54 protein-coding genes and 1 tRNA gene (2 of these 55 cut by a window edge) are annotated in these 56,559 nt (G+C 59.1%); 29 read left to right on the forward strand and 26 right to left on the reverse strand.

Annotated elements, in window-relative coordinates; all coding sequences use genetic code 11:
* The 6 genes from ACZ0AZ_RS17600 to puuE form a co-directional block, all read right to left on the reverse strand.
* On the reverse strand, positions 1–1,192 hold the 5' portion of the coding sequence (locus ACZ0AZ_RS17600) for a nucleobase:cation symporter-2 family protein (RefSeq protein WP_039763799.1). It extends 161 nt beyond the left edge of the window; only the first 1,192 of its 1,353 coding nucleotides appear in the window; it begins with the start codon at positions 1,190–1,192; its stop codon lies off the left edge, out of view.
* Positions 1,193–1,360: 168 nt separating this feature from the next.
* Positions 1,361–2,674: a urate hydroxylase PuuD gene (locus ACZ0AZ_RS17605; RefSeq protein WP_129999230.1), complete on the reverse strand. Its 1,314-nt coding sequence runs from the start codon at positions 2,672–2,674 to the stop codon at positions 1,361–1,363.
* Positions 2,675–2,725: 51 nt separating this feature from the next.
* Positions 2,726–3,229: an ureidoglycolate lyase gene (locus tag ACZ0AZ_RS17610; protein ID WP_039763801.1), complete on the reverse strand. Its 504-nt coding sequence runs from the start codon at positions 3,227–3,229 to the stop codon at positions 2,726–2,728.
* A gap of 120 nt (positions 3,230–3,349) precedes the next feature.
* Complete coding sequence (gene alc / locus ACZ0AZ_RS17615; protein ID WP_463537800.1) at positions 3,350–4,351, reverse strand: allantoicase; 1,002 nt, start codon at positions 4,349–4,351, stop codon at positions 3,350–3,352.
* A gap of 87 nt (positions 4,352–4,438) precedes the next feature.
* Positions 4,439–4,954, reverse strand: a complete 516-nt coding sequence (gene uraD / locus ACZ0AZ_RS17620) for a 2-oxo-4-hydroxy-4-carboxy-5-ureidoimidazoline decarboxylase (RefSeq protein ID WP_039763804.1) — start codon at positions 4,952–4,954, stop codon at positions 4,439–4,441.
* Positions 4,951–5,877: an allantoinase PuuE gene (puuE, locus tag ACZ0AZ_RS17625; protein WP_039763806.1), complete on the reverse strand. Its 927-nt coding sequence runs from the start codon at positions 5,875–5,877 to the stop codon at positions 4,951–4,953. Before puuE ends, uraD begins: the two co-directional genes overlap by 4 nt.
* 420 nt (positions 5,878–6,297) lie before the next feature.
* On the opposite strand from puuE, the gene uraH reads away from it, so the two are divergent.
* Positions 6,298–6,651: a hydroxyisourate hydrolase gene (gene uraH, locus ACZ0AZ_RS17630; protein WP_024012214.1), complete on the forward strand. Its 354-nt coding sequence runs from the start codon at positions 6,298–6,300 to the stop codon at positions 6,649–6,651.
* Positions 6,652–6,778: 127 nt separating this feature from the next.
* On the opposite strand, the gene ACZ0AZ_RS17635 is transcribed toward uraH, so the two are convergent.
* From ACZ0AZ_RS17635 to ACZ0AZ_RS17655, 5 genes are all read right to left on the reverse strand, one after another.
* A complete protein-coding gene (locus ACZ0AZ_RS17635) occupies positions 6,779–8,620 on the reverse strand; it encodes a hypothetical protein (RefSeq protein ID WP_463570751.1) in 1,842 nt (613 codons plus the stop codon).
* A 93-nt stretch (positions 8,621–8,713) separates the two neighbouring features.
* A complete protein-coding gene (locus ACZ0AZ_RS17640; protein WP_052269159.1) occupies positions 8,714–12,238 on the reverse strand; it encodes a hypothetical protein in 3,525 nt (1,174 codons plus the stop codon).
* Positions 12,239–12,427: 189 nt separating this feature from the next.
* Positions 12,428–13,057, reverse strand: a complete 630-nt coding sequence (locus ACZ0AZ_RS17645) for a LysE family translocator (protein ID WP_039763810.1) — start codon at positions 13,055–13,057, stop codon at positions 12,428–12,430.
* Between the two features lie 85 nt (positions 13,058–13,142).
* Positions 13,143–14,492, reverse strand: a complete 1,350-nt coding sequence (locus ACZ0AZ_RS17650) for an NCS2 family permease (protein WP_039763812.1) — start codon at positions 14,490–14,492, stop codon at positions 13,143–13,145.
* A 287-nt stretch (positions 14,493–14,779) separates the two neighbouring features.
* On the reverse strand, positions 14,780–15,226 hold the full coding sequence (locus ACZ0AZ_RS17655) for a MarR family winged helix-turn-helix transcriptional regulator (RefSeq protein WP_039763874.1): 447 nt from the start codon (positions 15,224–15,226) through the stop codon (positions 14,780–14,782).
* 81 nt (positions 15,227–15,307) lie between these two features.
* Here ACZ0AZ_RS17655 and ACZ0AZ_RS17660 point away from each other — a divergent pair, with 81 nt between their 5' ends.
* Complete coding sequence (locus tag ACZ0AZ_RS17660) at positions 15,308–16,474, forward strand: aminotransferase-like domain-containing protein (protein WP_039763814.1); 1,167 nt, start codon at positions 15,308–15,310, stop codon at positions 16,472–16,474.
* A gap of 89 nt (positions 16,475–16,563) precedes the next feature.
* On the opposite strand, the gene ACZ0AZ_RS17665 is transcribed toward ACZ0AZ_RS17660, so the two are convergent.
* The 5 genes from ACZ0AZ_RS17665 to ACZ0AZ_RS17685 all read right to left on the reverse strand — a co-directional run bounded on the left by ACZ0AZ_RS17665 (position 16,564) and on the right by ACZ0AZ_RS17685 (position 19,336).
* Positions 16,564–16,935, reverse strand: coding sequence for a glutathione S-transferase N-terminal domain-containing protein (locus ACZ0AZ_RS17665; protein ID WP_071171524.1), 372 nt, complete (start codon positions 16,933–16,935; stop codon positions 16,564–16,566).
* Between the two features lie 103 nt (positions 16,936–17,038).
* The gene (gene folE, locus ACZ0AZ_RS17670) at positions 17,039–17,584 is read right to left on the reverse strand and encodes a GTP cyclohydrolase I FolE (protein ID WP_016773769.1); all 546 of its coding nucleotides are present in this window, start codon (positions 17,582–17,584) and stop codon (positions 17,039–17,041) included.
* Between the two features lie 77 nt (positions 17,585–17,661).
* Entirely contained in the window at positions 17,662–18,219 is a 558-nt protein-coding gene (locus ACZ0AZ_RS17675; RefSeq protein ID WP_016773770.1) for a Smr/MutS family protein, read from the reverse strand.
* 74 nt (positions 18,220–18,293) lie between these two features.
* On the reverse strand, positions 18,294–18,614 hold the full coding sequence (locus ACZ0AZ_RS17680) for a hypothetical protein (protein WP_016773771.1): 321 nt from the start codon (positions 18,612–18,614) through the stop codon (positions 18,294–18,296).
* Between the two features lie 131 nt (positions 18,615–18,745).
* A complete protein-coding gene (locus ACZ0AZ_RS17685; protein WP_463537806.1) occupies positions 18,746–19,336 on the reverse strand; it encodes a cysteine hydrolase family protein in 591 nt (196 codons plus the stop codon).
* Positions 19,337–19,575: 239 nt separating this feature from the next.
* On the opposite strand from ACZ0AZ_RS17685, the gene prmB reads away from it, so the two are divergent.
* Positions 19,576–20,484, forward strand: a complete 909-nt coding sequence (gene prmB / locus ACZ0AZ_RS17690; protein WP_463537807.1) for a 50S ribosomal protein L3 N(5)-glutamine methyltransferase — start codon at positions 19,576–19,578, stop codon at positions 20,482–20,484.
* 100 nt (positions 20,485–20,584) lie between these two features.
* Here the strand turns inward: prmB and ACZ0AZ_RS17695 are convergent, their stop codons facing one another.
* Entirely contained in the window at positions 20,585–21,376 is a 792-nt protein-coding gene (locus ACZ0AZ_RS17695) for a hypothetical protein (protein WP_039763821.1), read from the reverse strand.
* 99 nt (positions 21,377–21,475) lie between these two features.
* On the reverse strand, positions 21,476–22,429 hold the full coding sequence (locus ACZ0AZ_RS17700; protein ID WP_039763875.1) for an alpha/beta hydrolase: 954 nt from the start codon (positions 22,427–22,429) through the stop codon (positions 21,476–21,478).
* A gap of 130 nt (positions 22,430–22,559) precedes the next feature.
* Here ACZ0AZ_RS17700 and aroC point away from each other — a divergent pair, with 130 nt between their 5' ends.
* The 5 genes from aroC (at position 22,560) to mtnC (ending at position 26,780) form a co-directional block, all read left to right on the forward strand.
* Positions 22,560–23,651 (forward strand): chorismate synthase, encoded by a 1,092-nt coding sequence (aroC, locus tag ACZ0AZ_RS17705; RefSeq protein WP_042608494.1) that lies wholly within the window; start codon positions 22,560–22,562, stop codon positions 23,649–23,651.
* A gap of 34 nt (positions 23,652–23,685) precedes the next feature.
* The gene (locus tag ACZ0AZ_RS17710) at positions 23,686–24,831 is read left to right on the forward strand and encodes an MFS transporter (protein ID WP_039763826.1); all 1,146 of its coding nucleotides are present in this window, start codon (positions 23,686–23,688) and stop codon (positions 24,829–24,831) included.
* Entirely contained in the window at positions 24,828–25,454 is a 627-nt protein-coding gene (locus tag ACZ0AZ_RS17715) for a methylthioribulose 1-phosphate dehydratase (RefSeq protein WP_129999225.1), read from the forward strand. The genes ACZ0AZ_RS17710 and ACZ0AZ_RS17715 overlap by 4 nt, the downstream gene beginning before the upstream one ends.
* A 92-nt stretch (positions 25,455–25,546) precedes the next feature.
* Positions 25,547–26,092: a 1,2-dihydroxy-3-keto-5-methylthiopentene dioxygenase gene (locus ACZ0AZ_RS17720; RefSeq protein WP_039763876.1), complete on the forward strand. Its 546-nt coding sequence runs from the start codon at positions 25,547–25,549 to the stop codon at positions 26,090–26,092.
* A 4-nt stretch (positions 26,093–26,096) separates the two neighbouring features.
* A complete protein-coding gene (gene mtnC, locus ACZ0AZ_RS17725) occupies positions 26,097–26,780 on the forward strand; it encodes an acireductone synthase (RefSeq protein ID WP_463537808.1) in 684 nt (227 codons plus the stop codon).
* 174 nt (positions 26,781–26,954) lie between these two features.
* Here the strand turns inward: mtnC and ACZ0AZ_RS17730 are convergent, their stop codons facing one another.
* Positions 26,955–27,233 (reverse strand): DUF3509 domain-containing protein, encoded by a 279-nt coding sequence (locus ACZ0AZ_RS17730; RefSeq protein ID WP_016773780.1) that lies wholly within the window; start codon positions 27,231–27,233, stop codon positions 26,955–26,957.
* Positions 27,234–27,618: 385 nt separating this feature from the next.
* On the opposite strand from ACZ0AZ_RS17730, the gene ACZ0AZ_RS17735 reads away from it, so the two are divergent.
* The 10 genes from ACZ0AZ_RS17735 to ACZ0AZ_RS17780 all read left to right on the forward strand — a co-directional run bounded on the left by ACZ0AZ_RS17735 (position 27,619) and on the right by ACZ0AZ_RS17780 (position 36,792).
* Positions 27,619–29,457, forward strand: coding sequence for a long-chain-acyl-CoA synthetase (locus ACZ0AZ_RS17735; RefSeq protein WP_039763834.1), 1,839 nt, complete (start codon positions 27,619–27,621; stop codon positions 29,455–29,457).
* 95 nt (positions 29,458–29,552) lie between these two features.
* The gene (locus ACZ0AZ_RS17740) at positions 29,553–30,071 is read left to right on the forward strand and encodes an ankyrin repeat domain-containing protein (RefSeq protein WP_039763836.1); all 519 of its coding nucleotides are present in this window, start codon (positions 29,553–29,555) and stop codon (positions 30,069–30,071) included.
* An 80-nt stretch (positions 30,072–30,151) separates the two neighbouring features.
* The gene (locus ACZ0AZ_RS17745) at positions 30,152–30,682 is read left to right on the forward strand and encodes a hypothetical protein (RefSeq protein WP_463537809.1); all 531 of its coding nucleotides are present in this window, start codon (positions 30,152–30,154) and stop codon (positions 30,680–30,682) included.
* Positions 30,683–30,753: 71 nt separating this feature from the next.
* Entirely contained in the window at positions 30,754–30,945 is a 192-nt protein-coding gene (locus ACZ0AZ_RS17750) for a PLDc N-terminal domain-containing protein (RefSeq protein ID WP_039763840.1), read from the forward strand.
* 241 nt (positions 30,946–31,186) lie between these two features.
* Positions 31,187–32,062 carry a polyamine aminopropyltransferase gene (gene speE, locus ACZ0AZ_RS17755; RefSeq protein ID WP_039763843.1) on the forward strand — a complete coding sequence of 292 codons (876 nt, stop codon included), beginning with the start codon at positions 31,187–31,189 and terminating at the stop codon, positions 32,060–32,062.
* Positions 32,063–32,351: 289 nt separating this feature from the next.
* The gene (locus ACZ0AZ_RS17760) at positions 32,352–32,585 is read left to right on the forward strand and encodes a hypothetical protein (protein WP_039763846.1); all 234 of its coding nucleotides are present in this window, start codon (positions 32,352–32,354) and stop codon (positions 32,583–32,585) included.
* Between the two features lie 209 nt (positions 32,586–32,794).
* Entirely contained in the window at positions 32,795–33,142 is a 348-nt protein-coding gene (locus ACZ0AZ_RS17765; protein WP_003223226.1) for a ribonuclease E inhibitor RraB, read from the forward strand.
* 477 nt (positions 33,143–33,619) lie between these two features.
* Positions 33,620–35,029, forward strand: coding sequence for a circularly permuted type 2 ATP-grasp protein (locus ACZ0AZ_RS17770; RefSeq protein WP_039763848.1), 1,410 nt, complete (start codon positions 33,620–33,622; stop codon positions 35,027–35,029).
* Between the two features lie 12 nt (positions 35,030–35,041).
* Complete coding sequence (locus ACZ0AZ_RS17775; RefSeq protein WP_039763849.1) at positions 35,042–35,992, forward strand: alpha-E domain-containing protein; 951 nt, start codon at positions 35,042–35,044, stop codon at positions 35,990–35,992.
* The gene (locus ACZ0AZ_RS17780; protein WP_463537810.1) at positions 35,989–36,792 is read left to right on the forward strand and encodes a transglutaminase family protein; all 804 of its coding nucleotides are present in this window, start codon (positions 35,989–35,991) and stop codon (positions 36,790–36,792) included. Before ACZ0AZ_RS17775 ends, ACZ0AZ_RS17780 begins: the two co-directional genes overlap by 4 nt.
* A gap of 121 nt (positions 36,793–36,913) precedes the next feature.
* On the opposite strand, the gene ACZ0AZ_RS17785 is transcribed toward ACZ0AZ_RS17780, so the two are convergent.
* Positions 36,914–37,735 carry a c-type cytochrome gene (locus ACZ0AZ_RS17785; RefSeq protein ID WP_463538787.1) on the reverse strand — a complete coding sequence of 274 codons (822 nt, stop codon included), beginning with the start codon at positions 37,733–37,735 and terminating at the stop codon, positions 36,914–36,916.
* Between the two features lie 577 nt (positions 37,736–38,312).
* Between ACZ0AZ_RS17785 and ACZ0AZ_RS17790 the strand changes: the two genes are divergently transcribed.
* From ACZ0AZ_RS17790 to ACZ0AZ_RS17800, 3 genes are all read left to right on the forward strand, one after another.
* The gene (locus tag ACZ0AZ_RS17790; protein WP_463537811.1) at positions 38,313–39,518 is read left to right on the forward strand and encodes an acetyl-CoA C-acetyltransferase; all 1,206 of its coding nucleotides are present in this window, start codon (positions 38,313–38,315) and stop codon (positions 39,516–39,518) included.
* Between the two features lie 24 nt (positions 39,519–39,542).
* Positions 39,543–41,687 carry a 3-hydroxyacyl-CoA dehydrogenase NAD-binding domain-containing protein gene (locus ACZ0AZ_RS17795; RefSeq protein WP_463570748.1) on the forward strand — a complete coding sequence of 715 codons (2,145 nt, stop codon included), beginning with the start codon at positions 39,543–39,545 and terminating at the stop codon, positions 41,685–41,687.
* Positions 41,688–41,779: 92 nt separating this feature from the next.
* Positions 41,780–42,502 (forward strand): amidotransferase, encoded by a 723-nt coding sequence (locus ACZ0AZ_RS17800; protein WP_415763197.1) that lies wholly within the window; start codon positions 41,780–41,782, stop codon positions 42,500–42,502.
* A gap of 87 nt (positions 42,503–42,589) precedes the next feature.
* On the opposite strand, the gene ACZ0AZ_RS17805 is transcribed toward ACZ0AZ_RS17800, so the two are convergent.
* The 3 genes from ACZ0AZ_RS17805 to ACZ0AZ_RS17815 all read right to left on the reverse strand — a co-directional run bounded on the left by ACZ0AZ_RS17805 (position 42,590) and on the right by ACZ0AZ_RS17815 (position 45,327).
* A complete protein-coding gene (locus tag ACZ0AZ_RS17805) occupies positions 42,590–43,561 on the reverse strand; it encodes a magnesium and cobalt transport protein CorA (RefSeq protein ID WP_039763858.1) in 972 nt (323 codons plus the stop codon).
* Positions 43,562–43,693: 132 nt separating this feature from the next.
* The gene (locus ACZ0AZ_RS17810; RefSeq protein ID WP_463537812.1) at positions 43,694–44,416 is read right to left on the reverse strand and encodes a lysophospholipid acyltransferase family protein; all 723 of its coding nucleotides are present in this window, start codon (positions 44,414–44,416) and stop codon (positions 43,694–43,696) included.
* Between the two features lie 221 nt (positions 44,417–44,637).
* Positions 44,638–45,327: a crotonase/enoyl-CoA hydratase family protein gene (locus ACZ0AZ_RS17815; protein WP_039763863.1), complete on the reverse strand. Its 690-nt coding sequence runs from the start codon at positions 45,325–45,327 to the stop codon at positions 44,638–44,640.
* Between the two features lie 296 nt (positions 45,328–45,623).
* On the opposite strand from ACZ0AZ_RS17815, the gene ACZ0AZ_RS17820 reads away from it, so the two are divergent.
* The 7 genes from ACZ0AZ_RS17820 to ACZ0AZ_RS17850 all read left to right on the forward strand — a co-directional run bounded on the left by ACZ0AZ_RS17820 (position 45,624) and on the right by ACZ0AZ_RS17850 (position 50,001).
* A tRNA-Ser gene (locus ACZ0AZ_RS17820) sits at positions 45,624–45,713 on the forward strand.
* Positions 45,714–45,946: 233 nt separating this feature from the next.
* On the forward strand, positions 45,947–47,410 hold the full coding sequence (locus ACZ0AZ_RS17825; protein WP_129999218.1) for a hypothetical protein: 1,464 nt from the start codon (positions 45,947–45,949) through the stop codon (positions 47,408–47,410).
* A gap of 103 nt (positions 47,411–47,513) precedes the next feature.
* Entirely contained in the window at positions 47,514–48,125 is a 612-nt protein-coding gene (gene cysC / locus ACZ0AZ_RS17830; RefSeq protein ID WP_463537813.1) for an adenylyl-sulfate kinase, read from the forward strand.
* A gap of 163 nt (positions 48,126–48,288) precedes the next feature.
* Positions 48,289–48,477, forward strand: a complete 189-nt coding sequence (locus ACZ0AZ_RS17835) for a hypothetical protein (RefSeq protein WP_463537814.1) — start codon at positions 48,289–48,291, stop codon at positions 48,475–48,477.
* A 311-nt stretch (positions 48,478–48,788) separates the two neighbouring features.
* Positions 48,789–49,160: a bacteriocin gene (locus ACZ0AZ_RS17840; RefSeq protein ID WP_463537815.1), complete on the forward strand. Its 372-nt coding sequence runs from the start codon at positions 48,789–48,791 to the stop codon at positions 49,158–49,160.
* 135 nt (positions 49,161–49,295) lie between these two features.
* The gene (locus ACZ0AZ_RS17845; RefSeq protein ID WP_024012287.1) at positions 49,296–49,715 is read left to right on the forward strand and encodes a YMGG-like glycine zipper-containing protein; all 420 of its coding nucleotides are present in this window, start codon (positions 49,296–49,298) and stop codon (positions 49,713–49,715) included.
* A 118-nt stretch (positions 49,716–49,833) separates the two neighbouring features.
* The gene (locus ACZ0AZ_RS17850; RefSeq protein WP_165368416.1) at positions 49,834–50,001 is read left to right on the forward strand and encodes a hypothetical protein; all 168 of its coding nucleotides are present in this window, start codon (positions 49,834–49,836) and stop codon (positions 49,999–50,001) included.
* Positions 50,002–50,075: 74 nt separating this feature from the next.
* Here the strand turns inward: ACZ0AZ_RS17850 and ACZ0AZ_RS17855 are convergent, their stop codons facing one another.
* Both ACZ0AZ_RS17855 and ACZ0AZ_RS17860 read right to left on the reverse strand, forming a co-directional pair.
* The gene (locus ACZ0AZ_RS17855; protein WP_463537816.1) at positions 50,076–50,507 is read right to left on the reverse strand and encodes a DUF6896 domain-containing protein; all 432 of its coding nucleotides are present in this window, start codon (positions 50,505–50,507) and stop codon (positions 50,076–50,078) included.
* Positions 50,504–55,285, reverse strand: a complete 4,782-nt coding sequence (locus ACZ0AZ_RS17860) for an RHS repeat-associated core domain-containing protein (RefSeq protein ID WP_463537817.1) — start codon at positions 55,283–55,285, stop codon at positions 50,504–50,506. The genes ACZ0AZ_RS17855 and ACZ0AZ_RS17860 overlap by 4 nt, the downstream gene beginning before the upstream one ends.
* Before the next feature lie 239 nt (positions 55,286–55,524).
* Between ACZ0AZ_RS17860 and ACZ0AZ_RS17865 the strand changes: the two genes are divergently transcribed.
* On the forward strand, positions 55,525–56,220 hold the full coding sequence (locus ACZ0AZ_RS17865; RefSeq protein WP_039762976.1) for an HAD-IA family hydrolase: 696 nt from the start codon (positions 55,525–55,527) through the stop codon (positions 56,218–56,220).
* A 59-nt stretch (positions 56,221–56,279) separates the two neighbouring features.
* Here ACZ0AZ_RS17865 and ACZ0AZ_RS17870 read toward each other — a convergent pair whose 3' ends face one another.
* Positions 56,280–56,559, reverse strand: the end of a protein-coding gene (locus ACZ0AZ_RS17870) for a 3-oxoacyl-ACP reductase family protein (protein ID WP_129999210.1). It continues 467 nt past the right edge of the window; only the last 280 of its 747 coding nucleotides appear in the window; its start codon lies beyond the right edge, outside the window — the gene reads right to left on this strand; its stop codon occupies positions 56,280–56,282.

The following is a 56,559-nucleotide window of genomic DNA, read 5'->3' on the forward strand; positions in this document are numbered from 1 at the left end:
CCGGGATCAGGCCCATGCCGATGCTCACCGCGACCAGCAACTGGTTGCGGCGGTCACCGATGTCAGCTTCCTGGAGGATCTTGATCCCAGTCGCGGCGACCATGCCGAACATCGCAATCGCCGCACCGCCCAGCACCGCCGGGGGAATCGACGCCACCAGAAACGCCGCTTTCGGCAGCAGGCTGAGGACGATCAGCAGACCACCGGCAACGATGGTCACCGAGCGGCAACGCACGCCGGTCATCTGCACCAGGCCGATGTTCTGCGCGAACGAGGAGTGAGTGAAGGTGTTGAAGAAACCGGCAAAGAACGACGCGCCGGCATCGCACAGCAAGCCGCGACGGAGCATGCGCGGGCAGACTTCCTGGCCGGTGATCTTGCCCAGCGCGAGGAACATCCCGGTGGACTCGACGAAGATGATCACCACCACCAGACACATCGACAGAATCGGCGCGAGCTCGAACTTGGGCATGCCGAAATGCAGCGGGGTGACGAACTGAATCCACGGTGCGCTGGCCATGCCGCTGAGGTCGACCATGCCGATCACGCCGCACAATACATAGCCCAGGCACATGCCGATCAGCACGGAAATGTTGACCCAGAATCCGCGCATGAAGCGGTGAACCAAGAGGATGGTGGCCAGCACCAGCGCGGCGATGGCCAGATAAATCGGCGATCCGAATTGCGCGGCGTCGACCCCGCCACCGGCCCAGTTCACGGCCACGGGGAATAGCGATAAACCAATCGAGGTGATGACCGTGCCGGTGACCAGCGGCGGGAAGAAACGCACGACCTTGGACATGAACGGTGCGATCAGCATGCCGAAGAAACCGGCGGCGATCGTCGCGCCGAAGATGCCTTGCAGGCCGATGCCGGGCATGCCCGCCATGGCGACCATGCTGCCGACCGCAGCGAAACTGGCGCCCATCATCACCGGCATGCGGATGCCCATCGGGCCAATGCCGAGCGACTGCACGATAGTGGCGATGCCGGCGACGAGCAGGTCGGCGTTGATCAGGAAGGCGATTTCTTCACGACTCAGGCCAGCGGCCTGTCCGATGATCAGCGGCACCGCGATGGCACCGCCGTACATCAGCAGAACATGTTGCAGACCGACCAGGATCAGTTGCAAAAGGGGCAAACGCTGAATGGCGGGTGCGTCGGGGATGCGCGCTTTGGACAGCTCGGACATGCAACACCTCGGATCTTTTTTATTCTTGTGATTAACAGCTGCCGGGTTGCTTGCAGCTGTTTCTTTGCATCAGGCAGACCGCGGAGCGGCCATTCGCGGGCAAGCCCGCTCCCACACAGGCTATGCAAAACCCTGTGGGAGCTGGCTTGCCAGCGATGCTTTTAACGATTAATTGGTCTGCGCTCCCTGGGCAATCCAGGCACCAATCAGGTCACGTTCCTGCTGGGTCATCTGGGTGATGTTGCCCAGTGGCATGATCTGTGTGGTGATGGCTTGCGCCTGAATGCGCGCGGCGTTCTGGCGGATCTGCTCGGGGGTATCGAACATCACACCGGCCGGGGCTGCGCTGAACAACGGGCTGGTCGGCTTGGACGAATGGCACACCGTGCAACGCTCTTGAATCACGTTGTGCACTTTGTCGAAACCGGGGCCGGCATTCGAGGCTTGCGCAGGTGCCGCCGCAGGGGCTGCGGGTGCCGCAGGTTGCGCCGCTTCGGCCGGTTTCGCGCCACCGCCCAATGCCGTCTCCGGCAGCGGTTGGTACTCGATTTTCGCCGGTGCCTTGGCCACTTCAGGTGCGTTCGACATCGGCATCGGACCGGTGACGTAGGCCAGACAGATCATGCCCACCGCTGCCACTGGCAGGGTCCAGGCAAACTTGTGGCTGTCGTGACGGGTGTTGAAGTAGTGACGCACCAATACCGCCAACACCGCGATCCCGGCCAGGATCAACCAGTTGTACTGGCTGCCGTAAGTGCTCGGGAAGTGGTTGCTGATCATGATGAACAGCACTGGCAGGGTGAAATAGTTGTTGTGTCGCGAACGCAGCAGACCCTTGGCCGGCAGCGCCGGATCCGGCGTGCGGTTCTCGGCGATCGCCGCCACCAGTGCGCGTTGCGCCGGCATGATGATGCGGAACACGTTGCCGACCATGATGGTGCCGATGATCGCGCCGACGTGCAGGTACGCACCACGCCCGCTGAACACTTTGCTGAAGCCATAGGCCGCGGCGATGATCAGGACGAACAGGATGAAGCCGAGCAGGGCGGGTTTCTTGCCCAGGGCCGAATCGCAGAGGAAGTCGTAGACGAACCAGCCGACGATCAGCGAGCCGATACCGATGGCCACACCTTCAGGACCGCTGAGGCCGCTGCCGGGTGCGACGAGGTAGAGCACGGGGTTGGAGTAGAACACCACGCACAGCAGCGCGATCCCCGACATCCAGGTGAAGTAGGCTTCCCACTTGAACCAGTGCAGGTTGTCCGGCATGGACGGTGGGGCCAGTTTGTATTTTTCCAGGTGGTAGATGCCGCCGCCGTGGATCGCCCACAGATCACCGGCCAGACCGGTTTTCGGGTTGACGCGGTTGAGGTTGTTCTCCAGCCAGACGAAGTAGAACGACGCGCCGATCCAGGCCACGCCAGTGATCATGTGAACCCAGCGCACGCTCAGGTTCAGCCATTCCAACAGATGTGCTTCCACAGTCTTTACCTCTCGCCCGTCACTCTTGTTGTCGAGTGATCGGACCTTCTCTTATTGGTGGGGGGCGAGGATCAACCGCTCATCCTCTTTGAAAAAATGCTCATCGCAGTTATTGCCTGTGCCACTGCGATCAACCACCAGGAAGTCATCCCGCTTTTCGATCGTCAGCACCGGGTGGTGCCAGACGCCGCGATGGTAATTGATGCCCTGCCTGCCGTTGGTGACGAAGGCGCGGACCAAGCCTGATACAGGTGCATCGCCAACTGGCGCGACCACGATCAGAAAGGGGTTGCCGAGCAGCGGAATGAAAGCCTGGCTGCCCAGCGGATGGCGTTCCAGCATGCAAACGGTCAGCGGCATGTCCTGCGCGTCGGCGCGGAAAATGCTGATGATTGCGTTGTCCTCAGGCGTAGCGGTTTCGACCGTCGCCAGTTTGTGGAAGCGCATGGTCGAACCGTTGTTGATCATGAAGTGATCGCTGCCGTCGGTTTCGATCACGTCACCGAAAGGGGCGAAGGCTTCTTTGGTCAGCGGTTCAATCGTCAATGTGCGCATGCTGTTCTTCTTATCCGGATTCTATGTTGTTAGATCTATCGCCATCGCGGGCAAGCCCGCTCCCACAGTGGACTGTGGCGTTCACAAAACCTGTGGGAGCTGGCTTGCCAGCGATTGGGTTCAACCTTGTTTAGCGACCTTGCCCAATACACGCAGGCGACTCACGCCACCATCCGGGAACACGTTCAGGCGGATGTGGGTGATCGGGCCGAGTGCCTTGATCTGCTCGACGAAGGTGTGTTCGGCGTGCATTTCCAGCTTCTGGCTTGGCAGCAGTTCGCGCCAGAACAGCGACTGGGTTTCGATCTGGCTGTCGGTGCCGCCCTTGACGAACGCGCCCTGGATCGAGCAGGTGTCGGGGTAGTTGCCTTTGAAGTGCAGGGTGTCGACGACGATTTTCTCGATCTCGCCCGGATGACCCAGCGCGACGATCACCCAGTCATTGCCCGGCGTGCGACGACGCGCGGTTTCCCAGCCGTCGCCCATGTTGATGCCACGGCCCGGGTTGAGGATGTTGTTCATGCGGCCGAAGTGTTCGTCGGAGCAGGCGAGGGCGCGGCCACCGTTAAGGGCTGCGGCCAGATCGACTTGCTCGTTGTCGCCCACAGCGGACCAGTCGCGGAACGGAATGCCGTACACGCGCAGACGGGCAACACCGCCGTCCGGGTAGATGTTGAAGCGCAGGTGGCTGAACGCTTGGTCGTTGCTGATTTCGTGGTAGTGGTGGCTGTTGCCCTGCAGCTCGACGGCCGACAGTACTTCAGTCCACTGGGTGTTTTCATCCGGCTCGCCCGAGGCCAGGAAGCACGCTTCCAGCGAGGCCGATGGCGGGTAGTTGCCGGTGAAGAATGAAGTGTCGATGTCCACGCCTTTGATCGAGCCCGGTACGCCCAGACGGATCACCGCGCTGTCGTAACCTTCGAAGCGCTTGCGGCGCGACTCCCAGCCGTCCATCCACTTGCCGTTGTCATCGAACACGCCCTCCTTCCATACGGCCGGGGTCGGTTGGAACAGACGATTGGCGTCTGCGAACCAGTCATCGGTGACCGAAATGATCTTGGTGCCCAGGCGGGCGTCGGCCAGGTTGACGTATTTTTCGAAAGGTACGGCGTAAGCTTTCATTCTTCTTGTCTGCCTTTGATAAGTTGGCTGGGGATGCTCGCAGGGCCCTGGGCGTTTGCGCGTTCATTCACGCTCGGGCCAGGCTTGCTAAAGAGTCAGTAAACGGAACAGGGCGATCTTGTTGATCTCCGCCAGCGCGCATTTGAACTCGGCTTCCACCGAATTGTTGATGCGCGTTTCGAACGCCGCGAGGATCTGATGCCGGTTGCTGCCTTTTACCGCCATGATGAAGGGAAACTTGAACTTGGCTTTGTAGGCGTCGTTCAGCTCGGTGAAGCGCTGGAACTCTTCGGCCGTGCATTGGTGAATACCGGCGCCAGCCTGTTCATGGGTGCTGGCTTCGGTCAGTTGGCCCTGGACGGCGGCTTTGCCGGCCAGGTCCGGGTGAGCGTTGATCAGGGCCAGCTGGCTGGCATGATCGGCGCTCAACAGGATATCGCTCATGCGCTGGTGCAGGGTTTCGATCTCGTCGATCGAAGCGTCCGCACCGAGGTCGTAGGCCTTTTCGGCCACCCATGGCGAATGTTCGTAGATGTCGGCGAAGGCTTTGACGAAAGCGTCGCGGCTCAGGGTCGACGGTTGCAGGGTTTGAAAGCGGCTCATTTTGCAGTCCCTTGGTACGGGTGGGTTTCTTGCCAGTGGCGCGCGATGTCGACGCGACGGCTGAACCACACCTGTTCATGACTTTTGGCGTATTCGATAAAGCGCTTGAGCGAAGCGAGGCGACCGGGGCGGCCGATCAGCCGGCAGTGCAGACCGATCGAGAGCATTTTCGGCGCTTCGGCCCCTTCGGCGTAAAGCACATCGAAGGCGTCTTTGAGGTATTCGAAGAAGTCGTCACCCTTGTTGAAACCCTGCACTTGCGTGAAGCGCATGTCGTTGGTGTCGAGGGTGTAGGGGATCACCAGATGCGGCTTGCCGGTGGGGTTGTTCGGTTCCCAGTAGGGCAGGTCGTCGTCGTAGGTGTCGCAGTCGTAGAGGAAACCGCCTTCTTCCATGACCAGCCGACGGGTGTTCGGCCCGGTGCGGCCGGTGTACCAGCCCAGCGGACGTTCGCCGGTCAGTTCGGTGAGGATGCGGATCGCTTCGAGCATGTGCTCGCGTTCCTGCGCTTCATCCATGTACTGATAGTCGATCCAGCGGTAGCCGTGGCTGCAGATTTCGTGGCCGGCATCGACCATCGCGCGGATCACGTCCGGGTGACGTTGGGCGGCCATGGCCACGGCGAAGATGGTCAGCGGAATGTCGAATTCCTTGAACAGTTTCAGAATCCGCCAGACGCCGGCGCGGCTGCCATACTCGTAAAGCGATTCCATGCTCATGTTGCGCGCGCCTTGCAGCGGCTGGGCAGCGACCATTTCGGAGAGAAAGGCTTCGGATTCCTTGTCGCCGTGCAGAATATTGCGCTCGCCACCTTCTTCGTAATTGAGCACGAAGGACAGGGCGATCCGGGCATTGCCCGGCCAGTGTGGGTGAGGAGGGTTACTGCCGTAACCGATCAGGTCGCGTGGGTAGTCAGCGCTCACTGCAGTCTTCCTTCTTGTACGTTGACAGATTGGTGTGGCGGCCTGGCAGGCTGGCGTCACAGCGATGGGCTGATTGTATACAACTTTATTTACATTTTGTAAGCCTGAATTTTCGCATTTTTCACCGGCTGTCATCTTTTGCTGCTAGCGGTTCGAGCCTGCAAGAAACCTGCCTGACCAGTCAGCTAATGAATAGAAGGTTCAATGATCAGGCGCATTGTCTGTAGATTGGCGATAAAGGCCCGGATGGCGGGGGTGAGGCGAAAAATGTCGTTTTTATTGTGTACAATTTTTTTGAAAAGTGTCTTAATCAGTCGCTCGCCGCAGCGTTTCGTGCTCCGAATCGGTGCGGTCTCCTTTTCAACTGACTTCGGGAGGCGCGAGGTCTGACCGCTTGTTGCGGCCAGGCGCGCAGAATCAATGGGACGTTTGACAACACACGTTTTGGACGCTGCACACGGTTGCCCGGGCAGCTCGATCAAGGTCGAGCTGTACCGCGTTGAAGGATCGCAGCTGGAATTGGTCGCCAGTGCGACAACCAACAGCGATGGCCGGGTCGACGCACCGTTGCTGCAAGGCGACGATTATCGCACTGGCGTTTATCAGGTGCAGTTCCACGCCGGCGATTACTACCGCGCCCGCGGTGTGCAACTGCCCGAGCCGGCATTTCTCGACGTGGTGGTGTTGCGTTTCGGCATCTCCGCCGAGCAGGAGCACTATCACGTGCCCCTGCTGATTTCGCCTTACAGCTATTCCACGTATCGGGGCAGCTGACCCCCAAGCAGCTGCCCCCACCGGGAAGCGACTGCGCATATAGCTTCTTTGGTCTTTCGCCCGCCCACACTGCGGGCTTTTTTTATGGCCGCAATGTTCCCTCCAATCCGGCGACCGAGCGCCATGCTCAGCGTTCGCGAATGATGAATACCGAGTCAGGCTTGCCGGCAACCTTCAACACTCCGCCGATCAGCCAGACCACTTTGTTTTGCGCGGCGGCCTCGGTCAGCGCCTTGAAGGCGTCCTGGCCGATTCGCGCGGGTGTGCTCGGTTCGGTCAGTTCATTGCCGGGCACATGAGTGAGGCCTGCCTGGTCGATCGCTCCCAGTTTGAGGAAGAAAATCTGATCGTGGTGGGCCCGTTTGAAAACCAGCGTCGGTATGCGATGTTCATACGTCAGCGGGAATAATTCGTAGCCGCTGTTAACCAGCAAGGAACCGATCAGCCGCCTCAGGTTGAGGTCCGAGGGATAGGTTGAGTAGTGATTCCAGGCCGCTGGAAAACGCTGCGGATCGAAGGTCAGGCGTTGCAGCTCACTGTCGACTTGGGAAGGCATCGGAATCAGTCTTTTTCCGCCAAGGTCAATATCCGGCGCCACGGTCAGCATGCTCATCGGGTCGGCGCGGGTCTGGGCCGGCGTCGTAGACAGCGGCCGGTGCTGCCATTGCTGCAACGCAGCATCAATGTTGAGCAGCCCGGTGCCGGTGATCGTCGGCGAGTGGTCGGCCAGTTCGAATAGTCGTCGGGCCACGGCGCGCGCGGTGGCGTCAGAAAAATCGGGGAATGCACGAGCAACGGATTGGGTGATTGGCGCTTCGAAAAAGTGTTTGCCCGGATGTATTTCACCTGGATCGTTGCCGATTCGAAACGTGGCCACCGGCTGCAAGCCGGGGGCGGTGGCCAGCATGTGTTCGAATGCCTCGAAGTGCGTTGGCGCGAACTCGGGATGAAGCACGAAAAACACCCGGGGCGCGGGGTTTGAGCCAACGGGCACGATGGGATAATGCAACCAGCCGAGCTGCACCGATTCGATCCCGGCAGGCTTGTTCAAATGGCCCCAGGGCAACCAGAAATACGCCGGATGGTGATCCTGGGCGCTGGGTGCTTGCCCTGTAGTCTCCTCAAGCCGTGGCCGTTTGCTCGGGCCGGCGATGGGCTCTTCGGCCTGGGCGACCGGCTGTCGGCTGGATGATGGGGGCTCTGCGGGCTGGGTGCCGGGTGCTTTCTGCCGCCAGAACACGGTTCCCGCGATCTGTTCAAAAAATATCTCCGGTGCCGCATGGCTTGCCGCTGACGCCTGCTGATAGTCGCCGTCCTTGTTTTTGCGCACCATGACTGTTCCGTCAACCGTGGTGACAAAGGTCTGCTTGAGCTTGTTGTAGCGAATGCCATTAGTGGCCATTTGCGGCTTGGTCAGCGTGTTGACGTCCGACGGGGTCAGATAGTCGGGGCTGGCCACGGTAGTCGGAGCGCGCCGGATCGATGGCCTGTCAGGGCGCTGGATGCTCCAGCTCGCCTGGCCTTCGTTGGGAGCCAGGGCGAGGCCGGTGACACCGGGGGCGAAAGTCAGGGGTAAATGGTAGTTGCCGTGCAGATCCTGTTCGACCACGAACCGTCCTTCACTATCGATTTGTGCGTACGTTCGCTGATCCGGACCGGTGAACAGACCACTCTTGTCTGGCACGGCAATCAGCTCGTGAGCGCGCTCCTGTGGCCAGGGGATCGCGTTCCGAGTGGTGCCAATACGATTCGCTGTCGGCGGCAACTCATGAATGACCACCGCAGGCTGGCGATCAACCGCTGCGGAGGTGTCGGCGCCCCGGCTGAGGGGTGGCGGTTGAATGCCCAGCAGCAAGGCATCCGGCATGTGCAGACCGATGGTGTTGCTGCGTGTCGGCGAACCTGAGCCGGAGGCGTCGGGGAGGTTGGTTTTTGTCGTGACAGAAACTTTTTTGGGTGGTTTGGCCATACTGAACTACTCATGAAGTGGATGCGCAGGCGCGCGCAGGCGCCTGGCAAAGCGCAGGGTTGCAAAGGGTGCTGTCGATTAATCGTTTTGCCGTTACGCTACAGGGACATTGAGGGTTGGCGTCGGCAGGAAGATCCCGGACTGATGGCTGCAACGATTGGCCACTTGCAACTCGGATGCTTCAACTCGCGAGTTATCGGCACGCAATACCCAGCCGTGTGCGGCAAAGCTGTAACTCACTGCCGCTGACTCATCGAAGATCCAGCCCGCGTTTCTGACCTTCACCACCTCGCTGGCCAGCGAGGCCAGTGCTGAGGGCAGCGGTCTGGTAGCGTTGGGGGCTTCAAAGAATCGTGCATCAAGGCCATCGCGGTAGACCCGGTCAAACACCAGATCGACTGTATGCACCACTCCGTTCTCAGTGATGACTCGAATCTGATCAATCAAGTCCTCGCTTTCGTACACCGGTAGGTAAACAGTACAGGTGCCGATGGATAGCTGATTGTTCGAGAGTCTGATATCGACGGGCCCGAGTTTTGTGGCATCGAGCTCCCACGTAGAGGAGTGCATCAGGCGCACGGTCGAGCTGGCGAGGGCGCCCGGTGTAGAAAGTCGCAGTGTCATGTTGGCAACGAGGTGTATCAAGTACGTGGAGCCTTCTCCCACCAGGCTTTCCATCGCGGTTTGCACGGTCTGCGCGGTTAGCGTGGCACAGCAGTTGCGATTGCCCATTTCGTACGCCCTGTTTTCCGGCAGGGCATAACTGTAGCGTCGCGAGCGGACTGGCAAGGGCAGCTTCATTTGCCTGATCCAGTCCCTTGGTATGCTGTAATCGGTGAAGGCCGGCAGGACATCGGTTTCATCCGAGAGGCCGGCATTGATGGCGACACCGTCATTGAAAATCAGTACATAACGGTAAAACGGCCGGACAGCCATGGTGCGCAACATTTTTGTCAGGTTGTCTTGTTCGCCTTCATTACGAGCGGCGGCGAAATAATTCAGTTTGATCCGCTTTTCGCCAAAGTGATAAACGAGATGACACCCTGCTGTCAGGTGATAGGACTTGGGTTTGTATGCGAATAAATGCGCCTCGGCCTTTGTCAATTCATCGCTGCTGTAATCAAGATAGATTCTGGTGACGGTCTCAGCGCGCAGCACCGAGTAAAAAGTTGTCATGTTGCTGGAGCGGGGCAAGTAATAGCTCGCTTCCTGCTGATGCCTGATCCAGCACTCTTCGGCGTAAACGATAATGGGTTGTTGTGACTGACCAAGTTTGATCAGTATTTCAGCAAAGTCTGCCGTTTCGTCCTTTGAAAGTTTCTCCGGCAGCTCAAATCTGAAATGGAAACCGTCGCTGGTGATGAAAGTCAGATCCCTATTGATCAGTAGGCGGACGTTGGCTTTTGTTTCGTAGACATCATGAATGGTCAAGATGTTTTTTGATTGTTCATGAAACTCGAACCCCGAAGTGATAACCAGGTCGTTACCCTCGATGTGCCATGAGTCAATAAGCTCTTTTTTCCAGTTCAGTACGATATGGCTTGGCTGTTTGCCATCTTCGAAGATCGAGAAGCGTCCGGCCACATGTGCAATCAAATATTGATCGGCGCCCGTTTCACCGGATGCCTTGGCATTCTTGTGCAGCAGGTAGATCTGATCATCGCCGGCACCCGCTTCGATCACGTCACTACCGCGGGCCTTGATAAGGTTGCTTTGCGCCGTACCGGTCACGACGCTCGCGGCGCCGTTGACGGTTTCAACGTTTTCAATGCCGTCCAGCAAACTGTGCAAGGCATACTTTTTGCCCTGTTCGCTTGATTTGTCGGTCGAAATGATCTGCAGCGTGCCGGCCAGCAGGTCCACGTCATAACCGGTTTTATCGGTGCGGTAATCGGAGTAACGGCCACCGAGCACCAGCGTGTCCTGGCCTGCGCCACCTCGCAGTATCGAATGTTCTGTTGCATCCACATCTTGCTTGAGGAATTCGGCCGCATTGTCGAACACGAACTGGTCGTTTTTCTCGCCACCGGTGAGGTCTTTTTTCCCGGATTTGTAATGAAAGACGTTCGGTTTTTTTTCGACCCCCTTGATTGAGTCTCGACCTTCGGCCAGCAGCCACATAACGCTCTTGTTGTCTGCCGGGGTGCCTAGTTCGGCGCCAGGCGTGTTCTGTGTGACGCCTTCACGGGCATCGATGGTGTCATCCAGGCCGACTATTTCAGGAACATGTACCGATTCCCAGGCGTCGCGTTTCGTCCACCAGTTTCGCTTCCAGACTCTGGTGGGCCGCAGGCGGACTTCGAATTGGCCATTGATGATGGCTTCGGTACTGTCCTTGAGAGGGCCGTCGAGCAATTTTCTCGCCGTCGCCTTCAACTTGATGGAATGCTGCAACAGCGTCTTGGCCTTGATATAACGGTCTTGAACGTGCTGATCGATATCCGCCATGCAGAACGAAAACCAGCCAGTGCGCCAACGCTCATCCAGAGTGAGTTCTATGTAGTCGTCGATATCGTCGACAATGCGCACCGCACCATAGACCTGCGAGCCGATGGCTAGCATTGCACCGGCAGCCAGTCCAACCGGGCCGGCGAAGGAAAAGCCGGCCATCGCCGCGGCGCCGAGAATCACCGTCATGGCGGCGCTGGTAATACTCAGACCGGCGCTGACGTAATGATCCATTGCTTCCTTGCCCGTGGCGTTCTCGGCAGCATTCATGGATCGCACGGCGGTGTAGATATCGAAAGGCAGCGTCAGCGCGCCCCCGAGCAGACCGCCTGAACGGCCCAGCCTGAGGGCCATTCGGGTTCTGGCGAAGTCACGGTAGGCATGTTGCCCGACAGTGAGCATTTGGGTGGCAGCTTTGCTGACGCCAATGTCGACGGCGATCGAGCCAAGTTCCGAAGCGATGCCTGCGCTGTTGATCGCGATCTCTGCGGTGTTCTTTGTCTTGATTGCATCGAAGACTCCGCGCAGCCCCATGAATATCCCGAAGCCTTGAATACCTACGCTGGAGCCGAGTGTTGCGTAGCTTTTGGTCAATGTTTTCCAGCGTGGATGGTGTTGAGGCAGATGCACATGCTGCAGGTCGAGTGCCTGTGCCGCATTGGCGAGTTTCACCAGCTTGCGCCGGTAGTTGCCCGGTTCGTGCTCATCAGTAACGCGACCGCTGAAGAGCACGGGGGCGGTCAAGGGGCGATGACTGGCCATTTCAAACAGCAGGGTTGGCAATAAATAACTGTCACTGCCGGTGGCAGCCTTCATGGCATGTTCGACCTTGTTCAGGTCCAATTGCACGGCATCGATAAAAGAACGCTTCAGCACTCGACTGAAGGTGTTGCGACCACTCAATGGTTTGCCGTCGACGGTCGCTCCCAGACTGTCAAGCGCAACCCGCGTTATCGATATGTCGCCAATTTGCAGAGGGCCGAATATTTCGTCCGCGAACTTCAATTGGTTACGCTTGGAAGGGTGTTCGGGAAAGTCGATCGTTGCAGACGTGCGCTCGTTGCTCTCGAAAAGCATATCCGTGATAACGACCGTGTCGGTAACTTTATGATTGTTTGGTTCTATTGCAGGATCGGTTTGAATCGAGGCGTTTTGTATCAAAGTGGCCATGAGAACTTCCTTGTTCAGGCTGTCGTTTCGAATTGCAGCGGATATTAAGGTGCCTCTTTGAGCGCTGTATATAAAGGGGTTGTTGCGGTGTATTGCTCGTCAATGATTACAGGGTTGGGCGCGCCTTGGTTAATTGTAAACAGCAGCATCCCGACTCGAATCCGTTCAGTCGGGATGAACAGCCATTACTTAATGACTGCTGAGCAGTGATGCCGCGCCGGCGCCGCCAAACAATCCGGCACTGATCCGGTTGAACCAGCTCTGGCCTTTACCGCTGCGCAGATACCGCGCTGCGCCATGGGCGCCCAGGCCGTATGCCAGCTTGCAGCACAGGTCGAGTACCACCCAGGTCGCGATCATGATCAGCAATTGCGGCAGAAAAGGTTGGTTGGCGCTGAGGAACTGCGGCAGAAATGCGGCGAAGAACAGGATGTCCTTCGGATTGCTCGCGCCCAATACGAAGGCACGCCCGAACAGTGTGCGAAAGCGCGGCACCGGTGCGGCGTCAGGGACTTCGGCGCCCGTGGATGGCTGCCGCGATTGTTGCCAGCTTTGCCAGGCGAGATAGAACAGGTACAGCGCGCCGACGATTTTCAGTGCGCTGAACAGCTGCTCAGATGCCAGCAAAAGAGCACCGAGGCCAAGCGCCGAAGCGCTGAGCAGGCAGACCGAGGCAATCACCCCGCCGAGAAACGCCGGGTAAGACCGGCGCAAACCATAATTCAGACTGTTGCTGATCATCAGCAACGACAGCGGCCCCGGGATCAGGATCACCACCAGTGCAGCGCCACTGAACAGCAGCCAGGTTTCCAGACTCATCGTTTTGCTCCTTTGTTGTTATCGAAATGCGCAAAAGCCCCACCCGTGAGGGTGAGGCTGGTTTGAAGCCTGAACCGCGCAGCGCTTACAGGAAGATGAACTTGGCGATGAAGATCGCGCAGAGCACCCACAGGCTGACGGAAATTTCCTTGTACTTGCCGGTGCCGGCCTTCAGCGCCACATACGTGATGAAGCCCAATGCGATGCCGTCGGCAACGGAGAAGGTCAGCGGCATCATGATCGCCGTGACAATCGCCGGAATCGCGTCGGTTGCTTCATCCCATTCGATGTGGGCCATGCCGCCCATCATCAGCATCGCCACGTAGATCAGTGCGCCAGCCGTGGCATAAGCGGGAATCATGCCAGCCAACGGGGCGAAGAACATGGCCGCTATAAATAGCACACCCACGGTGACGGCGGTAAGACCAGTCCGACCACCAGCGGCGACGCCGGCGGCACTTTCCACGTAACTTGTCACGGGAGGCACGCCAACCACGGCGCCGAATACGCTGGATGCGCTGTCGGCCTTCATCGCCCGCGAGAGGTTTTCGATGCGACCGTCAGCCGCGACGAGATTGGCGCGCTGGGCCACGCCCATCAAGGTGCCCGCGGTGTCAAACATGTGCACAAAGAGGAAGGCCAGCACCACGCTGATCATGCTGACGTTGAACACACCGGCGACGTTCATTGCCATCCAGGTCGGCGCCAGGCTCGGCGGCGCGGACATGATGCCCTCGTAGTGCACCAGGTCCAGACCCCAGCCGGCGAGGGTGACGGTGATGATGCTGATGAGGATCGCCCCGAACACGCGGTGGTAACTGAGGATCGCGATCATCAGGAAGCAGATCGCGGCCAGCAGTGGGCCGGGTTCGCGCAGCGAGCCGAGTTTGATCAGCGTCGCCGGGCTGTCGACGACGATCCCGGCAGTCTTCAGACCGATCAGGCCGAGGAACAGACCGACACCGGCGCCCATCGCAAAACGCAGGCTGACCGGAATGCTGTTGAGCAGCCACTCGCGAATCCGCGAAAAGGTCAGGAACATGAACAGCACACCCGAAACAAACACCGCGCCGAGCGCGGTTTCCCAGTTGTAGCCCATGGTGCCGACCACGGTGTAGGTGAAGAAGGCGTTGAGGCCCATGCCCGGTGCCAGGCCGACCGGCCAGTTGGCGTACAGGCCCATCAACAGGCAGCCCAATGCCGCGGCAATACACGTGGCGACAAAGGCCGCACCGTGATCGATACCGGCGTCGGCCATGATGTTCGGGTTGACGAAGATGATGTAAGCCATGGTGATGAAGGTTGTCAGACCGGCAATCAGCTCGGTCTTCACCGTGGTGCCATGCAAGCTGAGTTTGAACAGACGCTCCAGCAGGCCATTGCGTAATGGCGGCGTGAGCTCGAGCGGCGGTGCTTCGGATTTGCGGCTTTCCACAGCGAGTACTCCTCAAGAGTTTTATTGTTATTTCCAGGGCCGGACCCATGAGGGGTGGCAGCGGCCCTTTGAGGCATACGCGAATTTGTTGACCGTGTAGTCAGGAACTCGCACGCAGTGGATTATGCTTTTGTGTACAAATAAAGCAAATATTGTTTTGGGTTTTGTCGCCGATTTTTTTGTTGATAGGGATATATGGCTATCAAGCCATTCGCGAGCAGGCTCGCTCTACCTTTGTAATGCGTTCCCCTGTGGGAGCGTGGCTGCTCGCGAAAGCGCCTGTTGATTCACTCAAGAATTGTCAGACTGCCACCCAAGGCCAGATTCACCGCCAACCAGCCATTCACCGCCGCTTCCCCAGCCTCGGCAAACACCCGCTCGAGCAATTTCACCTGCTCACGGCGCAACGCCTGCTCGAACTTCGCGCCTTCCGCCGTCAGCTCGAGCAGGCGCTTACGTTTGTCCGTCTGTGAAGCGACGCTGTCGACCAGATGCATCTCCTGCAACTGGCGCAGCGGCATGTTCAGCGCCTGTTTGCTCACGCCGAGCAGGGCCAGCAGCTCCTTCACGCTGAGGTTCGGGTAGCGTGCGATGAAAAACACGATGCGCTGATGCACCCGCGAGAGTCCGCGGCGCTCGAGCATTTCATCAGCCTTGGCAGTGAACGCCTGGTAGCCGAAGAAAAACGCTTCCATGGCCTGTTGCTGGCTAGTGGGGTTCTTAAGGTCAAGCATGTTGACGTACTCGCTCAAGCTGTCGTAATTTCAGTCAATCAGTTTGACTCATTTTTCGCATCCCTCGCTACGGTGACCTCCATGGCTTTTTCCGAACGTGTCTCGCGCCTGAAAAGTTCTTTGATCCGAGAAATCCTTGCTGCCGCTCAGCGTCCAGAAGTGATGTCATTCGCCGGCGGCTTGCCTGCCGAAGCGATGTTGCCGAAAGTGGAGTGGGCGGAGTTGCCGTTATCGCTTGGTCAGTACGGCATGAGCGAAGGCGAGCCGGCCTTGCGTGAAGCCTTGGCGGCAGAGGCGAGGGCGCTTGGTCTGGAATGCGAGGCGAGTCAGGTGCTGGTGGTCAGCGGCTCGCAGCAAACCCTGGATCTGGCGGCCAAGCTGTACATCGACAAGGGCACGGAAATTCTGCTGGAGGCGCCAACCTATCTGGCCGCGCTGCAAATCTTCCAGCTGTTCGGCGCCGACTGCCTGACCGTGCCGCAGGAAGCCGACGGTCCCAACCTGGCGCAACTGCGCAACCGTCTGCAACAGCACCGCCCGGCATTTATCTACCTGATCCCGACGTTCCAGAATCCATCCGCCGTACGCTACAGCGAGGCCAAACGCGCAGCCGTCGCCGCGTTGCTCGATGAGTTCGGCGTCACCCTGATTGAAGACGAGCCGTACCGCGAGCTGACCTTCGATGGCGGCAGTGCCAAGCCGATTGCCGCGCGCCTGAAAAAAGCCAGTTGGATCTATACCGGCACCGTCTCGAAAACCTTGCTCCCGGGATTGCGTGTCGGGTACCTCATCGCTAGCCCGGATCTGTTCCCGCACCTGCTCAAGCTCAAGCAATCGGCAGATCTTCACACCAATCGCATCGGCCAGTGGCAGGCGCTGCAATGGATCGGCTCGCAGAAGTATCAACAGCATTTAAGCGAACTGCGTGATTTCTACCGGCAGCGGCGTGATGCGTTTCAGTTGGCGCTGGAAAGCCATTTTGCCGATCTGGCGGAGTGGAACATGCCGCAGGGCGGGCTGTTTTTCTGGCTGACGTTGAAGCAGCCGCTGGATACGCGGTCATTGCTCAACGAGGCGTTGGCCAATGATGTGACGTTCATGCCGGGTGAGCCGTTCTTTCCCGAGCCGGACAAACATCACGGGCATTTGCGCTTGAACTTCAGCCACATTGATCCGGCGCGCCTGGATGAGGGATTGAAGCGGCTGGCGGCAGTGGTGCGGCGGGCGCAGCTGGAGAGAGCGGCCTAGCAAAACGCCGGCCCAAGGGCCGGCGTTGTCAGTGCGGGCCTCTTCGCGAGCCTGCTCGCGAAGGCGGCTAGCGCTCCAACCCATTAACATCAGACTGCAGCAAACCGCTTGTCCAGATAATCAATGATCACCTTGGATTCATACATCCAGGTAGTCTGCCCGTTCTCTTCGATACGCAGGCAAGGCACTTTGATCCGGCCGCCCTGTTCCAGCAACGTCTGGCGATCCTGCTCGTTGTTCTTCGCGTCTTTCAGCGCCACCGGCACATTCAGGCGATGCAGGGCGCGACGGGTCTTAACGCAAAACGGACAGGCGTGAAACTGATACAGCGTCAGATCTTTTGCGGCAGCGTCGACTTGCGCCTGAGCAGCGGCGGGGCGTTTCTTCTTGCCCGGGCGGGTGATGAAGTCGATGAAGATAACCAGTTGGCCGAGGCCGACACGAAGCGCTTTGACGAACACGTTGAAAGCCTCACGGTGCAAATGAAGAAAGGCGCGCAGCTTACCCGATTTTTCATGGGCGAAAAAAAACCGGCGATCAACGCCGGCTGTTTTCTGTTGCGAATTACTTGATGAGGCTGAGGAATTCGCTACGGGTTGCTGCGTTTTCACGGAACTCACCGAGCATCACCGACGTGATCATCGACGAATTCTGCTTTTCCACGCCGCGCATCATCATGCACATGTGCTTGGCTTCGATCACCACGGCCACGCCCAGCGCGCCGGTGACTTGCATTACCGCATCGGCGATCTGGCGACTGAGGTTTTCCTGAATCTGCAGGCGACGGGCGTACATATCGACGATCCGCGCCACTTTCGACAGGCCCAGCACTTTACCGCTCGGGATATAGGCGACATGCGCCTTGCCAATGAACGGCAGCAGGTGGTGTTCGCACAACGAATACAGCTCGATGTCCTTGACCAGCACCATTTCGCTGTTGTCGGAGCTGAACAGGGCACCGTTGGTGACCTCTTCGAGCGTCTGTGCATAACCGCGGCAGAGGTACTGCATGGCTTTGGCGGCACGCTTTGGCGTGTCGAGCAGGCCCTCGCGGGACACGTCCTCGCCCAATTGGCCGAGAATCGCGGTGTAATTCTGTTCCAGGGACATGAAACTACCTGTGGGGATTTTCGCAAAGGGCAAGGGTACGGTGGCGGACACAACCCTGCAAGTTCGGTGTGACGGCTTTATTCGTCGCGACCTTCCATCATCGTCCGTTTCAGCATCACATAAACCGCGCCAGCGCCGCCGTGGCGGGCCTGACAGGAGCAGAAACCGAGTACTTGCGCGTGCTGGCGCAGCCAAGTGTTGACGTGGCTTTTGATCATCGGGCGCTTGCCATCCAGGCGCACAGCCTTGCCGTGAGTCACGCGCACGCAGCGGATTTCGAATTTGGTCGCTTCGGCGAGAAAGGCCCAAAGTGTCTCGCGGGCCTTTTCAACGCTCATGCCGTGCAGGTCGAGGCTGCCTTCGAAGGGGATCTGCCCGACCTTGAGCTTGCGCATCTGGCTTTCTTGCACACCGTCGCGGGACCACATCAGCTCGTCTTCCGGGCCGACGTCGATCACGAACTGGTCGGAAAGACCGTCAATGATGGTGGTGTCGCTGCGCACGGTGGCGGACTGACGCAGCTTGGCGATCTGCGCGCGGTCAGCCTTGGGTTTGCCGGTGTCGGCGCGGTCGTGCTTGATCGGCTTGACGCCCTGGATCGCACTTTTGAACAGAGAAAAATCGTCGTCTTGCATGTCAGCCTCCGCGAAGGGCGGCCAGTTTACCCAAGTCGACACAAAACGGCCCGGCAAAAAGCCAGGCCGTTAGGTCAGTCGTGTTTTTTCATCAGATGCGGGGACATGTTCAGTTCCCGCGATTGCCGTGCGCGACGGCGGCAGCGGCGCCACAGGGCAACGCCGAAGTACAGAAACAGCAAACCGACGGCGAGCATGATTGCCGAGCCCAGCGGTGATGCGTTCAGGTCACCCAGCGCCGGCGGGCGGCCGAGCAGGCTGGCGGCGCCGGCCATCGCCAGCAGCACGCCGAACGTCGCCAGAATGGCCGAAATCGCCGCGCCAAATCGAAAACGCCAGTTGCTTTGGCCTTTGGGCCGCAAACGGCGTGCGTCAAATCCATCGGATAACTTCATTCCGACCTTCCTCAATGGTATCGGCCCTTCGACCGGGAGTTGACCGGGTTGTTCCTGAGGCTATGGCATTTGCGGCAAATCAGCGGATATAGCGGATGAGCGGCGCCAATGCACCGCTCACAAGGGCAGGGTCAGATCAGGTCCTGAGTCTTGGCCAGCGTGGCGAAGTTGTCGGCCATGATCGCCATTTCCGCTTCCTGCACGCGTTCGGCGCTGAGCACGCCGCCCTTGAAGGGCAGATCGCGAGTCGCGCAGGCGTCTTCGACCAGGGTGCAGCGGAAACCGAGGTTCTTCGCCGCGCGCACCGAGGTGCTGACGCTGGAATGGCTCATGAAACCGCAGACGATCAGGTCCAGTGAGCCGAGGTTTTGCAGGCGTTCGAGCAGCTCGGTGCCATGGAATGCGCTCGGCAGCAATTTGCCGATAATGGTTTCATCACCTTGCGGTTCGAGGCCAGGGATGAATTCGCCACGTTCGCCCTGCGGGTCGAACAGGCCACCAACGGTGCCGAGATGACGCACGTGCACGATCGGCCGACCGGCGGCACGGGCTGCGGCAACCACTTGTTTGATGTTCGCGACGGCCGCGTCCATGCCGCTCAGGGCGAGCGGGCCACTGAGGTATTCCTTCTGGGCATCGATGATGACCACGGTGGCATGGCTCAGTGTGGCCGCTGCGTAACCGCGACCGCTGAGTTGAAACATCGTTTTTGGAACGGACATTCTGGGGCTCCTCGGGGTGGGGCTTTTGCGACATTGTCCTCTGGCTGAGCGGTTCTGTGAATCGCTACCATCGTAGGCGCCGTCGTTCTTGGCCTGCAGCCTTGTCAAGTTACACGTTCCGTTCAATGCCTGATGCAAAAAAAAGAAATCTCCTACCGTTGCCGCGCGGTTTTTCCTGCGTCGTCGGCGGGCGTTTTGGCTGCTAGAATCGCCAGTCGTTTTTTTTGGAGTTCTATGCCGTGATCACTTCCCGACTTCGTACCCTGCGCGACCATATCCGTTGGGCCGTCAGCCGCTTCCATGGGGAGGATCTGTTTTTCGGCCATGGCACCGACAACGCCTGGGACGAGGCGCGTCAATTGGTACTGGGCGCTCTGCACCTGCCGTGGGAAATCGCCGACAGCTATCTCGATTGCGCGCTGGAGGACGACGAACTGGTCAACCTGCAGCGCCTGCTCAAGCGCCGCATCGAAGATCGCGTGCCCACCGCTTATCTGCTCGGTGAAGCGTGGTTCTGCGGCATGTCGTTCATTGTCGACCCGCGCGTACTGATCCCGCGTTCACCGATCGGTGAGCTGATCGAAAACCGCTTCGCACCGTGGATCGGTGATGAGCCGGCGCGGATTCTTGACCTGTGCACCGGCTCCGGTTGCATCGGCATCGCCTGCGCCTACGAATTTCAGAACGCCGAAGTGGTGCTCGCGGATCTGTCGTTCGAGGCGTTGGAAGTGGCCAATCAGAACATCGAGCGCCATGGCGTCGATGAGCGTGTCTACACGGTGCAGGGTGATGGCTTCGAGGGCCTGCCGGGGCAGCGTTTCGATGTGATCGTATCGAACCCGCCCTACGTCGACGCGGAAGATTTCGCCGACATGCCGGACGAATATCAGCACGAGCCGGAACTCGGTCTGGCCTGTGGGGATGATGGTCTGAATCTGGTCCGGCGCATGCTCGCCGAAGCCGCAGATCACCTGACCGAGAAAGGTTTGCTGATTGTCGAGGTGGGCAACAGCCAGGTGCACGTCGAGGCGTTGTACCCGGAAGTCGATTTCGCCTGGCTGGATTTCCAGCGCGGCGGGCATGGCGTGTTCATGCTGACAGCCGAGCAGTGCCGCGCGCATCAGGCACTTTTCGCCTCACGCGTCTGACCGGTTAAAAGCTTCGCGAGCAGGCTCGCTCCCACATTGGAATGCATTCCCCTGTGGGAGCGAGCCTGCTCGCGAATGGCCGCGACGCGGTCTCAAGCCATCAACGGTGCGTAGCAATCCAGATCAACAACCCCGCCTGAAACACCGCAAACGCCACCAGGCACGTAATGGTGAAGCGCAGCCCGGCGTCTTCGCGCTTGAACTTGCTGACTTTCTCTTCCTGCTTTTTCAGTTTCACTTCCTGCTCAGCCAGATTCTGCTCAGCCTGCTGCAGCATCTGTGCGGCTTCAAGAATTTCAACGATCTGCAGCTTTTCGTTGTTCCAGTCACCCAGCAGATCACCGACCTGCACCGCCTTGATGCTGCCTTTCAAATGCTGGGCGTCGGCGTAAGCCACATCGAAACCGTGCACGCGCAGGAAATGGTCGCGGCGCAAGCGAGTGTCTTCGTTGAGTGCGTCCTTGTTGTTCAGGTCCATGCCGTCAACGGTGTATCCCGGCCAGCGCTTCTTAGCCCAATTGATGCCTTGCGCGGCCATGAAGCGGCCGATACCGCGATTCAGTGGTTCGATCTGCAAGCCACTGTCGGGACCGAAGCTCACACGTTTGCTCGCGTGGTCGACCCACACATCAAGATGATTCTGCTCTTTGCGCACGCGCTGGTTGGGCAGCTTGATCGCCATGCGCATCAGGCTGCGCTCTTTGCTGTTGCGCTCGGCGTAACCGAATTCGACAAAACGCAACGGCCGGCCGCCGGTGTTGCGGTCGGTCTGCAGTGGCGCCAGGCGAAGCATCTTGTGGTGCTCGGCCTGAACGTCCGCCCACGGCAGTTCGACCGCTGGCGGTGCGTCTTTTTCAGCGCTGGTGTCGGGTGAAGTCTGGGTGTCAGTCATAACGGCGAGATCCTGTCCAAGCCCTGCTTGCCGCCAGACGTTGCGCTGGCGACAAAGGCTTATCGGCCGTTTTCTGTGAGGCTGGAGGGTAAAACGCAGTTAACTTGCACGAATTCCGTCAATAAATTCGATGACAGCAGCGCCGAGTTCGGCGGCCAAGGGCAAATTCGGGTCCTTGTAGGAGGCCAGTTGCCGTTTCATGTCGTTATGGACGATGCGCAGCACATGGTTCATGCCATCGATCACCGTCAGTTGCGCGTCCGGTTTCGCCGCCTTGAGCAGCTTCGCGTCCTCGGTGCCGACCTGAATGTCGTTGCTGCCTTGAACGATCAGTGCCGGCATTCTCAGCTGGGCAAAGGCTTGCGCCGGGTCCTGACGGAACAGCGAAATCAGGTAGGGCTGCACGCTTGGGCGGAAGATCACCTGCAACGGTTGCGGCACGTTGTCATCGGTATGGCCGGCCTTGAGGCTGTCGAGCAGTTCGTTGCTGCGCAGCATCAATGGCGGCGGCAGGCTGCGCGCCAGCTGTTCGCGGATTACCTGATCGACGGGGCGCGCGCTGCCGGACAGCGAGATCACCGCCGCTGCGTCCAGCTTTGGCGCAGCCAGACTGGCAATCAGCGCGCCTTCGCTGTGGCCGAGCAGAATCAGTTTGCCGAAACGCGGATCGGCCTTGAGCTTCTGCCCCCACGCCACCGCGTCTGCTGCATAGCCTTCTACCGACAGATCACGTTCATCGGGAGCGGCCGCCAGACTCGCTGCGACCCCGCGTTTGTCGTAGCGCACGCTGGCAATGTTGTGTTTGGCCAGCACCCACGCCAAGCGCTTGAGGCTGTCATTGCGTCCGCCGTCCGGGTTATTTCCGTCGCGATCGGTAGGACCTGAGCCAGAAATCATCAGAACAATCGGCACCGGGCTGTCGGACTTGGGCAGCAACAACGAACCGAAAAGTTCGCCTTTGCCAGTGTCCAGAGTGATCGGGCGTTGTAGGACTGTCGCCTGGGCAAAGCCGGTAAAGAGGGTAAGACTCAAGATCAGAACTCGCAGCATCATCACGCCATCATTGGTCAAGGTGCCGGTTGGACTCGCCAGCACCACTAAGGTTCGAGGATGAACTACTCGGTTAGCCTGCGTATACTGGCGCGCATCAAGAATTCGGGTTTGATTTCACGGAGCGTCCTGCATGTCCGGCAATACCTACGGCAAGTTGTTCACTGTCACCACCGCTGGCGAGAGCCATGGTCCGGCGTTGGTCGCCATTGTCGACGGCTGCCCGCCGGGTCTGGAGATTTCCCTGGAAGATCTGCAGCGTGACCTCGATCGCCGCAAGCCTGGCACCAGCCGCCACACCACTCAGCGCCAGGAAGCCGATGAAGTCGAAATCCTCTCCGGCGTGTTCGAGGGGCGCACGACCGGTTGCGCGATCGGCCTGCTGATTCGCAACACCGACCAGAAGTCCAAGGACTACTCGGCGATCAAGGACCTGTTCCGCCCGGCTCACGCCGACTACACCTATCACCACAAATACGGCGAGCGCGATTATCGCGGCGGTGGCCGTAGTTCAGCGCGGGAAACCGCCATGCGCGTAGCGGCCGGTGCGATCGCCAAGAAGTACCTTGCGAGTCAGGGCATCGTCATTCGCGGCTACATGAGCCAGCTCGGCCCGATCGAAATTCCGTTCAAGACATGGGATTCGGTCGAAGAGAACGCGTTCTTCAGCCCTGACCCGGACAAGGTCCCGGAACTCGAAGCCTATATGGACCAGTTGCGCCGCGATCAGGACTCGGTCGGGGCGAAGATCACCGTGGTCGCCGAAGGGGTGATGCCGGGTCTTGGCGAGCCGATTTTCGATCGCCTCGACGCCGAACTCGCCCACGCGCTGATGAGCATCAACGCGGTCAAGGGTGTCGAGATCGGCGCCGGTTTCGCCTGTGTCGCCCAGCGCGGCACCGAACATCGCGATGAGCTGACGCCGGAGGGTTTTCTCAGCAACAACGCCGGCGGCATCCTCGGCGGTATCTCGTCCGGCCAGCCAATCGTTGCGCATCTGGCCTTGAAACCGACCTCGAGCATCACCACCCCGGGCCGCTCGATCGACGTGAATGGCAACCCGGTGGACGTGATCACCAAGGGCCGTCACGACCCGTGCGTCGGCATCCGCGCGACGCCGATCGCCGAAGCGATGATGGCCATCGTGCTGATGGATCACCTGCTGCGCCACCGTGGGCAGAACGCCGATGTGCGCGTGAGCACGCCGGTGCTGGGCCAGCTCTGATGGCTGCGCTCAAAGCCGTCGCGGCATAACCGGCGTGGCGGCGCTTCCTTACTGGCGGCTGTCCAGTTTTTATCTGTTCTATTTCGCCTTGCTCGGTTCGACAGCGCCGTTTCTTGCGCTGTACTTCGATCATCTCGGCTTCAGCGCCGCACGCATCGGCGAGCTGGTGGCGATTCCGATGCTGATGCGCTGTGTGGCGCCGAACATCTGGGGCTGGCTCGGCGATTACACTGGCAGGCGTCTGGCCATCGTGCGCTTTGGCGCGGTGTGCACGTTGCTGACCTTTTCGCTGATCTTCGTCAGCCAGACCTACGCCTGGCTGGCGATGGTCATGGCCCTGCATGCGTTCTTCTGGCACGCGGTGCTGCCGCAGTTCGAGGTCATCACCCTCGCGCATCTGCAGGGGCAAACGTCGCGCTACAGCCAGATTCGCCTGTGGGGCTCGATCGGTTTCATCATCACCGTGGTAGTGCTTGGGCGGCTGTTCGAATGGCTGAGTCTGGACATCTACCCGGCTGCGCTGGTGCTGATCATGGCCGGCATCGTTCTCAGCAGTCTGTGGGTGCCGAATGCGCAACCGGCACAAGGCAATCGGCCGGCGGGCGAGGGTTTTCTCAAGCAATTGCGCCATCCCGGCGTGCTGGCGTTTTATGCCTGCGTCGCGCTGATGCAGGTGAGCCACGGGCCGTATTACACCTTTCTGACTTTGCACCTTGAACGCCTCGGTTACAGCCGTGGCGTCATCGGCATGCTCTGGGCCGTGGGGGTGGTGGCGGAAGTGCTGATGTTCATGGCCATGAGTCGCATCCTGGCGCGCTTTTCCCTGCGTCGGGTGCTGCTGGCAAGTTTCCTGCTGGCGGCGTTGCGCTGGGTGCTGCTCGGTTCGTTTGCGGAATTTCTCTGGGTGCTGCTGTTCGCCCAGGTGCTGCATGCAGCGACGTTCGGCAGCTTTCACGCGGCTGCCATCGCATTCGTGCAACGTAGTTTCGGCGCCCGCCAGCAAGGTCAGGGCCAGGCGCTGTATGCGGCACTGGCCGGCACCGGCGGGGCGCTCGGCGCGCTGTATTCCGGTTACAGCTGGAATGCCCTCGGCCCGACACTGACCTTTAGTATTGCCAGTCTCGCAGCGCTTGCCGCTGCCGTTATCATTGCCACACGTATGCAAGAGGACAGGCCATGAGCCTTAGCCGTGAACAGCTCGCCCAGCAGATCGTTGACGCCGGGCGTTTTTTATATGGCCGGGGCTGGTCGCCAGCCACCAGCAGCAATTATTCGACACGCCTGTCGCCAAGCGAAGCGTTGTTGACGGTGTCGGGCAAGCACAAGGGCCAGTTGAGTCTGGATGACGTACTCGCCACCGATCTGTCTGGCAATAGCCTGGAACCGGGCAAGAAACCTTCCGCCGAAACCTTATTGCACACCCAGCTCTACAGCTGGCGCGCGGAAATCGGCGCGGTGCTGCACACTCATTCGGTGAATGCCACGGTGTTGTCGCGCCTGACTCCGCAAGACTTCATCGAGTTCGAAGACTACGAACTGCAAAAAGCCTTCAGCGGCATTTCCACCCACGAATCGCGGGTGCGCGTGCCGATTTTTGACAATGATCAGGACATTGCGCGCCTCGCCGCCAAGGTGCAGCCTTGGCTCGACGCCCATCCCGATTGCGTCGGTTATCTGATTCGCGGCCATGGTCTCTACACCTGGGGCGCGCAGATGAGCGACGCGCTGCGACAGATCGAGGCCTTTGAATTCCTGTTTGAATGCGAGTTGAAAACCCGCAGCGTCATGAACCGCCAAGGCTGAGTTCACCAGAAACAGCCCGTTTGCCTGATGACACGCTGCGCCCGACCGGTCTTGAAGAGCCGGACGGCGCCGCCGCTACCGAGGAATTGCCCATGAGCAGCCTGTCCGTTTATCACGTTTCCAGCCCTGAGATTCCCAACAAGGTGCTGACCCATTTCGAAGACATCGCCTCGACGCTGGCCGAGCAGGGCGTGCGTTTCGACCGCTGGCAAGCCGCCGCGAAGATCCAGCCTGGTGCCACTCAGGAAGAAGTCATCAGTGCTTATAAAGAGCAGATCGACAAGCTGATGACCGAACGCGGCTACATCACCGTCGATGTGATCAGCCTCAACAGTGATCATCCGCAAAAAGCCGAGCTGCGCGCCAAGTTTCTTGAAGAACACCGCCATGGCGAAGACGAAGTACGATTTTTCGTCGCCGGTCGTGGCTTGTTTACCCTGCACATCGACGATTACGTCTATGCCGTGCTCTGTGAAAAGAACGACCTGATCTCGGTTCCGGCCGGTACCAAACACTGGTTCGACATGGGCGAGCATCCGCATTTCGTGGCGATCCGCCTGTTCAATAACCCGGAAGGCTGGGTTGCCAATTTCACCGGCGAAGACATCGCCGGCCGCTTCCCGCGTCTGGAGGACTGAAACCGTGTCGATCAAAGCCATCCTCACCGACATCGAAGGCACCACCAGCGCGGTGAGCTTCGTCTTCGACGTGTTGTTTCCGTACGCCGCCAAACACTTGCCTGATTTCGTGCGCGAGAATGCATCCCGGGCTGACGTAGCGGAACAACTCGATGCCGTGCGCCGGGAGAGCAACGAGGCGCAGGCCGATGTTGAACGGGTTGTTGAAATCCTCTTGAGCTGGATCGCCGAAGACCGCAAGGCCACGCCGCTGAAGGCGTTGCAAGGCATGATCTGGGCGCAGGGCTATGAGGCCGGGCAGTTGAAAGGGCATGTTTATCCAGATGCCGTTGAAGCGCTGCAACGTTGGCATGCGGCCGGTTATCAACTGTTTGTTTACTCGTCCGGCTCGATTCAGGCGCAGAAACTTATTTTCGGTTGCTCGGAGGCGGGGGATCTGACGCCGCTGTTCAGCGGCTATTTCGACACCACATCAGGGCCGAAGCGCGAGGCACAGTCCTACCGCAACATTCAGCAGACGGTCGGTGTTGGAGCCGATGAAATCCTGTTCCTGTCAGACATCGTCGAAGAGCTCGACGCTGCCCAGTCGGCCGGCATGAAGACTTGTGGCCTGGCGCGTGAAGGCGGGGAGTTGGCAGGGCACGTGACGGTTGACAGCTTTACTGGAATCGAACCGGAAGCGTTCTGACCCTACAGTGGACATGTAGGAGGGACCTGCTCGCGAAAGCGGTGTGTCAGTGAAGTAATTTGTATCTGACAACCCCGCATTCGCGAGCAGGCTCGCTCCCACAGTGATACGTGGCAGACATAAACAAACAGGCCGTGGAACGCATGCTCCACGGCCTGTTTTTGTTTGAGCAAATTACAGCGAGTGATAGGTCGGCAGAGCAAAACGCTGCTGGCTCTGCAGCATTGCAATTTGCGGCAGCTCGCTGGCTTGTTCGGCCAGGTCACGGCGGATCGCGCTGATCGCCCAGGACAATTGGTCACCGGCGTGCAGTTGCTGATACGAGAGTGCGCGTTTGAAGACTTTGCCGTCGCTGCTACGCAGAGTGAGCAGGATGCCACCGTCAGGACGTGGGGCAGTGCTGACTTCGTAGTTGGAGAACAGCGATGTAAATTTTTCTTGAATCAGGCTCATGTCATCAGCTCCGTATGTACTTGAATGGCAAGCATGCGGAGGTAGTTGCAGCGTTTGTGCCAGTATTGATGCGAATTAAATTCCTTTAAAATCAAACAGTTAAAATTGTTGCATTTTGCAGGCGTCGTGCAAACTGCATGAATGGCCATCGTGCATCCTGCATTTTGCGTGATTTTTTCCTGACGACGGAACCAAACGCCCGTACCAGAATCAGCGCTCGGCACGGCGGCGCGACGGGATACAAATCATTGCAAAAACCGCGTGTACAGCCCCGCGAGCGCTGACGTACTTTCCCTCTCGACCCCCGACCTCAACAGGGCGGTCTCAGCCATTACCCGATAACAAGAATAGCGATCCACGCGTCAGGGTCGAACGGGGAGCTTTCATGCGTCATGCACCAAGCGACACGATTACCTGGGGCATGATGCTCCGCAAACTGCCGATGATTGCCAAAGCCATCCCGCGGGTGGTGAAAGGCATGAAGGTAGCCAATGTCACGGATCCGACCCAGACGTGTGGCCTCGGCTGGACCTTCGAGCAAGCGACGCTGCGCAATCCGGACGGTGTGGCGTTGCTGCAGGGCGACGTGGCGTTGACTTACACGCAGGTCAACCAATGGGCCAATCGCATCGCGCATTATTTGAGCGAGCAAGGCATCGGCAAGGGCGATGTGGTCGCGGTGTTCATCGAGAACCGTGCGGAATTGCTCGTGACAATCCTGGCGCTGGCCAAGCTCGGCGCGGTCAGTGCGCTGCTCAACACTTCGCTGATGCGCGACACGCTTATCCACAGCATCAATCTGGTTGCGCCTGTGGCCATCGTGGTCGGCGAAGAGTTGACCGCCGCTTATGCCGGCGTGCGTGATCAGGTTTCCATCGCTGCACCGCGGACATGGTTCGTCGCTGATCAGGACACTTACAGCCATCCGGGCATCGCGCCCGAGGGTTACGTGAATCTGATCAGCGCCAGTGCCGACGCCAGCAGCGATAACCCGCCGAGCAGCGCGCAAATCTTCTTCGACGATCCGTGTTTCTACATCTATACCTCGGGCACCACCGGCCTGCCCAAGGCCGGGGTGTTCAAGCATGGACGGTGGATGCGCAGTTCGGCGAGCTTCGGCATGATCGCCCTCGATATGCGCCCGGATGACGTCGTCTACTGCACCTTGCCGCTGTATCACGCCACGGGCCTGTGCGTGTGCTGGGGATCGGCGATCAATGGCGCCTCGGGTTTCGCCATCCGCCGCAAGTTCAGCGCCAGCCAGTTCTGGAATGATGTGCGTCGGTATCGAGCTACCACGATCGGTTACGTCGGCGAATTGTGCCGCTATCTGGTCGAGCAACCAGCGAGCGCCGATGACAGTCGCCACGATGTCAGCAAGATGATCGGCAATGGTTTGCGACCCGGCGCCTGGGCCGAGTTCAAGACGCGTTTTGCCGTCGAGCATATCTGCGAGTTGTATGCCGCGAGCGACGGCAACATCGGCTTCACCAACATTCTCAATTTCGACAATACCGTCGGGTTTTCGCTGATGGCCTGGGAGTTGGTTGCCTACGATCACGACAGTGGTGAGCCGTTGCGCAACGCAGATGGTTTCATGCGCAAGGTCGGCAAGGGCGAACAGGGTCTGCTGCTGGCGCGGATCGACGACAAGGCGCCGCTTGACGGTTACACCGATCCGCAGAAAACCGCCCGCGTCGTACTGCACGATGTGTTCAACAAGGGGGATCGCTTTTTCAACACCGGCGACCTGCTGCGCAACATCGGTTTCGGCCATGCGCAATTTGTCGATCGCCTCGGCGACACTTACCGCTGGAAGGGCGAAAACGTGTCGACCACCGAAGTCGAGAACCTGTTGCTGCAGCACCCGCTGATTTCTGAAGCCGTGGCCTACGGCGTTGAAATCCCCAACACCAACGGTCGTGCAGGCATGGCCGCGATCACTCCCGCCGAATCCTTGGCCACGCTGGATTTCGCCGAACTGCTGAGTTTCGCCCGGCAACGCATGCCGGCCTATGCCGTGCCGTTGTTCCTGCGGGTGAAAGTGAAAATGGAAACCACCGGGACCTTCAAATACCAGAAGACCCGCTTGAAAACGGAAGGCTTTGACCCCGGGCTCACGGGCGATGACCCGATCTTCGCCTGGCTGCCGGGCAGCGAAACCTATGTGCATGTCAGTGAGCAAATCCTCGCTGAAATTCAACAGGGCAAACATCGATATTGAGTGTGGCTATCGGGGCGCTCGGAAAAAACCGAGTGACAGCTACCGTCGCGCTCGGGAAACTGTCGGCTTTCCGATAGACCGAAATGGAGTGCCCCATGTCCGACCAAAGCCGCCAGATGACCCCTGAAGAAGCTGCCGAATTCACCGAGCAGGTTTTCAACAAGGCGCGCGACGGTGATGCCGAGATGCTCGATCGCCTGGTCACCGCCGGGCTGCCGGTGAACCTGAAAAACAGCAAGGGCGACACCTTGTTGATGCTCGCCAGCTACTACGGCCATGTTGATGCGGTGAAGGTCTTGCTCAAACACAAAGCCGATCCGGAAATGCGCAACGGTAACGGCCAGAGCCCGATTGCCGGCGCTGCGTTCAAGGGCGATCTGGCGGTGGTCAAAGCGCTGGTCGAGGCGGGCGCCGAAATTGAAGGTTCTTCCTTCGACGGCCGTACCGCGTTGATGATGGCGGCAATGTTCAACCGCGTTGAAATCGTCGATTACCTGATCGGCCAGGGCGCAGATCCGAAGGCCAAGGACGCCAATGGTGTGACCGCGCTGGATGCGGCGCGGACCATGGGCGCAGTCGATACCACCGCGCAGTTGGAAAAATTGCTGGCGTAAAGTCCACGGACTGTGGCGAAGGGCAGAATGCGCTATCCTTCGCGCCCTGAAAATTCACCTCCGCCACAGGATCCGCCCTCATGAAAGCCGCACTCGTCGAACTCATCAGCAAAATCAGCTCCGGCTGCATGGGCGAGGATGAGATTCTGAAAGTGGCTGACGAAGCCGCTCAGGCCTACGCCGATGCCGATGCTTTTCTGGCAGCCAATCCGGACATCAACTACGACGACACTTTCCCGATTCCGCTGGGTGAGTGGGTAGTGGTCGGCAGCCTGCCGGAAACTGTGCTGTTCCAGGCCGATACCTACGTCGATCTGTTCGCACAAATCGTTGCCTCGTTTGGCCCGGGGGTGGATTTCAATCTCAAGCCCAAGCAACTGGCCAAGACTGAAGCGCTGACCGCACTCAACCGCATTCAGGTGCAGATGAGAAGCCTGAACAAGGAAAACGGCGGTTACACGTTGATGAACTTCAGCCAGTTGCTCGACGATGAACTGCAAATGGTCCTGGTCTACGGCAACGACGTGCCGCGGGTGCTGGAGTTGTGCGCCGAGATCGGCATCGCCGCGGCGCCGGCACTGGAAGCCTTGAAGGTCGCCGTTCACGTCTGAACGCAATAAAAGGGAACCCTGCGCGCGACCGTCTATCCTAAAAGTGCATGCCACTATTCTGGAGCGACACCATGGGTTCCACGTTCAACGGTCTGATTGGCCTGATTATCCTTGCCCTCGACATCTGGGCCATCATCAACGTACTGAAAAGCGGTACCTCAACCGGGATGAAAATCGTCTGGGTGCTGCTGATCATCCTCCTGCCAGTGCTGGGCCTGATCATCTGGGCGATTGCCGGGCCACGGGGCAACGTCCGGATCTGAGCTGATTTTCGATCACACTGTTATCCCTGTGGGAGCGAGCCTGCTCGCGAAGACGTTGTGTCAGTCGCCATCACGGGCAACTGATGCTGCGCTTTCGCGAGCAGGCTTGCTCCCACATTGGTTTGCGCTGGTAAAAAATATGTTGAGGTTCGACCTGTCATCTTCGGCAACGTAGAATGCGCGCCTTTCCCGGGCTATCGTCCCCACTATGGCGCCCGCGCATTTATCGGAGCACTTGACCATGACCGTCACCAAGACCAGTGAGTACCTGGAAACCCTCTACGAAGGCTACGGCCAGCGCTTTCGCATGGAAAAACTGCTGCACGAAGTGCGCACCGAACACCAGCATCTGGTGATCTTCCAGAACCCGCGCATGGGCCGGGTCATGGCGTTGGACGGCGTGATCCAGACCACCGAAGCCGACGAATTCATCTACCACGAAATGCTCACCCACGTGCCGATCCTCGCCCACGGCACCGCCAAGCGCGTGCTGATCATTGGTGGCGGTGACGGCGGCATGCTGCGCGAAGTGACCAAGCACGCTGGCGTCGAGCACATCACCATGGTCGAGATCGATGGCACTGTGGTCGACATGTGTAAGGAGTTCCTGCCGAACCATTCCGCAGGTGCCTACGACGATCCGCGCCTGAACCTGGTGATCGACGACGGCATGCGTTTCGTCGCCACCACCACTGAAAAATTCGACGTGATCATCTCCGACTCCACCGACCCGATCGGCCCGGGCGAAGTGCTGTTCTCGGAGAACTTCTACCAGGCTTGCCACCGTTGCCTGAACGACGGCGGCATCCTCGTTACCCAGAACGGCACGCCGTTCATGCAGATCGACGAAGTCAAAACCACCGCCGGTCGTCTGCGCAGCCTGTTCCCGGACTGGCATTTCTATCAGGCCGCCGTGCCGACCTACATCGGCGGTTCGATGACCTTCGCCTGGGGCTCGACCAACCCGGCCTACCGCAAACTCAGCCGTGAAACCCTGCAACAGCGCTTCATCGGCAGCGGCATCGTCACCCGCTACTACAACCCGGAAATCCACATTGGCGCGTTCGCTTTGCCGCAATACGTGCTGCAAGCGGTCAATAAGCCGAGCAACGACTGATCACCCTGACGTCGCTCTGCAAGGGAACTTTTGTGGCGAGGGGATTTATCCCCGTTGGGATGCGCAGCATCCCTGAACCGGCCTGCGCGGTGTCTCCGTCAAGCCGCAATGGACGGTATTACGACTGCTGCGCAGCCGGACGGGGATAAATCCCCTCGCCACAGAAGTCCGCCCTATCGATCGGATGGTTATTTTCACCGTTGGCGGCTGTAATCCTTTTGAACCAACTATCGCGGAAAAAAGTCGAGATAGAGGTAAGCCCATTTACGGGTTGATTGAGGAGGCACTGATGCAAAAGTGGAAAGTCACTTTCGTGGATGATCACGGCGAAATTGTTGATGAAGTCTTCGAACGTGAGGAATGCCCGTCCGATGATGAAGCCGCACGGCTGATCAAGGAGCGGCTTCTTCCGGTCGCTGCCCAGCTGGATCTGAACGATCTGGAAGGGCGCACCGCCGATGCCGGGGTGAAAAACCTCAAGACCCAGAACGGCATCGAAATCCGCAGCATCACACCCATCTGAACACTTCCTGTCATCTCGAAAACCAGGCCTTGGCAGCGGCGCTCTCTTGGGGCTACTCTGCAAGCGAGATCAGCGAATGGATCGCTAAGGTCTGGTCTTGTCAGCTACATGCTTGTTTCCCGCGCGCAACCACGTTGCCGTAGTACTTAGGCCAAAAGGCCCGGGGCGGGAACACGGAAAGTCTATCCATCAATCGAGGGGGACGATTCATGAGCACAGCCTATCAAGAAGACATCAGCAGCAACGTTCTGCGCCGCATGAAAGAAGGCGGTTTCGATTTTTCCCGGTTCCATCCCATCGAGTTCTACGCGATTTTCCCGGACGAGGAGCGGGCGCGCAGGGCAGCAGGCAAATTTCGCGGTGAATCCATCAATGCCCAGGTCAGTGCGCGCGACGACGGCGCCTGGTCGCTGGAATTGAGCAAAGTGATGTACGCAACCTATGACGACATCGGCGATTTCGAGCAAGGCTTTTCTGCCGTGGTCGAACCGCTGGGCGGCATTATCGAGGGTTGGGGCGTGAAGCAGGAGGTGCGCAATCGTTACCGCCTGAATTGATATTGAGCATTTTGTATCGGGCAACGGCTGACCTTCGGGTCGGCCGTTGTCGTTTCTGGCTTCTGCACATCGCAGTGGCAAAACCCTGAAACAAGAATCCCGGGCAAAAAAAAGCCACCGGAGAGGGTGGCTAAAAGGGAAGACGGGTACGCGATAAAGTCCTGTCGGGACGGGGCTGCCAAGGCAGTGCAGATCAGTTGAGCTGTCTACTTCGCGGCGGCGTGCCGGGGAAGTTCTGCAGCGAATGCGCGGATTATCCGCAGTCGCGGCCGCGCAGTGAAATCAACTCTGACTATGCTGGTGATAGGCGATGCAGTGCGTCGCAATGAAGCGGGGGCAATCGGGCCGGGGCATTTGCCGCACAGGAATGGTGCGCGGTCTGCGGCATAGATCTACAACCGATTGAATTAAAAGCGTTTATGCCGATGGCACGGGCCTTGCGAAGGCCTGTATGTCCGGAGTGACAAGGAGTACGGCATGATCCGCACCTATTTTGATGAGATGTACGATGCCGGCGGCCTGGTCCGCCCGCATTACCGGGAATTTGCCCGCTGGCTGGCCGAGACGCCCGACGAGTTGCTCGCGCAGCGCCGCCGCGAGGCCGATCTGCTGTTCCACCGTGCCGGGATCACCTTTACGCTCTATGGCGACGAGCAAGGCACCGAGCGGCTGATTCCGTTCGATACCATTCCCCGCAGCATCCCCGCCAGTGAATGGCGGATTGTCGAGCGCGGCTGTATTCAGCGGGTCAAGGCGTTGAACATGTTTCTCGCCGACCTCTATCACGAGCAGCGCATCATCAAGGCCGGGATCATTCCCGCCGAACAGGTGCTGGCCAACGAGCAATACCAGTTGGCGATGCAGGGCCTGGATCTGCACCGCGACATCTACTCGCACATCTCCGGCGTCGATCTGGTGCGCGACGGCGATGGCACTTATTACGTCCTCGAGGACAACCTGCGCACACCCAGCGGCGTCAGCTACATGCTCGAAGACCGCAAGATGATGATGCGCCTGTTCCCCGAACTGTTCGCCGCCCAGCGTATTGCCCCGATCGATCACTACCCAAACCTGCTGCTCGACACCCTGAAAAGCTCCAGCCCGATCGACAATCCCAGCGTAGTGGTGCTGACGCCGGGACGCTTCAACAGCGCGTTCTTCGAACATGCGTTTCTGGCGCGGGAGATGGGCGTTGAGCTGGTGGAAGGCGCGGATCTGTTCGTGCGCGACGACAAGGTGTTCATGCGCACCACCGACGGCCCGAAAGCGGTCGACGTGATCTACCGTCGCCTCGATGACGCATTCCTCGATCCGCTGGCATTCAACCCGGATTCGATGCTCGGTGTGCCGGGGCTGCTGTCGTCCTATCGTTCCGGCAACGTGGTGCTGGCCAACGCCATCGGCACCGGGGTGGCGGACGATAAATCGGTGTACCCGTTTGTCACCGACATGATCCGGTTCTACCTCGACGAAGAGCCGATTCTGAAAAACGTGCCGACCTGGCAATGCCGCAACCCCTCCGAGCTGTCCCACGTATTGGCCAATCTTCCCGATCTGGTGGTCAAGGAAACACAGGGCTCCGGCGGTTACGGGATGCTGGTCGGGCCGGCCGCGACGACGGCGGAAATCGATGCCTTTCGTGAGCGCATCAAAGCCAAACCCCATGCCTACATCGCGCAACCGACGCTATCGCTGTCAACTTGTCCGACCTTTGTCGAAAACGGCATCGCGCCACGCCATATCGACCTGCGTCCGTTCGTGCTTTCCGGGCGCGAAACCCGGGTGGTGCCTGGCGGTTTGACCCGGGTCGCGTTGCGTGAAGGCTCCCTGGTGGTGAATTCCTCCCAGGGCGGCGGCACCAAGGACACCTGGGTAGTCGAGGATTGAAGGAAGCTTGCCATGTTAAGTAGAACTGCCTCGGATCTGTACTGGATGTCGCGTTACCTGGAGCGTGCGGAGAATCTCGCGCGCATGCTCGACATCAGTTATTCGCTGTCGCTGATGCCGCAGGACGGGCGCGGCGACGGGCTGCACGAACTCGCCATGCCGTTGCTCATTACCGGCACCCTTGATGATTACCTTGAACGCCACGGTGATCTGCACGCCGAGCGTCTGCTGCATTTCTTTGCGCTGGACGCGGCCAACCCGGCGAGCATTTACAGCTGCCTCGGCTCGGCGCGAGCCAGTGCCCATGCCGTGCGCGGGCGGATCACCGCCGACATGTGGGAAAACATCAACGCCACCTGGCTGGAAATTCGCGGCATCGCCGAACAGGGTCTGAGCCGCTACGGCATGAGCCGTTTCTGCGAATGGATCAAGGAGCGCTCGCACCTGTTCCGTGGCGCGTCCTACGGCACGATCATGCGCAACGACGCGTTTCGTTTTATTCGTCTGGGCACCTTTATCGAGCGCGCGGACAACACGCTGCGCCTGCTCGATGCCCGTTACGAGATGGCTGGTGATCAGGCCGAAGCGGTGAGCGATGGCACCGCGCACGCCTATTACCAGTGGAGTGCGCTGTTGCGCGCCTTGTCATCGTTCGAGGCCTACACCGAAATCTATCGCGACGCGCCCGGCGCCCGGCATGTCGCCGAACTGCTGCTGTTGCGCGCCGATGTGCCGCGTTCGCTGCGTGCCTGTACCGAAGAGATCGACCAGATCCTCGCGCAACTGCCCGGCGCCAACGGCCGACCGGCACAACGCCTGGCGGCGGAAATGGACGCGCGCCTGCGCTACACCGGCATCAACGAAATCCTCGAAGAAGGCCTGCACGCCTGGCTGACCGAATTCATCCCGCTGGTGCGCCAGTTGGGCAACGCCATTCACAGTTCCTACCTGGAGGCTGCATGAGACTTTCCATAAGCCACGAGACCACCTATCACTATGAAGATCAGGTGCGCGCGAGCATCCAGTACCTGCGCCTGACGCCCCACGACAGCGAGCGCCAGCATGTGCTCAGTTGGCAACTCGACCTACCGCGTCCTGTGCGTGCGCAGCTCGATCCGTTCGGCAACATCCTGCATGTGCTGACCATGGACGAGCCCCACGAAGCGATCATCATTGGCGCCCGGGGGCAGGTCGATATCGACGAATTGCGCGAGGCCGAACATGAGAGCCAGTCGGCGCTGCCGTTCCTGCGCTTCACGCGCCTGACCGAAGCCGATGAGGCCTTGCGCGAGTTTGCCGCGAAGAACTGCAAGCAACGGCGTGATCGCACCGCGCTGATCGACTTGATGCACGGTCTGAATCAGCACATGACCTACACGCCCGGCTCGACCGAGGTAGACACCAGCGCCGCCGAAGCTTTCGCCGGGCGCTCCGGCGTCTGTCAGGACCATACGCATGCTTTTCTTGCCTGCGCGCGCAGCCTTGGCGTGCCGTCGCGTTACGTGTCGGGTTATCTGTACAGCGAAGATTGCGAGCATCTGGCCAGTCATGCCTGGGCAGAAGCGTGGCTGGACGACGCGTGGTACAGCTTCGACGTGACCAACCAACTGGCGCGCCCGGAGCGCCACCTGAAGCTGGCGGTGGGTCTGGATTATCTCGATGCCTGCCCGGTACGCGGCATGCGCCGGGGCGGCGGCTGCGAGCAGATGCATGCGAAGGTGTTCGTCTCGCCGACGCCGGTTATTTCCGTGCAGCAACAATAGATTCGGGATACCGCTATCGCTGGCAAGCCAGCTCCCACAGGATGACCGCTGATTCGAACTCTGCGCACACCCTGTGGGAGCTGGCTTGCCAGCGAAGAGGCCAGTAATAACACCCTAAGGCTTACGGCTTAACTTTGCGGCCGGCCATGTGCTTGAGATAGCCCACAAGCATTTCAAGGTCTCCATCCGGCAACACCTGCGCCGAAAACCCGGGCATCTTCGCCTGCGGCCATTGGCGCAAACTCTGCGGATCGCGGATGTAACGCTTCAAGAAATCCGCCCCAAAATACTCGGTCGGGCTATACGGAATATTCAGATCCGGCCCGAACTGCGCATCGCCAGCACCATTCAATCGATGACAGGCCAGGCAGTTTTTCTGAAACAGGGCAAAACCCTTGTTCACCGGATCATCGGCCTTCAAGGCAGGATCGGGCAGCAGGGCAGGGAAGCGTTGGGCCACCGGCGCCAGCAACTTGATGCTGGCGACCTCGAACGGCCACTGTTCGGGGCTGATATTGCCGGCCTGCGGATCGGTCCAGACCAGATAGAACGGCCCGGCGCTGTGCTTGCCGGCAGACAGCGGCGGCCACGGCCGCGCCGGGTCCTCGATTGCGAGCCATGCGCGTGCGCCGTCCTTGTTCAGCAAGGGCGCGGCGGCCAACTCTGCGGCAAAGCCATCCAGCGCCACCGCCTGCAAGTGATCCTCCCGCTTGACCCCCGTCAGCAATGCGGCCAGCGGCACGGCTTGATAGGTCATGTCCTTCTTGTAGGAAACATCATTGTTGATCGTGAGAATTTGCAGCTGAGGATGCTTGAGCAGCTCTTCGGTCTGCCAGGTGCGGCTGTTTGCGCCCAACTGCAGATCCAGTTGTGCGGCGGACAAGGGCAAGCTCAGCAGCAAGGCACCGAGCGCAATGAGCGTTTTCAAATGATCGCCGTCCATGTCGTTGAAGTGCGCAAAGGTTGGCACAACCACGCTGGCCCGGGTAGCGGGCCAGTCACATTTTAGGTGGCGATGTACAGCACGCGACGTTTGAATCAGCCGATGACCTTGGTCAGATTCGGCAAGATCAACAACAGCGTCGTGGCAAAAAGAATGAGTCCCGCTTGACGTACTTTCGGTTGTTTGAACATGGCTTGACCGCCTTTATTGTTATTTCCTGATGCATGCCTGACTGCATATCCATGACGGCACGCGTTGCACTTCCTGTTGAAGAACGCCCGTCTCGGCAAAACCCGACGACGATGGCGTACATGTTCACCTTAGGGCCCACGTCAGTCTTGGCTTAGATCCATTTCATATGGAGAGCTTGAGAAAAGCTTTAAAAAAAGCATGAGGCGTATTGCCAGCTTCTTTGCCGCCCGCTGGCTAGACAACTCGACGACCTGAACCGGTTCACCTCATGCCGGATGACCGTCCGTCTGAGCGTGTGCGTCAAGCGCTTTGAGCAATGTGGTCATTGCTTGCCAGTCGGCGCAGGGCGAAAGTGAAGTGACAATAAATCAGGTTCGAGGACGTCATGACTGAAGCATTGATTTTCGATGCGTTGCGCACCCCGCGTGGCAAAGGCAAGGCCGATGGCGCGCTCCACAGCGTGAAGCCGGTCAACCTGGTGGCGGGTTTGCTGAGTGCTTTACAGGTGCGCACGGCGCTGGATACCAGTCAGGTCGATGATGTCGTCCTCGGCTGCGTCACGCCGATCGGCGATCAAGGTTCCGACATCGCCAAGACGGCGGTGCAAGTAGCCGATTGGGATGTCAGCGTCGCCGGCGTACAGATCAACCGTTTCTGCGCTTCGGGTCTGGAAGCCGTGAATCTTGGCGCTATGAAAGTGCGCTCAGGCTTCGAGGATCTGGTGGTGGTTGGCGGCGTCGAATCGATGTCGAGGGTGCCGATGGGTAGCGATGGCGGCGCCTGGGCGCTGGACCCGCAGACTAACCTGCACAGCCACTTCACCCCGCAAGGCGTCGGCGCCGACCTGATCGCCACCCTCGAAGGCTTCAGTCGCCAGGATGTCGATGACTACGCGCTGCACTCGCAGCAAAAAGCCGCACGAGCGCGGGCCGACGGCTCGTTCAACAAGTCGCTGGTGCCGGTGCAGGATCAGAACGGCATCATCCTGCTTGATCACGATGAGTTCATCCGCGCCGAATCGACTCTCGAAGGCTTGGGCAAACTTAAACCGAGCTTCGAAATGATCGGCCAGATGGGCTTCGACGCCACGGCGTTGCGGGTTTACAGCCACGTCGAGCGTATCAACCATGTGCACACGCCGGGCAACAGTTCAGGCATTGTCGACGGTGCTGCGCTGATGCTCATCGGCTCCGAAGCCAAGGGGCGCGCGCTGGGCCTGCAGCCACGGGCGCGCATCGTCGCCACGGCCGTCACCAGTACCGACCCGACCATCATGCTCACCGGCCCGGCACCGGCGACCCGCAAAGCGCTGGCCAAGGCCGGACTGCGTGTTGAGGACATCGATTTGTTCGAGGTCAACGAAGCGTTCGCCTCGGTGGTATTGAAGTTCATCAAGGACATGGCGGTTGACCCGGACAAGGTCAACGTCAACGGCGGCTCGATCGCCATGGGTCACCCGCTGGGCGCCACCGGTTGCGCGATACTCGGCACCCTGCTTGATGAACTGGAGGCGCGGCATCTGCGCTACGGCCTGGCGACGCTGTGTGTCGGCGGCGGCATGGGCATCGCCACCATCATCGAACGCCTCTGAGCCCCGACTTCAAGGAATCCTGTTATGAGCGAAGCCATTCGTTACGAAAAAGGCCAGGACGGTATCGTCGTGCTGACCATGGACATGCCGGGCCAGAGCGCCAACACCATGAACGCCGTGTACCGCGAGGCCATGGCCGCTTGCGTCGCCCGCTTGCTGGCCGAGAAAGACAGCATTGCCGGAGTGATCATCACTTCGGCGAAGAAGACCTTTTTCGCCGGCGGCGATCTCAACGAGCTGATCAAGGTCGGCAAACCCGAAGCCAAAGCCTTCTACGACATGGTGCTGACCCTCAAGGCGCAATTGCGCAGCCTGGAAACCCTCGGTAAACCGGTGGTCGCGGCGATCAACGGCGCTGCGCTGGGCGGCGGCTGGGAAATCTGTCTGGCCTGTCACCACCGCATTGCTGTTAATGACGCCTCGGTGCAACTCGGTCTTCCGGAAGTGACCCTGGGCCTTTTGCCGGGCGGCGGCGGGGTGGTGCGCATGGTGCGCATGCTCGGCATCGAAAAAGCCCTGCCGTACTTGCTTGAAGGCAAGAAGGTGCGCCCGCAACAGGCGTTGCAGGCCGGGCTGATCGATGAGTTGGCAGCGGATCCAGACGAATTGTTGGCCAAGGCGCGCGCTTGGATTATGGCCAATCCGGCGGCAGTGCAACGCTGGGACGTCAAGGGGTACCAGATTCCTGGCGGCACGCCATCCAACCCGAAAGTGGCGCAGATGCTGGCGATTGCGCCATCGATCCTGCGTGCGAAAACCCAGGGCACCCTGCCGGCGCCGGAGAAGATTCTGTGCGCGGCGGTGGAGGGTGCTCAGGTCGATTTCGACACGGCGCACCTGATTGAAACCCGCTATTTCACAGAATTGACGACCGGGCAGATTTCAAAAAACCTGATTGGTACGTTGTGGTTCCAGCTGAACGAGATCAACGCCGGCGGTTCCAGACCGCAAGGTTTTGCGCCCTATAAAACCCGCAAAGTCGGTGTGCTCGGCGCCGGAATGATGGGCGCAGGCATCGCGTTTGTCAGCGCCTCGGCCGGTATCGACGTCGTTCTCAAGGACATCAACCTTGCCGCTGCCGAGAAGGGCAAAGCGCATTCCGCAGCGCTGCTGGACAAGAAAGTTGCCCGTGGCCAAATGACTGCCGAACAGCGCGAAGCGGTGCTGGCGCGAATCGTTGCGAGCGAAAGCGATGCCGATCTGGCCGGTTGCGATCTGATCATCGAAGCGGTGTTCGAGGATCGCCAACTCAAAGCCAGGGTGTCCGCCGCCGCGCAACAGGTCGTGGGCGGCGAAGCGGTGATTGCGTCCAATACCTCGACGCTGCCGATCACCGGTCTGGCGACAGCGGTGCCCGATCAAAGCAAATTCATCGGCCTGCATTTCTTCAGTCCGGTAGAAAAAATGCCGCTGGTGGAAATCATCAAGGGTGCGCAGACCAGCGACGAAACCCTGGCACGCGGTTTCGATTTCGTCCTGCAAATCAAGAAAACTCCGATCGTGGTCAACGACAGTCGCGGCTTCTTTACCTCGCGGGTGTTCGGCACGTTCACCAACGAAGGCATTGCCATGCTCGGCGAGGGCGTCAGTGCGCCGATGATCGAGACCGAAGCGCGCAAGGCCGGGATGCCGGTCGGGCCTCTGGCAATCTCCGACGAAGTTTCCCTCAGCCTGATGAGCCATATCCGTCAACAGACGGCCAAGGACCTACAGGCTGAAGGGAAACCGCTGATTGAGCACCCGGCCTTTGCCGTGATTGACTTGATGCTCAATGAATTCAAGCGACCGGGTAAAGCTGCCGGAGGCGGTTTTTATGAGTATCCAGCCGGTGCCCAGAAGCATTTATGGCCGGAGCTGAAAACGCGCTTCGAGAAGGCCGACGGACAGATCTCTGCGAAGGATGTGCGTGATCGGCTGTTGTTTGTGCAGGCCATCGAAACCGTGCGCTGTGTGGAGGAGGGTGTGCTGACCTCGACGGCGGATGCCAACGTCGGCTCGATCTTCGGCATCGGTTTCGCCGCGTGGACCGGCGGTGCGCTGCAGTTCATCAACCAGTATGGTCTGAAGGATTTCATCGCCCGCGCGCAGTATCTGGCCGAGCAATACGGCGAGCGCTTTACCCCGCCAGCGCTGTTGCTGGACAAAGCGGCGAAAGGTGAAATGTTCTAGGGCCAGCGAGCATTTCGGGGCTTGCCTTGGCCACGTGTTTCAAGGCAGGCTCTGGGGTGTTCATTATTCCCATCACGTGTCAGGTATTTTTTATGTCGCTGCGCATCTGCATTCTCGAAACCGACATCCTGCGGCCCGAACTGATTGACCAATATCAGGGCTATGGGCAGATGTTCCAGCGCCTGTTCTCGCAGCAACCGATCGCCGCTGAGTTCACTGTATATAACGTGGTGAATGGCGAATACCCAAGCGACGACCAAACCTTCGATGCGTATCTGGTCACCGGTAGCAAGGCTGATTCGTTCGGCACGGATCCGTGGATCCAGACCCTCAAAACCTATCTTTTGAATCGCTACGAACGCGGCGACAAATTGCTCGGCGTGTGCTTCGGCCATCAATTGCTGGCGCTGCTGCTTGGCGGCAAGAGCGAGCGCGCATCCCAGGGTTGGGGCGTCGGCACCCACAACTACAAGCTGGCGGCCAAAGCACCGTGGATGAGCCCGGTGCGCGAAGAGCTGACACTGCTGATCAGCCACCAGGATCAGGTAACCGAACTACCAGAGAATGCGACAGTGATCGCCTCCAGTGATTTCTGCCCGTTCGCGGCATATCACATCAACGACCAAGTGCTGTGCTTTCAGGGCCACCCGGAATTCATTCACGATTACTCGCGCGCATTGCTTGATCTGCGCCAGGAAGCGCTGGGCTCGCAGATCTACAGCAAGGGTGTGGCAAGCCTTGAGCAGGAGCACCACGGCGCTACGGTTGCGGAGTGGATGATGCGCTTCGTGGCGCACAAGCCAGAAGCTGCCTGACAGTTGCAAGATCAAAAGATCGCAGCCTTCGGCAGCTCCTACACTGACATTCTGTAGGCGCTGTCGAAGGCTGCGATCATTTGCTTTCTACAACCAGCCCGACTTCTTGAAACTCGCCCACAAACTCACACACCCCACCGCAATAAACCCCAGCACTGCAAAATAACCGTAGTGCCAGGTCAACTCGGGCATGTTCTGGAAATTCATCCCGTAGATCCCCGCCACCGCTGTCGGGAACGCGAGAATTGCCGCCCACGCTGCAAACTTGCGCTGCACCACGCTCTGCCGTGATGCCTCGAGCAACACGCCAATCTCGATGGTCTGGCTGGCAATGTCCGCCAGCGTGGTCAGGTCTTCCATCTGCCGCGTCACGTGGATCTGCACATCGCGAAAGTACGGGCGCATGTTCTTGTCGATGAACGGGAAGCTGAGCTTTTGCAGCTCTTCGCCGATTTCCACCATCGGTGCCGCGTAGCGACGCAAGCGCACCACATCACGGCGCAAACCGTGCAGCTTCTGGATGTCTCGCTCGTTTAGGGCACTGCACAGCACGTTGCGCTCCAGCTCATCAATCTCGGCGTGGATCGCTTCGCCCACCGGCTGATAATTCTCGATGACGAAATCGAGCAGCGCATACAGGACGAAATCCTCCCCGTGCTCAAGCAACAGCGGGCGCGCTTCACAGCGTTGGCGCACATAGGCATACGACGCGGAATGGCCGTTGCGAGCAGTGATGATGTAACCCCTGCCAGCGAAGATATGCGTTTCGATGAATTGCAAAACGCCGTTTTCGCGGACCGGTGAGTAGGTGACGATAAACAGAGCGTCACCAAAGGTTTCCAGTTTCGGTCGGCTGTGTTTTTCCAGCGCATCTTCGATGGCCAGTTCATGCAGGTTGAACTGGCGTTGCAGGTTGGACAATTCCTGTGCGTCCGGTTCTTCCAGACCGATCCAGACGAAGTGGCCGGGCTTGGCCGCCCACGCAGCACCTTCGTCCAGCGAAATATTGGTGACTTTCTTACCCTCGCTGTACACCGCAGCAGCAACAACTCGACCCATGGTGGTGATTCACTTCTTCTTGGCAGATGGCAGGGGAACAAGGCTTCAGCTTAGCCGTGTCGCTGCTTGAGAGTCAGTGAAACTTCTACAGTTCACCCGGCAAAAGAAAACCCGCACAGGGCGGGTCTTGTTTCACGCGGCTTGCAGTTGCCGATCCATCGATTCGATGCACTCGCGCATCTGCTCGCGGCATCGCTCAATGAGCATGGGCATGTCGTCCATGGTCAATCCGACTGTAGGAATCGCCGGCAAGGAACGTATGAGAACGTTGCCACTGCGCCAGCGATTCAGGCGCATGTGCTTTATATAGCTGCTCACGCACACCGGAACGATTGGCACGCCGGCGGCAATCGCCATCTGGAACGCGCCTTTCTTGAACGGCAACAAATCTTCACCGAGGTTGCGGGTGCCTTCCGGAAACACCCAGATCGAGGTGTCTTCGTTCTGCAAGGTGTGGGTGGTCGTCAGCATCGACTGCCGCGCCTTGTGCGCATTGCCACGGTCGATCAACACATTGCCGGCCAGCCAGAACAACTGGCCGAACAACGGCACCCACTTCAGGCTCTTCTTGCCGATACACACGGTGCGACGAGGGACGACATTGCCGAACACGAACAAATCGTAGTTGGACTGGTGGTTGGCGATGATCACGCAACTGTCGGGCTTGTTCATCAAGCCGTTGACCTCCGACTTGACCCGCAAACGCAAGATACACATCGCCGGCAAAGCGTAGAGGCGGGCGCAGAGTCGACTGTTGTCCGGGTGGAACGGGCGGCACAATCCAAGGATCACACCCAGCACGCCGGCCAAAATAAAGTGCGGGCCCATCAACAACATACGAAGCACGAACAGCATTTTTACAGGCCCACCGGGACAAAAGGTGGCGCAGTGTACGGATGTGCACTGTTTTCGGCAATTGCCGCTATAGAGTCCGGAGATGGCCGATGTTTAAGCGCATGTTTCAGTATTGCCTGTCAGGCGCGTCCTAGAGCTTCCAGTGAATATTCAACGCGGCATGTAAGAAAAAGCCCGACACGCGGATCGGGCTTTTCGCTAGCGCGCAGATCTCGGACGAATCAGCCTAAATGCTGCTGATCCTGGACAATGGCGTCATCGAGGGTTTCCAGCAGCTGCTTGCGCACTTTGAGTTTGGTGTTCTTGTGCGCCAGCATGTTGATCTTCTTCAACTGACGCGCGGCAGCCAGCGCGGCGCCTTGCAATTCTTCGGCAGTGACGACCTTGTCGAGGAAACCTGCGTCAACTGCGCTTTGCGGGTCGAACATCTCGCCGTTGATCACCGAGCGATGGAAAGCCGAACGCCGCAAGCGATCGCGCGCCAACTCGATACCAGCATGGTGCATGGTCATGCCGATCTGCACTTCGTTAAGACCAATACTGAACGGGCCGTCGACGCCAATGCGGTAATCGGCAGACAACAGCAGGAAAGCGCCCTTGGCCACGGCGTGTCCCGGGCAAGCAACGATCACTGGGAACGGGTGAGAGAGCAGGCGGCGCGCCAATGTCGAACCGGCCGTCACCAGCGCAACGGCCTCTTTCGGGCCGGCGGTCATCACCTTCAGATCATAACCACCCGACAGAATCCCCGGCTGCCCGGTAATGATCACCACGGCGCGATCCGCCACCGCCTGATCCAGCGCCGCGTTAAACGCCGCAATCACATCCGGAGAAATCGCGTTGACCTTGCCATTGTTCAGGGTCAGGGTCGCGATACCGTCTTCGAGGTGGTAGGCAATCAACTCGCTCATGACGCTATTCCTTATTAGAAAGATGGGCAGACGTTACCCACCGTCGCAGGCCAGGTAAAGCGCCGTGACTGACCTGCCGGTCACCGTTTTGCGCTTCGGCCAGCGTCGCGCGCGTGTTGCCTGCTATAAAGGAAGCGTGCGGCTTACCCGAGATTGGCGGGTTTGCCATCGCCCGCTTTGGCAGAATGAAGCGTGCTCTCTTAAGCGCATGAAAATTCTGAAAAAAAGTTTGCCATCGCAAAAGCTTTCGACTACATTAGCGCGCCTCGACAGACAGAACATGTCTGCAGAGATACGGTGAAGTGTCCGAGTGGCTTAAGGAGCACGCCTGGAAAGTGTGTATACAGGAAACTGTATCGAGAGTTCGAATCTCTCCTTCACCGCCACATTGAATATCAAAAAACCCGACTTCGAAAGAGGTCGGGTTTTTTGCTTTCTGCGTGTACGAAAATTGCTCGGCCATCATTCGCTGCTCATTGATCGGCTGCGCGCAGGGGTCGAAATCCGGTTTTGTTGGCGTTGAACTATTGTACTGACCAGTTAGAATGGCCGCATTCATGGCTCTGCGTCACTCGCTGCATCAACAAGGGTCGAGATTACATTATTGAGGTAGAGAGTAGTGGAACCGCTATTTGCAGTCGTTGCGACGACAGGATATTTGCTCCTCGTCGAGGTGCATTCCAGAAAAGTTATCCCGCTCGAGAACGAACGCACTGAATACTACGGCGTTTCATGGTTTCCGGGGGGCAAGGATTTTGTGCTCAGCCACTCTGGGCTGGATAACGTAAAGCTGAAGGATATCCAGACCTACGCGACCTCAGAAGTGGGATTTCTTTCGCACGGTAGTTTCCATTCCGAAACCTTTCTCTCGGAACCACACCAGCTGCTCTGCGCATCTGACGGTCGCGTGGTGTGTACCAACACCGGACGTAACGCAATCACTGTGGTCGACCTGGAAAAGCCCGGGCATTTTCAGGAAAAGCGGCTGAGCAACGTTCGCTGGGATCGTCTTTCACTGGAAGAAATCACCGGCGATCATCTCAATTCCGTATTCGAAAAAGATGGTCATCTTTATGTCATCGCTCACGGCCACCATAACGGTTCGTTAATGGCAGTACTGACTTATCCGGCGTTGGAGCTGGTCAGTGTCAAGCCCATTGAGCGACGTACGGGCCTGCACAATGTGTGGGTATCGGACGAAGGGCAGAAAATTGCCTGCCACAGCAATATCGGTGCGCTGATCGATCTGGAAAGCAACGAAGTTCTCTGGGAGTCGGGGAGTCCAATCTATACGCGAGGCCTGGCCGTTTCGTCCGACATCATGCTGGTGGGAGAAAGCCAGATGACCGGACGTGATTTGCGCCGCAGCTCCATGAGCGGTTTGTGGGTTCTGGAACGGGGCACCTATAAAGCACTGGACTACATCTGCCTTGGTCCTTACGGCGCCGTCAACGAAGTCCGCTTGTTGAACGTAAAAGACTATGCTCACCACGGCCATACTTTTCCGTTTGTATCGGAGTTGTTCGAGCGAAGTCTGTTCAACCGTAAGTCTGAAGAGCGTCTGGCTGCTTGCCAGCGTTCGAAAAACATTCAGCAGGAGTGGGCGGGCGTCGAACTCGTCTACGGCGTGCCGAAGACACTCGAAGACGGCGGCAAAGAGGCCATCCTTGGTAACCTGTGTCTGATCAAGAAGATTGAAGACGTTTCGCAAGCACAACGCAGCCTGGCGTTCAGTTATTCGTTGGACACGCCATCTACCGATTCTCACGTTGCGGTGGTGACTTATCAGGGCAGTGGCGGTGACACGGATATGAACGCACTGCTGATACAGCCTATCAATGATGTCGAGGCCGGACTGGTACTTTGGACAAATGATGGCGCGCACTGGAATCCCGAGCCCGATGTGCAGGTGACGGGACTTCCTCATAGCGGTGACGTTCGCGTGGTAGCGAGTGAAGCAGGGCTGGAATTTTATCTGAATGACGAATGGCGTCTTACCGTAGACGCAGCCAGGCTGCCTTTTCTCGAGGGCTCATTGGGTATTCGCTGGATCGGATCGACTATCAGCCGGTTTATCGAATAACGGTCAATCATGATGTCTGGCCCGATCTACGGCTTTTGAACGGCGAGTTGCCGCTCAAGACTAACGTGTTTGAACTCAGACTCTATGCGAGATGAGGAAACGTATGACAAGCGAAAAAAACAGCGTGCCTGAGAATGTCGTTCTGCACCCTACGCAAGTTGCTCCCAGTGATCGGGAGCGTGCCGTGGCGCAGAAGCCTTTTACCATTTGGTTTACCGGATTGAGCGGTTCAGGCAAATCGACGCTGTCGTTCGCGATTGAAAAAAAGCTGATTGAAAGTGGCAAGCCTGCCTTCGTGCTGGATGGCGATAATGTTCGTCACGGACTTTGCAGCGACTTGGGTTTCAGTGCTGAGGATCGCTCCGAAAATATTCGCCGTATCGCTGAAGTAGCGCGTTTGATGAATGACGCGGGCATCACCGTGATGGTGGCATGTATCTCTCCGACCAGAGTGAGCCGTGAAAAAGCCCGATCCATCATTGGCGACGAGCGTTTTCTTGAGGTCTATCTGAACACGCCACTCGATGTATGTGAGCGGCTGGATCCGAAGGGACTTTATCGCAAGGCCCGCGCTGGTCTGATCCCGGAGTTTACGGGGATCAGCGCACCTTACGAAGTGCCTGAATCTCCCGCCTTGGTTTTCGATGCAAGTCAAATGTCAGTCTCGGCCTGCGTAGAGGAAATCGTCTCCAAGGCCAACGGTCTTGGGCGATAGGGCTCCAATTGTCCAATTGGAGCGGATCCTCCGCTCGTCGGAGACCAGGCTTCGTGTACGGCTAGTCCCGGAATGACCGGCTAGTCTCAAAATCCTCGGAGGTCGATATTTTTCAGGCAAAACAGTTTTGCCAGTATCGGCCCGGTTCCGCAGGGGAGAGGCTATGACAGGTCCATATATCGAAGACGATGGCGCTGAGTTTTCCTTCAACAACTGTGTGCGCTGCGGTCAGTCGGAGTATCAGTCGGGGTTTGGCGAGGATCCGGTCAGCACCGGAAAAATCAAATCCACGGCCCCGAAAGGGCCGAAAGCGAAATTCCTGCCCAGGGTCACGGCAAGGGCCAGAAAGTGATTTCATCCCGTACCCCGTCACTGAACGGGGTTTTTTACGTGCGCGGGAGTGCGGATCGGAAATGCCTGGCGGGCGTTGACATTAATGTCGGTTTTTTTTCACAAACTTTTCACGTTGGTCAACGTAGGGTGAAGCCATCCGTTAGAAAGCAAGTCTCCAGCCCGTCTCCCCAGCGGGCTTTTTTTTGTCCGGTATAAAACCTTTTCCCTGTGCGCGGTCCAATCGACGCTGCCGTCTGCGTCTGGACTTTCCTGCGCCGAACACATTAAATCCCGCTCCTTCTCGTCATCCCGTTTATTTGAGGTTTCGTCATGCGTTTAACACTGCCTGCTCTGGTTCTTGGCCTTCTGGTTACTCAAGGTGCGATGGCTGCCGGTGATGGCACCGCGGCGCTGGGCGGTGGCCTGGGTGGCGCGCTGGGTAACGTGGTCGGCCAGAAAATGGGCGGCAGCACCGGCGCCGCCATTGGCGCCGGCGTCGCGGGCGCAGCGGGCAGCGCCGTCGCCGCACGCAAGGGCAGCCGCACCAAGGCAGTGATCGGCGGCGGTGTCGGTGCAGCCGGTGGCTCGGTGATCGGCAACAGCCTGGGCGGCCGCAACGGCGCCACCATCGGCGCGGGTCTGGGCGGTGCGGCCGGCGGCGCAGTTGGCAGCAACCTGGGCAAAGGTCACAAGCGCCACTGAGACTGATTGCCTGTCAGACGAAGCCCGACTCAATGTCGGGCTTTTTCATGGCTGAACGTTTCGTGCGAAATCATCTCCAATCTGCATACGCCCCGCTTGGGCGGACTGTCCCGATTCGGGAACTGCGAGGTTTATATGCGATTGTCATTATCTGCACTGTTTTTTGGCCTGGTCGTGGCGCAGGGCGCGATGGCGGCCGGAGATGGCACCGCTGCCGTAGGCGGTGGTCTCGGCGGTGCGCTGGGTAATGTGGTTGGCGGACAACTTGGCGGCAGCACGGGCGCGGCGGTCGGCGCAGGTGTCGGCGGCGCGGCGGGCAGTGCCGTCGGCGCGAACAAACGCAACCGCACCGAAGCCGCGATTGGCGGCGGTCTGGGCGCAGCAGGCGGCTCGGTTGTCGGCAACAGCCTCGGCGGCTCCACCGGCTCCGCCATCGGCGCGGGCCTGGGCGGCGCAGCAGGCGGCGCGGTAGGTAACAATCTTGGCGACGACGATGGCGGATCTCATTCCGGCGGCCACAAGCACAAGAACAAACACAAAAATAAACATCGCTGATTGATCAACGGAAACCCGGCCTGGCGCCGGGTTTTTCGTGTCTGGCCGTCAGGCAGAGGAACGATTGGCGGCAGGGCTTTTCGAACGTCATACATCCCACACGCTCAAGAGGTGCACCATGACTCCTGAAACCGAAGGCAAAGAAGAGAAGGGCCCGAGTGGATTGCCGTTTATCAATGACCCGGGGAACGAAGATCCGGGCTCGCTGATGGATGATGCGACGGTGCCGTTGAACGATGCGGATGAGGCGGATATGGAGTATGAGGAGGATGGGGATGAGAAGTGAGAATGTTCGTGATGAATGAGATTTTGAATACTGATTTAAAGGGCCTGAGCTATCAGGCCCCCACGTATCTTTGTTCAGTCATTTTCGGTTGAGTCGATAAATACATAGAGGTCATCGGAGGGCGACATTTTTTCGATTCTGCCCGCATCTATATAGGTCTGGAACTCACTCTCAAGAAATTTCATGTCAGTGTATTTTTTATATTTTAAAGGCCTGTCCGTGGCGTACATGTAAAGGCGCCACTCATCAAAACCATCGATCCTGTTATTCGAGCCGTAATCGAAATCCACTGATTCATTGGGAAAATGAATAGCACAGCCTATGCCGTGTAATTCATACTCGACGCCACCATTGACTTCTCCGCAACGTTCTATTTGGCCGCTCCTCCAAAGTCTTAGGATGTTTCGAGTGCCAAATTTTTCTTGTAATAGCGTTGTTCCTTTTTGCACTTTACTAAGAAAGTCTTTGATGAGATCTTCGAGCGTTGTATCGTTATAGTCATTCATCGTCTTCGCTGAGGCTCCAGTCGATCAAACCCAACATTTTCGGCAGACTCAATTACGTCTTCTATCGTTTCAAAATTACTTTTATGTTCTTTTATATTTGTGATCAGTTTCATGATTATTGGCGTTGCTGTTTGTCTCGCAGCCGCTGCACGATGATGCCCATCTAAAATATATAGCGTACCTTCATGCTCAGCCACATGGATGGGGAAGCGAATATTATATCCGCCGCTGCGCATGTTGCTCGCCGTTGCTTCAACCGATTTAGTTGATTTTTTCCCCGAGATTGCGTGCGTTCGCTTCAAAGATCTTGCGTCCACACCGTGGATCAATCCCGGTAGATCCGGCTCCCCCTCATCAACCTTAACCCCATCACTCGCCCCCGGCACCTCACACCCAGGTTTATTCGGCGGCGGGCAGTTGGACGTCAACCCCAACGGATCCACCCACCCCGTCGGATTTGGCACGTACTGGTACTGATTCAACCCACCCGCGAGCTTCACCGGATCCGGCGTCAGATACCGCCCAAGTCTCGGGTCGTAATACCGATGCCGGTTGTAGTGCAGCCCACTTTCAACATCGAAATACTGCCCCTGAAAACGCAGCGGTTGATCCAGATAGTCTTCGCCGGCGAGGGTGACGGCGGCGACTTTGCCGTAGGCGTCGTATTGCGCGGACCAGACGATTTCGCCGCTGTAGTCGGTGAGTTCCTGCGGGGTGCCGAGGTGGTCGAGTTGGTAGTAGAACGGGCAGGCCTTTTTCGGGCCTTTGCCATCCAGCATCGCGAGTGGGCGGAAGGTGCCGGGTTCGTAGAGGAAGCTGCGGTATTGCGTGGCGCTGCTTTCGGCGACGAGCTGGTCGCCTTGCCAGAAGAATTCGGTGACGGCGTCGTCGACGGTTTTGCGGATGCGCCGGCCGAAGGCGTCGTATTGATACGTGGCGGTCTGGCCGTCGGGGCGGGTCAGGCCGATCAGGCGGTGCTGGCAGTCGTAGCGGTATTCGGTGACCAGGGTCTGGCCGTGGCCACGACGTTCGCGGATCAGGTTGCCGAAGGCGTCGTAGTCGTAATGACGGTCGCCCTGCATCAGCAGGCGATTGCCCTTGATCTGCGCAGGACCGGGGCGGTCCTGCATCAGCAGGTTGCCGGCCGGGTCGTGGGCGAAGGATTCGGGCAGTTCGTCGCGTGAGTGACGTACGCGGATCAACCGGTCGAGGGCGTCGTAGCCGTAAGTGCGCTGGCCGTGGCGGCTGTCGGCGATGTGCTCGAGATTGCCGTTGGCGCTGTAGGCATAATCGCGGCGGTACAGCGAGGAATGGCGATGGCCTACGGCGTGGGCGAGCAAGCGGCCCTGGTCGTCGTAGGCATATTCGCTGAGCAGCAGACCTTGCTGACGCTGCTGCTCGCGACCGGATTGATAGACATGGCGTGTGAGCGGCGTGCCGTTGAGGTCGATGGCGCTCAGCGCACCGCCCTTGGCGTAGTGATAGTCGAGCTTGCTGTTGTCCGGCAGGCGCAGACGCTTGAGCTGACCGCAAGCGTCGTAGGCATAACGCAAGGTGCCCCAGCCCTGATGCTCGGTGATCAAGCGGTCCTGACGGTCGTACTCGAAGGCCAGCGGATGGTTCTGGCCGTCATCGACAGCGATCAACGGACCGAGGCGATCGTAGTCGTAGCGAACTTTGCTCCCATCGGGCAGGGTTTTGACGAGTAAACGGCCGGCCCTGTCTCGCTCGTAGCGGGTGACCAGACTGGGACCGAAATCACCAAACTCGGTCTTCTCCAGCAGGTGCCCGTTGAGATCGTAGGCGTAGGCCGTGCGCCGCCCATCAAACCCGGTTTCCTGTCGGATCAATCCGGTCGGCGTGTAATCCAGTCGGTATTTTTCGCCCGATTCGTTTTCAATCTCGGTCAGCAACAGCCGCGCATGGTCATAGCGATACTGCACGCGAGTGCCGTCGGGGTTGATCCGTCGCGAGACCAGGTGCAGGTCGTCGTCATATTCGTAACGGGTGATGCGCCCAAGTTCGTCGCGTTCGGCGGTGATCTGCCCGTAGGCGCCGTAGCTGTAGGCGCGCGTGCTGCCCGTAGGAGAAGTCGTCAGGATCAGTCGGCCGCCGGCGTCCCACTGCTGACGACTGACAACACCAAATTCGTCCTGGGTGGTGATCCGCCGGCCCAGCGCATCGTAGGAAAAGCGCCGCACGCCGCCATCGGGCAGGGTTTCTTCGATGAGCTGACCGAGCTCGTTCCACACCCAGCGGTGGCGGCTGCTGTCCGGGTAGCGCAGCGACAGCAACTGGCCGCGCAGGTTGTAGTAGTAATGCGTGACCTGGCCGTCGGGATCGACCGCTTCGGTGACGGCGCCTTCGGCATTGCGCCGGTAGATCCACACCGCGTCGCCTCGGCAACGCTTGTAGAGAAACCCGTTGCGGTACTCGTAGGACGTTGGCGCATCGTCCGGCGGAATCAGCGCGATCAGCCGTCCGAGTTCGTCGTAGCGGTATTCAGTGATCGCACCCAATGCATCCTGCTCGGCGATCAACCGGCCCTGCTGGTCATAGGCCTTGAGCTGCTCGCCGCCATCCGCCGCGACCTGCCGCACCAACCGCGCACGTTCGTCGTGGACGTAGACCTCTTCGGTGCCGTCGACGTAATGCACAGTCACGCTGGCGTCGTCATCGTTCCAGACGTAACGGGTGTTCATCTGCGAGAACGACGCCCAGTGCCTCACGCAGCGGGCCGCTTTGCCCTCGCGCTGCCATTCCCAGAAAAAGCTCGCGCCGCCGGTCAGCTGGCGCTGGAGGATGACGTGGTGGTCGTCATAGTCGTAGCGCTCGCTGTCGCCGACCGCGTTGGTCGCGACCAGCAGGCGTTGGCGGGCATCGAAGCTGTAGGTGGCGAGGTTTTGTTCGGTGGTCCACTCGCCCTGAGCGAACACCTGATAATCGATCGCTACCAGCTGCGCACGGTCATAACGCAATAGCAGCGCGCGGCCGGCGCCGTTGTCCAGACGCTGGATGCGGTCGGAGCGATCGCGTTGCAGGGTCAGACGATTGCCGTAGACATCGCTGATTGCGGTCAGCCGGCCGGCGCGAAAGTGATAGAACCGCGCGCTGTCGCCGGCCAACGCCAGAATCAGTTCTTCCGGCTCATCGCCGAGAAAGATCGCCGCCCGCGACAGGCTGTTGTGAATCGCCGGACGCGCGACATTGGGCAGGGGAAAGCGGGTGCGGCGGTTCTCGTGGTCGATCCAGGTCACGCCATCGCCATCGAAGGCCAGACGATGCGCGAGCGTATGGCTCCAGCCAAAACCCAGGCCGATGTCGATCTCGACCGCGCTGCTGCGGTACAAACGGGTGAACTCGAACGGAAGCACGCCGTCGAGCACGGCGTCGGTCAGGGTCAGCAGTTCTTCGCCGGTGACCATCGACACCGGGCAGCCGTTGGTACAGGTGTTGGGCACGCAGTCGGCGGCGTCGCCGTTGGGGTTTTTCGCTTGGTCGGGAGCGTCGTCGTGGGGCTCGTGGCGCTCAAGACGGGCCATACCTTGGGATTTTTCCCGCGCGAGTGGCGCCGGATTCGGCACGCTCAACACCACTGTGTCGGCCTGGCGAATGTTCAGCGGAATCGACGGTGTCGGCTTCAGCTCCACCTCGCGCGCATGAAACATCAGCGGCTTCAGCGTGCTCGCGTGCTGCTTGAGCTCCGGCGTCGAAGTGAGCTCAGCCAGACGCAGGGCTGAGGCGGCAAGCCACTCCCGCGCCCGTGGCGACTTGATCTTCGCCAGGACCTTGCTGCTCAAACGCAGCGATACGCCGGCACCGCCTGCCACGCGCATCAACAGAAAACTGATGAGCAACCCGGTGCGAACTTCGGCCACCACCTCGGCGAGGTATTGCGGCGGCAGCATCTTCAGCCAACTGGTGAACGCGGCCAGATGAATGAACAGCAACGGCTCGTCGCTGAGCATCAACAAGGCGTTGGCAATCGCCTCGCTGGACGCCGCCAGCAGCGCCTCAAGTTCGACTTCGCTGAGATATTCCAGAAGCTTTGCGCTGTGCTCCTGCAGATCGGCAAGGAGGGCAAACAGCTGTTGAATGTCATCCCAGACGCCATTCAGGGCTTTTTCCAGGCCACGCCAATCGGCCCGCTGCAAGTGCCCGTAACGATCTAGAAAACCGGCGCTGGAAAACTCCGTCCACTGCGGCTGAAAGCCCGTCCATTCGCCGCGCAGCCAACCTTCAAGCCCGGCAATCACGCCTTCATATGAGGCATACAGGGCGCGGACATGGTCGGTAGAAACATCGGGAAAGAAGGTGATGCGGTAGCGCTGGCTCCGCACGCAATCGGTCACCTCCAGAATCCCGCTCGGGCCGATGGTGTAGCGCAGTGGTTCGCCGAAAGTCAGCACACCGTCGACGTCGCTGAGCAGCGGTTCGAGGCTCACCGGCGTGTCGCCGATCGGCACGAAGCGCGCGGCTTCAAACACATGCACCAGGGTCAGCGGCCCGCTGGTCGGACACATGACCACCGATGAGCTGACAGGTGCGCGCGAGGTGATCGGCGCGCTCAGCTGTACGTCATTGCCAACCTTGAACACCTGCTCGATGTCCAGCGCGGTCCCGGTCCAGAACTTTTCGGCCCAGGCGTCGTAGTTGTTCAGGCACAGGCGGAACTCATCGATCAGCGCTTCGAAATCTGGCTGCTGGGGATTCAGGGCGGCCACCACCAGCAGTCCGATGCTGTTGTTCAGGGCCAGGAGCTGATCGGGTTGAAACATTCGCAGTCGCTCGCGCATATGAAGAAACGGGAGCGCGGACTTTGCAGGGGATCAAAAAGGAAAGAAGTCGGGTAAGTAGGCAGTATCTGTAGGAGGTTTCGCTAAATGCGAAAGGGCGTCGATGGTGTTGCCCGTTGCTCAATGTCCATCCGCCTCGCTATGCTGCTGAACCCATTAATCAGATCCGCGCTGCGGCACGTTGCCTGTCGCCCGGGATGTCTTTGTTAACGGATCCGATGATGAATGCACCGCTGAAGACGTTCGGCCCGATCAAGGCCGTGATTTTCGATATGGACGGTTTGCTGCTCGACACTGAGGGCATTTACACCGAGGTCACCTCGCTGATTGCCGGGCGCTACGGGAAAACCTTCGACTGGAGCGTCAAGCAGAACATCATTGGTCGCGGGGCCAATGACCTGGCCAATTACGTGGTGCAGGCGCTGGAGTTACCGATCAGCCCGGAAGAATTCCTGGAGATTCGCGAGCCGCTGATGCGCGAGCGTTTCCCCAAGGCCCAGGCGATGCCGGGGGCCGAAGCACTGGTGCGTCACCTCAAGGCGCACAACATTCCGATCGCGGTCGGCACCAGTTCGTCGCGCCAGTCGTTCGGGCAGAAAACCACTTTGCACCGCGACTGGTTCGCGTTGTTCGATTTCATCGTCACAGCGGACGATCCGGAAGTCGGCGCGGCCAAACCGGCGCCGGATATTTTCCTCACCGCCGCTCGGCGTCTGGGCGTCGCGCCCAAGGATTGTCTGGTGTTCGAGGATTCGCCGTTTGGGGTCACCGCGGCGAAAGCGGCAGGCATGACCGCAATCGCCATCCCCGACGCGGCGATGGCCGATGAGAAATATGCTCACGCTGACGGCATTATCCGCTCGCTGAAAGACTTCAGGCCAAGCGCATTTGGCCTGCCGACGCTGGAACTGGCCTGACCGCTCAAACAAAAAAGCCGCCCTTCCTATAAAGAAGGGCGGCTTTTTTTGCCGTTCTGTCAGGCGCCGAAGCCACCGTCGATGGTCAGGCTGGCACCGGTGATGTAACCGGCTTCCGGCCCTGCCAGGTAGGCGACGAAGCTGGCGATTTCATCGGCGGTGCCGTAACGACCGACGGCCATCAGCGGGATCAGGCTGTCGGCAAAGTCGCCGTGGGCCGGGTTCATGTCGGTGTCGACCGGGCCAGGTTGCACGTTGTTGATGGTGATGCCCCGAGGGCCGAGATCGCGGGCCAAGCCTTTGGTCAGGCCGACCAGTGCCGATTTGCTCATCGCGTAC

The organism is Pseudomonas sp. AC239, assembly GCF_979258545.1.

Coding starts and splice junctions, on each gene's coding strand:
- ACZ0AZ_RS17610 (WP_039763801.1), bottom strand. CDS start 3,229: ATGCGCACATTGACGATTGAACCGCTGACCAAAGAAGCCTTCGCCCCT.
- alc (WP_463537800.1), bottom strand. CDS start 4,351: ATGAAAGCTTACGCCGTACCTTTCGAAAAATACGTCAACCTGGCCGAC.
- uraD (WP_039763804.1), bottom strand. CDS start 4,954: ATGAGCCGCTTTCAAACCCTGCAACCGTCGACCCTGAGCCGCGACGCT.
- uraH (WP_024012214.1), top strand. CDS start 6,298: ATGGGACGTTTGACAACACACGTTTTGGACGCTGCACACGGTTGCCCG.
- ACZ0AZ_RS17635 (WP_463570751.1), bottom strand. CDS start 8,620: ATGGCCAAACCACCCAAAAAAGTTTCTGTCACGACAAAAACCAACCTC.
- ACZ0AZ_RS17640 (WP_052269159.1), bottom strand. CDS start 12,238: ATGGCCACTTTGATACAAAACGCCTCGATTCAAACCGATCCTGCAATA.
- ACZ0AZ_RS17645 (WP_039763810.1), bottom strand. CDS start 13,057: ATGAGTCTGGAAACCTGGCTGCTGTTCAGTGGCGCTGCACTGGTGGTG.
- ACZ0AZ_RS17655 (WP_039763874.1), bottom strand. CDS start 15,226: ATGCTTGACCTTAAGAACCCCACTAGCCAGCAACAGGCCATGGAAGCG.
- ACZ0AZ_RS17660 (WP_039763814.1), top strand. CDS start 15,308: ATGGCTTTTTCCGAACGTGTCTCGCGCCTGAAAAGTTCTTTGATCCGA.
- folE (WP_016773769.1), bottom strand. CDS start 17,584: ATGTCCCTGGAACAGAATTACACCGCGATTCTCGGCCAATTGGGCGAG.
- ACZ0AZ_RS17675 (WP_016773770.1), bottom strand. CDS start 18,219: ATGCAAGACGACGATTTTTCTCTGTTCAAAAGTGCGATCCAGGGCGTC.
- ACZ0AZ_RS17680 (WP_016773771.1), bottom strand. CDS start 18,614: ATGAAGTTATCCGATGGATTTGACGCACGCCGTTTGCGGCCCAAAGGC.
- ACZ0AZ_RS17685 (WP_463537806.1), bottom strand. CDS start 19,336: ATGTCCGTTCCAAAAACGATGTTTCAACTCAGCGGTCGCGGTTACGCA.
- ACZ0AZ_RS17695 (WP_039763821.1), bottom strand. CDS start 21,376: ATGACTGACACCCAGACTTCACCCGACACCAGCGCTGAAAAAGACGCA.
- ACZ0AZ_RS17700 (WP_039763875.1), bottom strand. CDS start 22,429: ATGATGCTGCGAGTTCTGATCTTGAGTCTTACCCTCTTTACCGGCTTT.
- aroC (WP_042608494.1), top strand. CDS start 22,560: ATGTCCGGCAATACCTACGGCAAGTTGTTCACTGTCACCACCGCTGGC.
- ACZ0AZ_RS17715 (WP_129999225.1), top strand. CDS start 24,828: ATGAGCCTTAGCCGTGAACAGCTCGCCCAGCAGATCGTTGACGCCGGG.
- ACZ0AZ_RS17720 (WP_039763876.1), top strand. CDS start 25,547: ATGAGCAGCCTGTCCGTTTATCACGTTTCCAGCCCTGAGATTCCCAAC.
- ACZ0AZ_RS17730 (WP_016773780.1), bottom strand. CDS start 27,233: ATGAGCCTGATTCAAGAAAAATTTACATCGCTGTTCTCCAACTACGAA.
- ACZ0AZ_RS17735 (WP_039763834.1), top strand. CDS start 27,619: ATGCGTCATGCACCAAGCGACACGATTACCTGGGGCATGATGCTCCGC.
- ACZ0AZ_RS17740 (WP_039763836.1), top strand. CDS start 29,553: ATGTCCGACCAAAGCCGCCAGATGACCCCTGAAGAAGCTGCCGAATTC.
- ACZ0AZ_RS17745 (WP_463537809.1), top strand. CDS start 30,152: ATGAAAGCCGCACTCGTCGAACTCATCAGCAAAATCAGCTCCGGCTGC.
- ACZ0AZ_RS17750 (WP_039763840.1), top strand. CDS start 30,754: ATGGGTTCCACGTTCAACGGTCTGATTGGCCTGATTATCCTTGCCCTC.
- speE (WP_039763843.1), top strand. CDS start 31,187: ATGACCGTCACCAAGACCAGTGAGTACCTGGAAACCCTCTACGAAGGC.
- ACZ0AZ_RS17760 (WP_039763846.1), top strand. CDS start 32,352: ATGCAAAAGTGGAAAGTCACTTTCGTGGATGATCACGGCGAAATTGTT.
- ACZ0AZ_RS17765 (WP_003223226.1), top strand. CDS start 32,795: ATGAGCACAGCCTATCAAGAAGACATCAGCAGCAACGTTCTGCGCCGC.
- ACZ0AZ_RS17770 (WP_039763848.1), top strand. CDS start 33,620: ATGATCCGCACCTATTTTGATGAGATGTACGATGCCGGCGGCCTGGTC.
- ACZ0AZ_RS17775 (WP_039763849.1), top strand. CDS start 35,042: ATGTTAAGTAGAACTGCCTCGGATCTGTACTGGATGTCGCGTTACCTG.
- ACZ0AZ_RS17780 (WP_463537810.1), top strand. CDS start 35,989: ATGAGACTTTCCATAAGCCACGAGACCACCTATCACTATGAAGATCAG.
- ACZ0AZ_RS17785 (WP_463538787.1), bottom strand. CDS start 37,735: ATGGACGGCGATCATTTGAAAACGCTCATTGCGCTCGGTGCCTTGCTG.
- ACZ0AZ_RS17790 (WP_463537811.1), top strand. CDS start 38,313: ATGACTGAAGCATTGATTTTCGATGCGTTGCGCACCCCGCGTGGCAAA.
- ACZ0AZ_RS17795 (WP_463570748.1), top strand. CDS start 39,543: ATGAGCGAAGCCATTCGTTACGAAAAAGGCCAGGACGGTATCGTCGTG.
- ACZ0AZ_RS17800 (WP_415763197.1), top strand. CDS start 41,780: ATGTCGCTGCGCATCTGCATTCTCGAAACCGACATCCTGCGGCCCGAA.
- ACZ0AZ_RS17805 (WP_039763858.1), bottom strand. CDS start 43,561: ATGGGTCGAGTTGTTGCTGCTGCGGTGTACAGCGAGGGTAAGAAAGTC.
- ACZ0AZ_RS17810 (WP_463537812.1), bottom strand. CDS start 44,416: ATGCTGTTCGTGCTTCGTATGTTGTTGATGGGCCCGCACTTTATTTTG.
- ACZ0AZ_RS17815 (WP_039763863.1), bottom strand. CDS start 45,327: ATGAGCGAGTTGATTGCCTACCACCTCGAAGACGGTATCGCGACCCTG.
- cysC (WP_463537813.1), top strand. CDS start 47,514: ATGACAAGCGAAAAAAACAGCGTGCCTGAGAATGTCGTTCTGCACCCT.
- ACZ0AZ_RS17835 (WP_463537814.1), top strand. CDS start 48,289: ATGACAGGTCCATATATCGAAGACGATGGCGCTGAGTTTTCCTTCAAC.
- ACZ0AZ_RS17840 (WP_463537815.1), top strand. CDS start 48,789: ATGCGTTTAACACTGCCTGCTCTGGTTCTTGGCCTTCTGGTTACTCAA.
- ACZ0AZ_RS17845 (WP_024012287.1), top strand. CDS start 49,296: ATGCGATTGTCATTATCTGCACTGTTTTTTGGCCTGGTCGTGGCGCAG.
- ACZ0AZ_RS17850 (WP_165368416.1), top strand. CDS start 49,834: ATGACTCCTGAAACCGAAGGCAAAGAAGAGAAGGGCCCGAGTGGATTG.
- ACZ0AZ_RS17855 (WP_463537816.1), bottom strand. CDS start 50,507: ATGAATGACTATAACGATACAACGCTCGAAGATCTCATCAAAGACTTT.
- ACZ0AZ_RS17860 (WP_463537817.1), bottom strand. CDS start 55,285: ATGTTTCAACCCGATCAGCTCCTGGCCCTGAACAACAGCATCGGACTG.
- ACZ0AZ_RS17865 (WP_039762976.1), top strand. CDS start 55,525: ATGAATGCACCGCTGAAGACGTTCGGCCCGATCAAGGCCGTGATTTTC.